At 37.1% G+C, this 57,671-nt stretch carries 44 protein-coding genes (2 of these 44 cut by a window edge); 22 read left to right on the top strand and 22 right to left on the bottom strand.

Going from position 1 to position 57,671, the window contains the following annotated elements; all coding sequences use genetic code 11:
• The 6 genes from pfkA to M0R16_02255 all read left to right on the top strand — a co-directional run.
• A protein-coding gene (pfkA, locus tag M0R16_02280; protein MCK9611709.1) for a 6-phosphofructokinase crosses the window boundary here: on the top strand, positions 1 to 636 show its 3' portion. The gene continues 345 nt to the left of window position 1, outside the view; the window shows 636 of its 981 coding nt (coding positions 346-981); its start codon lies beyond the left edge, outside the window; it ends in the stop codon at positions 634 to 636.
• A complete protein-coding gene (gene priA / locus M0R16_02275) occupies positions 636 to 3,122 on the top strand; it encodes a primosomal protein N' (GenBank protein MCK9611708.1) in 2,487 nt (828 codons plus the stop codon). Before pfkA ends, priA begins: the two co-directional genes overlap by 1 nt.
• A gap of 195 nt (positions 3,123 to 3,317) precedes the next feature.
• Positions 3,318 to 3,674, top strand: a complete 357-nt coding sequence (locus tag M0R16_02270) for a hypothetical protein (GenBank protein MCK9611707.1) — start codon at positions 3,318 to 3,320, stop codon at positions 3,672 to 3,674.
• Between the two features lie 93 nt (positions 3,675 to 3,767).
• Positions 3,768 to 5,591 carry an ABC transporter ATP-binding protein/permease gene (locus M0R16_02265; protein ID MCK9611706.1) on the top strand — a complete coding sequence of 608 codons (1,824 nt, stop codon included), beginning with the start codon at positions 3,768 to 3,770 and terminating at the stop codon, positions 5,589 to 5,591.
• A 3-nt stretch (positions 5,592 to 5,594) separates the two neighbouring features.
• Positions 5,595 to 6,041, top strand: coding sequence for a pyridoxamine 5'-phosphate oxidase family protein (locus M0R16_02260; GenBank protein MCK9611705.1), 447 nt, complete (start codon positions 5,595 to 5,597; stop codon positions 6,039 to 6,041).
• 193 nt (positions 6,042 to 6,234) lie between these two features.
• On the top strand, positions 6,235 to 8,919 hold the full coding sequence (locus M0R16_02255) for an adenosylcobalamin-dependent ribonucleoside-diphosphate reductase (GenBank protein MCK9611704.1): 2,685 nt from the start codon (positions 6,235 to 6,237) through the stop codon (positions 8,917 to 8,919).
• Positions 8,920 to 8,968: 49 nt separating this feature from the next.
• Here the strand turns inward: M0R16_02255 and M0R16_02250 are convergent, their stop codons facing one another.
• From M0R16_02250 to M0R16_02225, 6 genes are all read right to left on the bottom strand, one after another.
• Positions 8,969 to 11,008, bottom strand: a complete 2,040-nt coding sequence (locus M0R16_02250) for a T9SS type A sorting domain-containing protein (protein MCK9611703.1) — start codon at positions 11,006 to 11,008, stop codon at positions 8,969 to 8,971.
• A 40-nt stretch (positions 11,009 to 11,048) separates the two neighbouring features.
• Positions 11,049 to 12,026, bottom strand: a complete 978-nt coding sequence (locus tag M0R16_02245) for an isoaspartyl peptidase/L-asparaginase (protein ID MCK9611702.1) — start codon at positions 12,024 to 12,026, stop codon at positions 11,049 to 11,051.
• A gap of 5 nt (positions 12,027 to 12,031) precedes the next feature.
• Positions 12,032 to 12,502: a hypothetical protein gene (locus M0R16_02240; GenBank protein MCK9611701.1), complete on the bottom strand. Its 471-nt coding sequence runs from the start codon at positions 12,500 to 12,502 to the stop codon at positions 12,032 to 12,034.
• A 56-nt stretch (positions 12,503 to 12,558) separates the two neighbouring features.
• Positions 12,559 to 13,368 carry a DUF3108 domain-containing protein gene (locus M0R16_02235; GenBank protein MCK9611700.1) on the bottom strand — a complete coding sequence of 270 codons (810 nt, stop codon included), beginning with the start codon at positions 13,366 to 13,368 and terminating at the stop codon, positions 12,559 to 12,561.
• A gap of 73 nt (positions 13,369 to 13,441) precedes the next feature.
• Complete coding sequence (leuS, locus tag M0R16_02230; GenBank protein ID MCK9611699.1) at positions 13,442 to 16,204, bottom strand: leucine--tRNA ligase; 2,763 nt, start codon at positions 16,202 to 16,204, stop codon at positions 13,442 to 13,444.
• 397 nt (positions 16,205 to 16,601) lie between these two features.
• Positions 16,602 to 17,441, bottom strand: a complete 840-nt coding sequence (locus tag M0R16_02225; protein MCK9611698.1) for a Bro-N domain-containing protein — start codon at positions 17,439 to 17,441, stop codon at positions 16,602 to 16,604.
• 734 nt (positions 17,442 to 18,175) lie between these two features.
• On the opposite strand from M0R16_02225, the gene M0R16_02220 reads away from it, so the two are divergent.
• The 4 genes from M0R16_02220 to truB all read left to right on the top strand — a co-directional run bounded on the left by M0R16_02220 (position 18,176) and on the right by truB (position 20,994).
• Positions 18,176 to 19,054: a permease-like cell division protein FtsX gene (locus tag M0R16_02220; GenBank protein MCK9611697.1), complete on the top strand. Its 879-nt coding sequence runs from the start codon at positions 18,176 to 18,178 to the stop codon at positions 19,052 to 19,054.
• Positions 19,055 to 19,130: 76 nt separating this feature from the next.
• Positions 19,131 to 19,496 (top strand): DUF3098 domain-containing protein, encoded by a 366-nt coding sequence (locus tag M0R16_02215; protein MCK9611696.1) that lies wholly within the window; start codon positions 19,131 to 19,133, stop codon positions 19,494 to 19,496.
• Entirely contained in the window at positions 19,493 to 20,296 is an 804-nt protein-coding gene (locus M0R16_02210; GenBank protein MCK9611695.1) for an undecaprenyl-diphosphate phosphatase, read from the top strand. The genes M0R16_02215 and M0R16_02210 overlap by 4 nt, the downstream gene beginning before the upstream one ends.
• A 2-nt stretch (positions 20,297 to 20,298) precedes the next feature.
• Positions 20,299 to 20,994 carry a tRNA pseudouridine(55) synthase TruB gene (gene truB / locus M0R16_02205; GenBank protein MCK9611694.1) on the top strand — a complete coding sequence of 232 codons (696 nt, stop codon included), beginning with the start codon at positions 20,299 to 20,301 and terminating at the stop codon, positions 20,992 to 20,994.
• 178 nt (positions 20,995 to 21,172) lie between these two features.
• Here truB and M0R16_02200 read toward each other — a convergent pair whose 3' ends face one another.
• The 4 genes from M0R16_02200 to M0R16_02185 all read right to left on the bottom strand — a co-directional run bounded on the left by M0R16_02200 (position 21,173) and on the right by M0R16_02185 (position 23,725).
• Entirely contained in the window at positions 21,173 to 21,394 is a 222-nt protein-coding gene (locus tag M0R16_02200) for a DUF2795 domain-containing protein (protein MCK9611693.1), read from the bottom strand.
• 225 nt (positions 21,395 to 21,619) lie between these two features.
• Positions 21,620 to 22,177, bottom strand: a complete 558-nt coding sequence (locus M0R16_02195; GenBank protein ID MCK9611692.1) for a cob(I)yrinic acid a,c-diamide adenosyltransferase — start codon at positions 22,175 to 22,177, stop codon at positions 21,620 to 21,622.
• A complete protein-coding gene (locus tag M0R16_02190; GenBank protein MCK9611691.1) occupies positions 22,178 to 22,915 on the bottom strand; it encodes an ABC transporter ATP-binding protein in 738 nt (245 codons plus the stop codon).
• 27 nt (positions 22,916 to 22,942) lie between these two features.
• Complete coding sequence (locus tag M0R16_02185; protein ID MCK9611690.1) at positions 22,943 to 23,725, bottom strand: class I SAM-dependent methyltransferase; 783 nt, start codon at positions 23,723 to 23,725, stop codon at positions 22,943 to 22,945.
• Between the two features lie 103 nt (positions 23,726 to 23,828).
• Between M0R16_02185 and M0R16_02180 the strand changes: the two genes are divergently transcribed.
• The 4 genes from M0R16_02180 (at position 23,829) to M0R16_02165 (ending at position 31,103) form a co-directional block, all read left to right on the top strand.
• On the top strand, positions 23,829 to 26,918 hold the full coding sequence (locus M0R16_02180) for a DUF2723 domain-containing protein (protein ID MCK9611689.1): 3,090 nt from the start codon (positions 23,829 to 23,831) through the stop codon (positions 26,916 to 26,918).
• Positions 26,919 to 26,980: 62 nt separating this feature from the next.
• Positions 26,981 to 27,685: a hypothetical protein gene (locus M0R16_02175; GenBank protein MCK9611688.1), complete on the top strand. Its 705-nt coding sequence runs from the start codon at positions 26,981 to 26,983 to the stop codon at positions 27,683 to 27,685.
• Between the two features lie 96 nt (positions 27,686 to 27,781).
• Complete coding sequence (locus M0R16_02170; protein MCK9611687.1) at positions 27,782 to 29,914, top strand: elongation factor G; 2,133 nt, start codon at positions 27,782 to 27,784, stop codon at positions 29,912 to 29,914.
• Between the two features lie 184 nt (positions 29,915 to 30,098).
• Entirely contained in the window at positions 30,099 to 31,103 is a 1,005-nt protein-coding gene (locus tag M0R16_02165) for an LptF/LptG family permease (protein MCK9611686.1), read from the top strand.
• A gap of 2 nt (positions 31,104 to 31,105) precedes the next feature.
• Here M0R16_02165 and ispE read toward each other — a convergent pair whose 3' ends face one another.
• The gene (gene ispE, locus M0R16_02160) at positions 31,106 to 31,912 is read right to left on the bottom strand and encodes a 4-(cytidine 5'-diphospho)-2-C-methyl-D-erythritol kinase (protein ID MCK9611685.1); all 807 of its coding nucleotides are present in this window, start codon (positions 31,910 to 31,912) and stop codon (positions 31,106 to 31,108) included.
• A gap of 38 nt (positions 31,913 to 31,950) precedes the next feature.
• On the opposite strand from ispE, the gene M0R16_02155 reads away from it, so the two are divergent.
• A complete protein-coding gene (locus M0R16_02155; GenBank protein MCK9611684.1) occupies positions 31,951 to 32,565 on the top strand; it encodes a DUF3109 family protein in 615 nt (204 codons plus the stop codon).
• Here M0R16_02155 and M0R16_02150 read toward each other — a convergent pair.
• From M0R16_02150 to M0R16_02115, 8 genes are all read right to left on the bottom strand, one after another.
• Positions 32,554 to 32,952, bottom strand: coding sequence for an HIT family protein (locus M0R16_02150; protein MCK9611683.1), 399 nt, complete (start codon positions 32,950 to 32,952; stop codon positions 32,554 to 32,556). The genes M0R16_02155 and M0R16_02150 overlap by 12 nt on opposite strands.
• 9 nt (positions 32,953 to 32,961) lie before the next feature.
• Positions 32,962 to 33,429 carry a transcription elongation factor GreA gene (greA, locus tag M0R16_02145; GenBank protein ID MCK9611682.1) on the bottom strand — a complete coding sequence of 156 codons (468 nt, stop codon included), beginning with the start codon at positions 33,427 to 33,429 and terminating at the stop codon, positions 32,962 to 32,964.
• A gap of 75 nt (positions 33,430 to 33,504) precedes the next feature.
• The gene (locus M0R16_02140; GenBank protein MCK9611681.1) at positions 33,505 to 34,563 is read right to left on the bottom strand and encodes a PorV/PorQ family protein; all 1,059 of its coding nucleotides are present in this window, start codon (positions 34,561 to 34,563) and stop codon (positions 33,505 to 33,507) included.
• Between the two features lie 37 nt (positions 34,564 to 34,600).
• Positions 34,601 to 38,650: a hypothetical protein gene (locus tag M0R16_02135; protein MCK9611680.1), complete on the bottom strand. Its 4,050-nt coding sequence runs from the start codon at positions 38,648 to 38,650 to the stop codon at positions 34,601 to 34,603.
• Positions 38,651 to 38,697: 47 nt separating this feature from the next.
• On the bottom strand, positions 38,698 to 42,351 hold the full coding sequence (locus M0R16_02130) for a carboxypeptidase regulatory-like domain-containing protein (GenBank protein MCK9611679.1): 3,654 nt from the start codon (positions 42,349 to 42,351) through the stop codon (positions 38,698 to 38,700).
• Positions 42,352 to 42,662: 311 nt separating this feature from the next.
• Positions 42,663 to 43,409 carry a LytTR family DNA-binding domain-containing protein gene (locus M0R16_02125; protein ID MCK9611678.1) on the bottom strand — a complete coding sequence of 249 codons (747 nt, stop codon included), beginning with the start codon at positions 43,407 to 43,409 and terminating at the stop codon, positions 42,663 to 42,665.
• Between the two features lie 27 nt (positions 43,410 to 43,436).
• Positions 43,437 to 46,643, bottom strand: a complete 3,207-nt coding sequence (locus M0R16_02120; GenBank protein ID MCK9611677.1) for a histidine kinase — start codon at positions 46,641 to 46,643, stop codon at positions 43,437 to 43,439.
• 21 nt (positions 46,644 to 46,664) lie between these two features.
• Positions 46,665 to 47,006 carry a hypothetical protein gene (locus M0R16_02115; protein ID MCK9611676.1) on the bottom strand — a complete coding sequence of 114 codons (342 nt, stop codon included), beginning with the start codon at positions 47,004 to 47,006 and terminating at the stop codon, positions 46,665 to 46,667.
• 146 nt (positions 47,007 to 47,152) lie between these two features.
• On the opposite strand from M0R16_02115, the gene M0R16_02110 reads away from it, so the two are divergent.
• The 4 genes from M0R16_02110 to M0R16_02095 all read left to right on the top strand — a co-directional run bounded on the left by M0R16_02110 (position 47,153) and on the right by M0R16_02095 (position 51,390).
• Positions 47,153 to 47,581, top strand: coding sequence for a hypothetical protein (locus M0R16_02110; protein MCK9611675.1), 429 nt, complete (start codon positions 47,153 to 47,155; stop codon positions 47,579 to 47,581).
• 7 nt (positions 47,582 to 47,588) lie between these two features.
• On the top strand, positions 47,589 to 49,520 hold the full coding sequence (locus tag M0R16_02105; GenBank protein MCK9611674.1) for a T9SS type A sorting domain-containing protein: 1,932 nt from the start codon (positions 47,589 to 47,591) through the stop codon (positions 49,518 to 49,520).
• Between the two features lie 126 nt (positions 49,521 to 49,646).
• The gene (gene queA / locus M0R16_02100) at positions 49,647 to 50,696 is read left to right on the top strand and encodes a tRNA preQ1(34) S-adenosylmethionine ribosyltransferase-isomerase QueA (GenBank protein ID MCK9611673.1); all 1,050 of its coding nucleotides are present in this window, start codon (positions 49,647 to 49,649) and stop codon (positions 50,694 to 50,696) included.
• Between the two features lie 13 nt (positions 50,697 to 50,709).
• Complete coding sequence (locus M0R16_02095) at positions 50,710 to 51,390, top strand: 2-C-methyl-D-erythritol 4-phosphate cytidylyltransferase (GenBank protein ID MCK9611672.1); 681 nt, start codon at positions 50,710 to 50,712, stop codon at positions 51,388 to 51,390.
• Between the two features lies 1 nt (position 51,391).
• Here the strand turns inward: M0R16_02095 and M0R16_02090 are convergent, their stop codons facing one another.
• Complete coding sequence (locus tag M0R16_02090; GenBank protein MCK9611671.1) at positions 51,392 to 52,486, bottom strand: glycosyltransferase; 1,095 nt, start codon at positions 52,484 to 52,486, stop codon at positions 51,392 to 51,394.
• Between the two features lie 53 nt (positions 52,487 to 52,539).
• A complete protein-coding gene (locus tag M0R16_02085) occupies positions 52,540 to 53,544 on the bottom strand; it encodes a flippase-like domain-containing protein (GenBank protein MCK9611670.1) in 1,005 nt (334 codons plus the stop codon).
• Positions 53,545 to 53,557: 13 nt separating this feature from the next.
• Here M0R16_02085 and ruvC point away from each other — a divergent pair, with 13 nt between their 5' ends.
• Both ruvC and M0R16_02075 read left to right on the top strand, forming a co-directional pair.
• Entirely contained in the window at positions 53,558 to 54,112 is a 555-nt protein-coding gene (gene ruvC, locus M0R16_02080; protein ID MCK9611669.1) for a crossover junction endodeoxyribonuclease RuvC, read from the top strand.
• A 3-nt stretch (positions 54,113 to 54,115) separates the two neighbouring features.
• Positions 54,116 to 55,207, top strand: a complete 1,092-nt coding sequence (locus M0R16_02075; GenBank protein MCK9611668.1) for a phosphatidylserine/phosphatidylglycerophosphate/cardiolipin synthase family protein — start codon at positions 54,116 to 54,118, stop codon at positions 55,205 to 55,207.
• Between the two features lie 5 nt (positions 55,208 to 55,212).
• Here the strand turns inward: M0R16_02075 and M0R16_02070 are convergent, their stop codons facing one another.
• On the bottom strand, positions 55,213 to 55,764 hold the full coding sequence (locus M0R16_02070; GenBank protein ID MCK9611667.1) for an NlpC/P60 family protein: 552 nt from the start codon (positions 55,762 to 55,764) through the stop codon (positions 55,213 to 55,215).
• Between the two features lie 261 nt (positions 55,765 to 56,025).
• Between M0R16_02070 and recJ the strand changes: the two genes are divergently transcribed.
• Positions 56,026 to 57,671: the 5' portion of a single-stranded-DNA-specific exonuclease RecJ gene (recJ, locus tag M0R16_02065; protein MCK9611666.1), read on the top strand. 133 nt of this gene lie beyond the right edge of the window; 1,646 of the gene's 1,779 nt are visible here — the first part of the coding sequence; its start codon is at positions 56,026 to 56,028; its stop codon lies beyond the right edge, outside the window.

The raw sequence follows: 57,671 nt of genomic DNA, 5'->3' as shown, positions 1-57,671 counted from the left end.
GGTAATAAATATGATTTTCCAATTGTCGGTGTACCTGGTACCATTGACAACGACCTGTATGGGACAGATTTTACGATTGGCTACGATACAGCAATAAATACCGTGGTTGAAGCCGTTGATAAACTGCGCGACACTGCTGCCTCGCACAACAGGTTGTTCTTTGTTGAAGTAATGGGGCGTGATGCAGGTTTCATTGCGCTGAGAAGTGGCATTGCTTGTGGTGCAGAAGACATTCTTATTCCGGAAACCAAAACACACATTGATGACCTTATTGCCAAGCTTGAAAACGACCGTCGCGAAAATAAAACCTCCGGGATTATCATTGTTGCTGAAGGCGATGACCAGGGCGGCGCTTTTGAAGTAGCCCGCAAGGTGAAAGAAAAATACAACTATTACGATACCCGCATAGCCATTATCGGGCATCTGCAGCGCGGAGGCTCGCCAACCTGTATGGACCGTGTACTTGCCAGTACACTTGGTTATGAAGCTGTGATAGCGCTAATGCAAGGACAAAAAGGTGTTATGGTTGGACAAATAAATAAAACAATAAGCTTAACTACCTTCGACAAGGCTACCAAGCACAACCGCGACATTAACCGAAACATGTTGCATATGGCAAGAATACTATCACTATAATGGAACGTATCACACTTTTCGCTGACCTTATTTTACCATTGCCCTTACCGGGGTTTTATACCTATCGTGTGCCTTTTGAAATGAACAATCAATTGCATCGGGGCCAGCGTGTGGTGGTGCAGTTCGGGAAAAAGAAAATCTATACAGCCCTTGTTTATAGAATCCATCAGAATGTCCCTAAAAATTTTCAGCCAAAATATATTTTATCTATTCTGGATGAAAAACCTATTGTAAATGAAAAACAGTTTTCCTTTTGGGAATGGATGGTAAATTATTATATGTGCCGCCCGGGAGAAGTTATGAATGCCGCCCTGCCATCTTCATTAAAACTTGCCAGCGAAAGCCGCCTGGTGCTAAACCCCGATTTCAATAAAAATTACGAACTTCTTTCTGAAAAAGAATACCTGGTGGCCGAAGCCCTTGAAATACAGAAAAAACTTTCATTGCAGGAAATATCAAAGATTGTTGAACAGCAAAAAATTATTCCGCTGGTAAAAACTCTTATCGAGAAAAAGGTAGCTCTGCTGGAAGAAGAAATACAGATAAAATACAAACCTAAAAAGGAAGTTTGTGTCAGGCTAAAAGAAGAGTATTCCAACGAAACCGAATTGCAAAAAACACTCGATAAACTAAGCAGCAAAGCATATAAGCAAATGGAACTGCTTTTAACATTTTTGCAAATGAACCGTTTTACAGATGCTCCTCAAAAACATATAAGCAGGCCCAAGCTCCTTGAAAAAGCCGGAGCTTCGGCTATACAGTTACAGGCGCTCATAACAAAAGGCATTCTTGAAACTTATGAAATTATCCAGACACGACTTAAAGATTTTGAACACAGCATTTCTGTTGACTCCATAATACTTTCCGAAGATCAGATACAATGTCTCAACGACATCAAAGAGTCTTTTAAAAATAAAAATGTGGTGTTACTTCATGGTATTACATCAAGCGGAAAAACAGAGTTGTACATAAAATTAATTCAAGAAACGATTGATGCGGGTCAGCAGGTGTTGTTTCTGCTTCCCGAGATAGCACTTACCACACAGGTCATTAACCGTGTCCGTAAATATTTTGGCAAGCAGGTGGGAGTTTATCATTCGAAATACAGTAATGACGAACGTGTGGAAGTCTGGTACAAAATCCTGAATACAAGTAATGATAGCATTACTGAGCCGTATAAGATTGTCCTGGGTGCTCGCAGCGCACTGTTTCTGCCATACAGCAAACTGGGACTTGTCATCGTGGACGAAGAACATGATTCTTCTTACAAGCAAACCGATCCACCCCCGCATTACAATGCCCGTGATGCTGCCATTTACCTTGCTCAGCTTTATGGAGCCAAAGTATTGCTTGGGTCTGCCACACCGGCTCTTGAAACATATCATAATACCATTACATCAAAATATGGATTGGCGGAATTGCACAAAAGATACGGGGACATTGAATTGCCGGAAATTACTATTGCCAACATCAAAGAACAAAGCCGGCAAAAACGAATGAAATCATACTTCTCCATAGAACTTTTTGATTTAATTAAACAAGCATTAAAGAATAAAGAGCAGGTCATTCTTTTCCAAAACCGCCGCGGCTATTCTACCCGAATTGAATGTAACGACTGCAATTGGATTCCCCAATGCAAATACTGTGATGTTACATTAATTTATCACAAACATGCAAACTTATTAAAGTGCCACTATTGCGGTTATTCTACTAATGTTCCCCATGAATGCCCTGCATGTAAAAGCACAAATATTCACACCAAGGGCTTTGGAACTGAACGCATTGAAGAAGAAACTGCCATGGTTTTTCCCGGAGTGAATATCGCCCGTATGGATCTGGACTCCACACGAAATAAATATGCCTATCATCAGATACTCAACGATTTTGAAGACCGCAAAACTCAGATTTTAATAGGGACACAAATGGTAACTAAAGGCCTTGACTTCGACAATGTGAGTGTCGTAGGTATTTTAAATGCCGACCAAATGCTTTCCTATCCCGACTTCCGGGCACATGAACGCAGTTTTCAACTGATGGCACAGGTTAGCGGGCGTGCCGGAAGACGCAGCAAACGCGGCAAAGTTGTTATACAAACATTCACTCCTGACCACCCTATGATACAACTGGCTTTGCAACATAACTATACAGCCATGTTTAACCAGCAGTTGATTCAACGCAGACAATTTAATTATCCTCCTTTTACTCGCTTGATACAACTAACCCTAAAACATAAAGATACCGATATACTGAATGCAGCTGCAGCATATCTTACGCATAACCTGCGCCTCCTTTTTCATAAAAAAGTCATAGGGCCTGAATATCCGATGGTTTCGAAAATTAGAAACTTATACCTGAAAAATATTCTTTTAAAACTTGACAAAGACGGTCAGGTTCAAAAACATAAAGAAAGAGTGATGCAGATGATTCTCGAAATGAACAAAAAATTTTCCTCTGTCATCGTCAGTATTGATGTGGACCCACTTTAAATATCCTGAAAAAATTATCGTAATTGTTCATTTTTAAGTTTATGATTTTATTTTTAGAATGTTACCTTTATTGCATTTATTATTTTTGTATATTTGAAATTCAAACAAATAACAAACATTTCTATCCCGTTCAGTATATATATCGGGGGCGTAACCGAAAAGCCATAAGAGTAGGAAAACCAAAACAATATTGCTATGAAAAAAATATTATTAGTTTTTTTAGTTATTGTTGGCCTTACCGGATGCAAAGCAACTTTGTATCACGGCATTTATTCAAATATGAATGGAACGAGTGTTAATCTGTCCGGTCAAAATTTTAAATACCTGGGGAGCTTTTCCGGAACTGCTTCCGAGCCTAAGATGAGAGTTAATATTATCGGAGAGGAAGGCATAGTATCTGAAGCCAAAACCGACCTTATTAATAAAGCAAAAAAAGCCGGTATTGAATTAAAAGACAGCAGGGTATTATGCAATGTAATTATAGAAGCCACAGAAAATAAAAACACCCTGTCTGTTACTGTTTCTGCTGACGTAATAGAATATACAAAGTAACTGTTACTTCACAGAAACGTGATAATATCACGACAGAGGCTGCAATGTTTTATTACACCTGACGTTATACAGAATTAATATTACTTTTGCAGCATGAAAAAGCTCGGGAAGATACTTCGGTTTGTAAGGCCTTACTGGCGCCCAGCTGCATTAACTGTGTTTTTCAACATTCTTTCCGTTATTTTTTCTGTTGTTTCTTTTGTGCTGTTCATCCCCATGCTTAACATTCTTTTTAAGCAGGTTGAACCCGTATATGATGCACCACCATTGTCGCTGGATGCAGACTCCATTAAATTGAATTTTTACCATTGGGTAAGCAATGTTATTCAGGAAAACGGAGCATTCACCGCGCTTGTTTATATATGTATTGCTATTATTATATTATTTTTCCTTAAAAATTTGTTTCGTTACCTTGCCATGTATTTTCTCGCACCCGTACGCAACGGGGTTGTTCAGGATATTCGCAATGCCTTGTACGGACAAATACTTATTCTGCCCCTGGCTTATTATACCGAACAACGCAAGGGCGACATTATCTCGCGCATGACGAATGACGTGCAGGAAGTACAATGGACGATTATGACTTCTCTTGAGATGATTTTCAGAGAACCCATTGCTATTGTTACATACCTTGTTTCAATGTCGCTGATAAGCCCTCACCTGACATTGTTCGTGCTGGTTCTTTTTCCTGTCAGCGGTTTTATCATTGCAAAGATTGGAAGCAGTCTGCGCAGAACCTCCGAAAAAGGGCAGGCAAGAATGGGCGACCTGCTTTCAAACATTGAAGAAACTTTAGGCGGACTCAGAATTATTAAGGCATTTAACGCCATAGACAACATTTTCTTCAGATTTAAAAAACTTAACAAGGACTACACAAGGCTGATGGTAAGGCTTTTCCGCAAACGCGACCTCGCCTCCCCGCTGAGTGAATTCATGGCAATAATTGTTGTAGGAGCCGTTTTACTATACGGAGGTACACTGATACTTTCATCCGAATCCTCAACCCTTAGCGCGTCAGTATTTATTACTTATCTTGTGATGTTTTCGCAACTTATCAATCCGGTTAAATCATTTACGGATGCATATTCAAATATACAGAAAGGCGCTGCTTCGGTAGAGCGTATCGAGCAAGTGCTTATTGCCGAAGAAGTAATTACTGAAAAACCCGATGCTCTCGCCATTAAAAATTTTAATAAAAGCATCATATATAATAATGTTTGCTTTACTTATGAAAAAGAGGAAGTGCTTCATAACATTAATCTGGTAATAGAAAAGGGGAAAACGCTTGCTATCGTCGGACACTCGGGTTCCGGAAAATCAACGATGGCAGACCTGCTGCCACGATTTTACGACTGCACTTCGGGAGAGATTATTATGGATGGTGTTAATGTTAAAGACTATGTAATATCTGATTTGCGACAGCTTATGGGAATTGTAACACAGGAAACAATCCTTTTTAACGACACGGTTTTTAATAATATTGCATTCGGGCTTGACGATGTTACTGAAGAAAACGTGATTCAAGCCGCACAGATTGCCAACGCTCATGATTTTATTATGGAGATGGATAAAGGCTATCAGACAAATATCGGCGATCGCGGCATAAAACTTTCAGGCGGGCAAAAACAACGCTTAAGCATAGCCCGCGCAGTGCTAAGAAATCCTCCCGTTATGATACTTGATGAAGCCACATCCTCGCTGGATACCGAGTCAGAAAGGCTGGTGCAGGATGCCTTATACAAGCTGATGCAAAACCGAACATCACTGGTGATTGCCCATCGTCTTTCCACCGTAAAATATGCCGATGAAATTATAGTTTTACAACGCGGCAATATCATTGAAAGAGGCACTCATGCCGAACTTACTGAACTCAAAGGCGCCTATTTTAAATTATGCGAAATGCAAGCCTTTACATGATGCATGAGGATGGAAGCCCCTGACAAACATATTGTTCGATTCATAAAAAAACATCACATTTTCACACTGGCAACAGCTGAAAACAACCTGCCCTATTGCGCAACGTGCTTTTATGTATATGCCGAGCAAAATAATACATTTATTTTCACATCAGAATATGACACAACGCATATTCGGCATGCTGTTCAGCATCCGTCTGTGGCCGGAACCATTGCTCTTGAAACAAAAATCATTGGAAAAATAAGAGGCATACAATTTACAGGCACAATAAAAGAACTTCGCGAAGAAGAATTAATAGCCGGAAATAAATTATATCTGAAAAAATTTCCCTACGCAAAACCTTTCCTAAAAAATACTCCTTTTTGGAGTATTGATGTCAATTTCATTAAATTAACAGACAACCGGCTTGGGTTTGCAAATAAACTTATTTGGAGCAAGAAAAAACTGTAATTTTTTTCTATTTATTTTAATTTTCTTGTTATCAAACATTTCCGTGCGAAGTTAATAAAATACCCTGTTTTGTTAATAAAATTGCCTTGTATTGAGGGCCGACTTTATATAATTTAGCCGTCCTTTTTTTCACTCAAAAAAATATTTTTTTACGCTTTAACAATTTATTATATATTCTAAAACATTATTATTTATGGAAAAAAATTATCAGTTATTCCCGGACGGGCAGGAGAATAAAGAAATTCAGAATAAGGAAGCGGAGAACAACTCGTTGTATGGCGATTTAACCAAGCAACGTAATAAACCGGAAATACCTGGTGATTTATTCGTAATTGAAAACGAAGAAAAAGAAAAACAAAAAGTATATAAAATTGAGGATGCACTTCAACAAACCATTGAATATTTCAAGGGAGACACACTTGCCGCTGATGTGTGGATAAATAAATATGCCCTGAAAAACAGCGAAGGTGAATTGCTTGAATGCACTCCTGATGATATGCACCGCCGTATTGCAAGCGAAATAGCTCGTATAGAAAAAAAATACCCTAATCCTGTTTCCGAAGATATAATATTTGAATTACTCCGTGATTTCAGATACATTATCCCACAAGGAAGCCCCATGGCAGGTATTGGAAACAAATATCAGATTTCGTCTTTGTCAAATTGTTTTGTTATCGGTAATGATACTCCTGCCGACTCATACGGGGGGATTATGAAAGTGGATCAGGAACAGGTACAACTTATGAAAAGACGCGGCGGCGTTGGCCACGACCTTTCACACATCCGTCCACAGGGAAGCAAGGTGCTTAACAGTGCGCTTACCTCAACAGGCATCGTACCTTTTATGGAACGTTATTCCAACTCCACCCGCGAAGTGGCACAGGATGGCCGCAGAGGTGCTCTGATGCTCAGCATATCTATTAAACACCCTGATGTTGAAGATTTTATTGATGCCAAACTAGAACAGGGGAAAGTAACAGGAGCCAATGTTTCGGTAAAAATTGATGATGATTTCATGCATGCTGTTACTAGTAACAACTTATATAAACAACAATACCCTATTAAATCAACAAATCCAAAACTCAGCAAAGAAATTGAGGCTAGGAAACTTTGGGATAAAATTATTCGTAATGCATGGAAATCAGCTGAACCCGGCGTATTATTCTGGGATACCATTATTCGTGAATCTGTTCCTGATTGTTATAATGATTTAGGATTTACTACGGTATCAACAAATCCTTGCGGAGAAATTCCTTTGTGTCCTTACGACAGCTGCCGCCTACTTGCTATTAATTTATATAGCTATGTTGAAAACCCTTTTACGGATGAGGCATATTTTAATTCTGATCTTTTCAACAAACATGTTTTTTATGCCCAGCGCATAATGGACGATATAATAGACCTTGAAACTGAAAAAATTGATGCCATTCTTGCTAAAATTAATGCCGACCCCGAAGACGAAGAAACAAAGCGTATAGAAAGCATTCTCTGGAAAAAAATAAAAGCTAAAACCATGCAGGGCCGCCGCACAGGAATAGGAATTACTGCAGAAGGAGACATGCTTGCTGCTCTGGGTTGCCGCTATGGCTCGGAAGAAGCAATTCAGTTTTCGGTTGAAGTTCATAAACAACTGGCTATTGTTGCCTATCGTTCTTCCGTATTTTTAGCCCAGGAACGCGGGGCTTTCCCAGTATACAATAAAGAAAAAGAAAAGAACAATCCATTTATCCAACGTATCAAAGAAGCGGCTCCGATGGTATATGACGAAATGGAAAAACACGGAAGAAGAAATATTGCCTTGCTTACCATCGCCCCAACAGGAACTGTTAGTATTTGTACACAGACCACTTCAGGGATAGAACCTGCTTATAAAGTAAACTACAAACGCAGAAGGAAAGTCAATCCCAACGATAAAAATGCAAACATAAATTTCGTTGACCAGAATAACGACTCATGGGAAGAGTATAATGTTTTCCACCCGAAATTTCTGAAATGGCTGAAAATAAAAGGTTATGATGTAGAACAGATAAAAACATATTCTGATGAAGAACTTGCACCAATTATAAAAAAATCACCCTATTATAAAGCTACTGCTAACGATATTGACTGGATTGCCAAGGTGAAAATGCAAGGGGCCATACAAAAATGGGTTGACCATTCTATCAGCGTAACTGTCAATGTGCCTAAAGAAACCACAGAAGAAATGGTCAGCAAAATTTACCTGACAGCTTGGGAATCCGGATGTAAAGGTGTAACTATATACCGTGACGGCTCACGCTCAGGAGTTTTGGTTTCCGAAGGAGAGAAAAAAGAAGATGCCTGTGAATTTAAAGAAACGCGGGCTCCCCAGCGTCCCAAACGCCTTGATGCCGATATCGTTTATTTTCAGAATGCCAAAGAAAAATGGATTGCAGTAGTCGGACATATAAATAATAAACCTTACGAAATTTTTACCGGTAAGGCCGAAGATTTTTACCTGCCACCTTATGTTGAAAAAGGCTGGGTGCTTAAAAGCAAAGATGATGTTGACAATACAAGGTATGATTTTCAGTACGAAGATAAACAGGGATATAAAACCACAGTAGAAGGGCTGTCACGTTCTTTCGACACAGAATACTGGAACTACGCAAAACTGATTTCAGGCATCTTAAGGCACGGTATGCCATTGATTTATGTTGTTGACCTTATCTCAAACCTTCGCCTCGACAGCGATTCAATCAACACATGGAAAAACGGCGTTGTGAGGACTCTGAAAAAGTTTATTCCAAACGGGACAGAAGCTCCGGGAGAAAAATGTTCAAAATGTGGGCAAACCACACTGATATATACTGAAGGTTGCTTAAAATGTACTTCCTGCGGTGATGCCAAGTGCGGATAAAAATAAGCCTCAAACGTAAAAAAAAGTCCCTCTTCAGGGACTTTTTGCTTTATAGCTTAATAAAAACTACCTTACGATTAATCAAACCTGACGAGTCAGTTACCTTAATCAAGTAACTCCCCTTGGTTAAACCGTCAAGCGAAAACAACTCTCTGTTTTGTGTGATGGATTTACTTATGACAATCGCTCCAAGTAAATTATATATCTCAACACTTGTATTTTCTGCATTTTCAATGTATATAAAATCATTTGCAGGGTTCGGGTAAATTATAATGTCATCAGAATTTATATTTGTAACACCAGTGCAGATATCAAGATATTGTGATGTTATTTGAGGCAGGATAAAATTATACCATCCGGCAAATCCATACCCCAGGTTTATAGTATATGCCCCAAGAGTTTCGTAAATATGTGAAGTGTCCAAAGCATAAATAGTATCCTGTGTGTCTCCGAAATTCCATGCAAACTGGTATTTTGCAGAGTCGGCTGCAGCATAGGAATTGTACATCCTGTCTTTATAAATATCCGGGCAATCTAAAATAAAATTAACAGAGTCCCCGTCGCTGTTCAGACAGGCAAGATCCATGGAGAATGTAACACCTGCGAGGTCATACTTAACAACGGGTAGAATTAAAAAGTCAATGTCTTTTGCCCCACCCGAAAAATGCTGTGATTTTTTGTATGCTGAATCAGCGGGCTGTTTAATCAGGGCAAGCCATTCGCCTTGTCCGTCATTAGTTGCAGTATCACTGGTAATAATTATAAATGAAGAAACGGAATCTTCATAAGTAATTGTTATTACATAAGGCTGATCTACCGTTTGGGGAGTACTAAACATTAACACTCTGTGAACATGTGCCTGAAAAGAGTCAACCTCAAAAGTCTGTGATACCAGCGCCGGCCCCAAAGGTAAAGAGTCAGGCCCGGCCAGATACAGTTCAACGGTAACATCAATAATTGAGTCCGGGTAAGAGAGGCCGTAGAAAACCACACCCATAACATCAAGTGTCTGAGGACAATTATAATACTGCCCCACCGAAATACATTTTGATGAATCGTAAGTAACTTCAAAATAATTATAGGAAGTGGTTTTGAATGCCGGATAAAGCAAGGTATCTGAAACATCCGGCGTTAAGCATGTGGGAAGGTTTTTCTGTACAATAGCAGGGGCAACAAAATTGTACCAGCCCCTGTAATAATAACCAAGCCTGACAACATAGGGAGAAGCTACTGCATATTGATGCGAAGTATCCATACCAAATATGGTATCGGCGGTATCACCAAAATTCCAGGCAAACTGATAAATGGCAGAGTCAACGGCAGCATTATAATTATACATCCTCTCTTGAAATATTCCTGAATTAATCAAATTAAAATCTATAATTTCCCCGTCATCAGTTATACATGTTGAGTCCATCGAAAATGTAACATCAGCAATATCATATTCAACCACGGGGGCAATATAAAAATCAAAATCCTTTGCACCACCGGAAAATTGTTTGGATTTTTTCCAAACTCCGGATTGCTTGATAACGGCAAGCCATTCTCCCTGGCCATCATTAGCTGCCGGATCGCTGGCTCCTATAATAAAAGGAAAAGTAATGGAAGGACATGTTACGGTAACTACATATGGCTGTGTAACCGCTTGAGGCGTATCAAACATGGCCAGCCTGTGAACATGTGCCTGAACAGAATCAACGGACATTGTTTTGGATGCCAAAGCCGTACCTGTGGGTAATGAATCGGGCCCGGCCAAAAATAGTTCAACCGTCACATTAACCGTAGGCACCATATACGCAACACCATAAAAAACAGCGCCCTTAACAGTAACTGCCTGGGGACAATCAAAATACTGCCCCACAGAAATACAATATGAAGGATTATCAGCAACCAAAAAAAATGAAAAATCAGTCGCCTTAAACATCGGATATATTAATGTATCCGTAAAATCCAGTGCGGTTTTAGGAGAATCAGGTAATGTAGATTTAATCTCGGAAAAAGCAATATTGCTAAGTCCTGATAAATTGTTCTGTGCATAACTTATCATGCCACAAAACACAAACAAGAATAAAATAGAAACCTTTTTCATAATTTTTTTTTTTACAAATATATTAAATTTAAAATAAACATCAATTACTTCCATAAAGCATAACTTCTTTATGGCCTTCTGAATTAATATATCCCCGGAACATTCCTGCAGTATTAAAAATCATAACATAATTTCCTTTGTTATCTATTCCAATCAAACCTCCTTCTGCACCCTGTTTTTTCAATTTATCCAGAATTATTGTTTCTGTAGCTTCCTGCAAAGAAAGCTTAGCATATTGCATTATAGCAGAAACATCATAAGCCACCACATTTCTAATAAAATATTCACCGTGTCCCGTACATGAAACAGCACAAGTAAGATTATTTGCATAAGTGCCGGCTCCGATTACCGGCGAATCTCCCACACGCCCGTATTTTTTATTACTCATTCCTCCCGTTGACGTTCCGGCAGCAAGATTGCCATTTATATCAAGCGCTACAGCGCCAACGGTACCTTTTTTATTTTCAGGGGATGATTTTCCTTTATACTGTTTCCAACGCTCTTCTGTATAAAAATAGCTTGAATCCACTATATCAAGGCCTTCATCAGCTGCAAATTTATCTGCGCCAGAACCAATAAGAAATACATGAGGAGTTTTTTCCATCACAAGCCTCGCTGCAGAAACCGGGTTTTTTATTGTTTTTACTCCGGCAACGGCACCTGCCTTTGAGGTTTTGCCATCCATTACCGAAGCATCCAATTCTATAGTGCCATCGCTGGTATAAACAGCTCCCTTGCCTGCGTTAAATAACGGACAATCTTCCATATAGCGGATAACATATTCTACGGCATCCATAGCCGTGCCGTTATTTTTTAATATGGAATCCCCTATAAGCAGAGCTTTTGTTAATGCCAGTGTGTATGCTTTTTCTTTTTCTTCGCTGATATTATCAGGCGTTATATTTCCTGCGCCTCCGTGAATTACAAGGGCATATTTCTGTGCAGAAGATGTATCGGCCTGTGCGTGAGCAAAAATTGTCAGCAAAAATACATATGAAAACAGCAATGCTTTTTTCATAGACCCTATTTATTACTGGGGACCGGCACAGGTGGCGTTGTTTCAGATTCGTTCTTCACAAACTCCCCCTTAATATTATACAGCAAGGTTTTAGTGTCTTTTTTCTTTTTAATATCCACAACATAATAATCCCCGTCAAGGCGATATTGTATTGTAACTTTCAGTGTTTTATATCCTTCATAATTTGCCAGTATATTATCTTTAATTTTTTGAGGAACATATTTATAAGGAAGGCTCCAGACGGTTTTAAGCCATTCGCCGGTTTGCTTTATATCAATTACTGCCGTTAACTCTCCATTGATATAGGATGCATGATATGTTTCGCTTTCTTTCACCCACGTAGGAGTTAACGTATCATGAATTTTGGTGAACAGCATTTTTTTCACCGACATAGGCACCTGGCTTTTGTCAATTTGTTGTGCAAATGCAAACGTGCCCGCAAACATTATGCACACTAAAAAATTCAGTGCTTTCATAATTTGTTTTTCACGAAATTACAAAAAGAATTTTCTGAAATGGAAATTATTTCAAATTATTTTACCCTTGCGGTAAAAGGGTTTTTCAGGTTTCTGTAATCAATCAGCTCCATTTTTACCTTTCCCACCAGAATTTCAGATTCTCCAAGAATGGGAAGTTTATTTGCATCATCGCTCACCCATAAAGTAACAGGGTATGGGTCTTTGAAAACCGTACCGGTCAGTACCTGAGGTTTAAGTTTTATGCAGCGTATCTTGCCGATACTGGTAACCAGTGTTTCTTTTCCCAGATAAATAACTTTTGTAGAATATACGGTATCGTCAAGCATAAATTTAACCTTGAAATCTTCATTGGCTCCCATTTTCTGAACATCCATAGTACGACAATAATATATAGCAGAAAGCAGGTCATGAATGTTATCCGGGGTTGGCACATCGGCAGTTCTTGTGGTTTTATTGTCAACAAAATGTGCAACATTTTTCAGTTGATTGAATGTGATGTCCTGATTTATTATATACCCCCCCTCATTAACACGGCGCATAAAAAGCCAAGGTACTAGCGCTATTTCATCAATGTATGTTTCATAGCGGTCAATAACCTTGAAAAACCAATTGAACACGCCCTTGGTCTTGCCAATAACCTCAATGTGGTAAGTGCTTCTGTTATTGATTTTTTTATCTTCTTTTTTCACCTCGAAAGAGCAGTTTCCTGCGACAACTTCGCCGGTCAGCACCGAATGATAATATGCTTTATAGTTAAGATACTCGCCCCGCTCAAACGCATTGTTGGTTTCTACACGTAGCTGGGCAAAACTTAAAGAAGCAATAAAAACTGCCATTACCGATAAAACAATTTTTGTCTTCATTTTTTTAGAGTTTATCTTACAAAAAAGCAAATTCTGTTCCAAATCCAAAAAGCAAAACGCATCTCTTTAATAATCAAATAACTACATTAATAATTTTCCCTGCTACAACAATGATTTTTTTAGGCTTTGAACCTGCAAGCCACTTTTCAGATTCTTTAGCCTCAAGTACTGCGTTTTCAATATCGGGAATAGCCATTTCCAGGGGCAATTCTAACTTAAAACGCATCTTTCCGTTGAAAGAAACCGGATAAGCAAATGAATTTACCTGTAAATATTTCTCATCATAATCCGGAAACTTAGCGTTGAATATGCTTTGAGTATTACCCAGTAATGACCACAACTCTTCGGCAATATGCGGTGCAAAGGGCGAGAGGATGAGGGACAGTTCACTCAACACTTTTCTTTTATTGCATTTTAATTCGGTAAGTTCATTAACACAAATCATAAAGCTGCTGACAGCTGTATTGAATGAGATACGCTCAATATCTTCCTTGACTTTTTTTATGGTTTTATGTATCACGCGCAACTCATCCATGGTGGGTTCTTCATCGCTCAAAGCAAAATTGTTATTGTTGTCGTGATAAAGCCGCCAGAGTTTCCTGATAAAACGAAATACGCCTTCAATGCCGTTGGTATCCCAGGGTTTGTGCATCTCGAGCGGCCCTAAGAACATTTCATACAAACGTACTGTATCGGCACCATATTTTTCAACAAGTTCATCAGGATTGACAACATTCAGCAAAGATTTCGACATTTTTTCTACAGCCCATCCACAAACAAATTTGCCATTTTCTAAAATAAATTCCGATGCTGCGTAATCCGGAGAAGATTTTTTTAATGCTTCAACATCAAGAATATCATTATCCACCAGATTAACATCAATATGAATTGGAGTTGTTTCGAAATCATTTATAAGATTTAAAGAAACATACTTATTTTCACCTTTTACCCTGTAAATAATATTTGAACGGCCCTGTATCATCCCCTGATTGATAAGTTTCTTAAACGGTTCGTCTTTAGCTGTGAGCCCGAGGTCGTATAAAAACTTGTTCCAGAAACGCGAATAAATCAGATGCCCTGTGGCATGTTCGGCGCCACCTATGTAAAGGTCAACATTTTGCCAGTATTGGTTTGCTTCCTTTGAAAAATATTCCTGCTCATTATGCGGATCCATATACCGTAAATAATATGCGCTGGAGCCTGCAAAGCCCGGCATAGTATTGGTTTCCAGCGGATAGCCTTCTTTGGTTTTCCAGTTTTTTGCCCTCGCCAGCGGCGGTTCACCGGTTTCTGTTGGCAGGTAGGCATCCACAGCAGGCAGTTTCAGCGGCAGCTCCGATTCGTCAATTGTGTATGGAATTCCATCTTTATAGTAAACGGGAAATGGCTCACCCCAGTAACGCTGCCGACTGAAAATAGCATCGCGCAGGCGGTAATTCACGGTCCCAAATCCAATACCTTTCTCCCCGACTCTTTTGCACACTTCAGCAATGGCGTCTTTCACTTCCATGCCGTTGATAAAATCAGAGTTTATCAACTTCCCTTCTTTGGCATCGTATGATTCTTCGGCACTATTGCCGCCGCTAACCACTTCAATGATTTCCAGTCCGAAATGTTTTGCAAAAGCATAGTCGCGGCTGTCGTGGGCAGGAACAGCCATCACTGCGCCTGTGCCATAACCTGCTAACACATAATCCCCTACCCATATCGGTAATTTCTTACCGCTAAAAGGATGAATAGCATATGCCCCGGTAAACTGTCCGCTGATTTTTTTAACATCGGCCATGCGTTCACGCTCACTGCGGTTTTTAGCTTCAGTAACATATTTATTAATTGCTTCGCGATACTCATCCGTAACAATCTGTTCAACAAATTCATGTTCCGGGGCCAGTGTTATATAAGTAACACCAAAGATGGTATCGGGGCGTGTAGTAAACACATTAATTCTGAATTCTGAATTCTGAATTCTGAACTCAATCATAGCGCCTTCAGAACGCCCAATCCAGTTGCGCTGAATTTCTTTGAGGGCTTCTGACCAGTCAATTTTGTCAAGTCCTTCCAGCAGGCGTTCTGCATAAGCCGTGATACGCAGCAGCCATTGTTTCATCGATTTTCTGATAACCGGATGCCCTCCACGAACCGAAAAGCCTTCGCTCACCTCATCGTTGGCAAGCACCGTTCCCAGTGCGGGGCACCAGTTCACCATGGTGTCGGCAAGATACGCCAGGCGGAAATTCATCAGTATGTCCTGTTTTTCACTTTCCGAAAAACTCTTCCATTTCTTTGCATCAAAAGGTTCGTATTCCGAACATGCCGCCTGAATGTCCTGCGAACCTTGAAGTTCAAATTCTGCGATAAGTGTTTCAATGGGTTCGGCCCTGTTTGTTTTTTTGTTGTACCACGAATGGAACAATTTTATGAAGGTCCATTGTGTCCATTTATAATATTTCGGGTCGCTGGTGCGTACTTCGCGGCTCCAGTCGAACGAAAACCCAAGCAAGTCAAGCTGTTCGCGGTAGCGTTTGATATTATTTTCAGTAGTTACGGCAGGGTGCTGCCCGGTTTGTATGGCATATTGCTCTGCGGGCAAACCAAAGGCATCGTAGCCCATAGGATGCAGCACGTTGTAGCCGCAAAGCCGTTTGTAACGTGCAAAAATATCGGATGCTATATAGCCCAGCGGGTGCCCCACATGCAGCCCGGCGCCGGACGGATATGGAAACATGTCGAGCACATAGTATTTAGACTTTGAATGGTCAATTTCGGTTTTGTAAATCTCGTTCTGCTTCCACCATTCGCGCCATTTTTTCTCAATATCGCAAAAATTATATTCCATAAATGAATTTGCTGATAAAAATAAACTGCGAAATTAAGAAAAGATTTTGAGTTATTTTAGTTTGGAGTTTTGATTGTACAGTCGGCAGTCCGCAAGGAGGAATTGGTTATTGGTCATTAGGAGGAAGGATGTTAGGTTGTTAGACTTTTAGGTCCGCCGCGGATTAGGCTGTTAGGGGGAATGTGTTAGGCTATTAAGGGGGTAGACTGTAAGGTAATTAGTTTCATATATTTTAATTTTTAGCTTATGCCTTTTAAACAAGGGATGCAATTTTTGGCAAGCTGGGTAAATTAGTCCTTTGCAAAAATACTATCTCTGATAAAAAGCACCTTATCGGCGTTTTTTATATCAAATATAAGTTTTAGGCAGCAAACGCTTTTTCACTGTCTTTAAATTTTTATTTTTTTAGATTCCTTTTTTCTTTGGCCGGAGGAAGAAAGTTTTCGCCGGTTACGACTTTTTTGCCTGTTTTCTTTTCGAGGGCGATACGGGCATCTTTAGCAATCATACCGCCTTTTTTTCCAGCTGCCGCATTTTCCGGAATCCCTTCAGCTTGTTCGGTTTCGGCAATCTGCCGCGATGATAATTCGGCAAGAGCGGTAAAAATAAGTTCGGCCTCACTCATGTGGTCGCGGAGGTTCTGGGTGTCGAGTTTTTTTAACTTTTTATGGCCTTTTACCGTAAGTCCTGTCCATTCCTGATGAATAATATTGGTAAGCATGGCAAATTCGTCTGATTTTTCCACACCGTGTTCCTTCCAGTAATCAGTGAGTTTGTTGCGTGTTTCCTGGCTGGTCATGCGCTGTTGTATCCATTTTTCGCTGCGGCCAAGTTTTTGCCAGTTCTCCCTGGCACGGTCGAGACTTTGCTCCGGATCGGCAATTTCTTTTATTCTTTCGTAACCTACCTTTGCCAGCCATTGTTTGAAGGGTTCAGCTTTGGGCGAAGGAATGGATTGTATAATCCTCAATAATGCCTGTGTATGTGCCGTATCGGTTTCACGCATTTTTCCGTCTGAAGCTTTTAATTTCAACTGTCGACAAATTGTCGACAGTTCAAGGCCGTCCTCAGTTTTAACGCGTATCTTCATTTTGAACCAGTAATCTCTTGGATTTCTGCTTTCCGTTAAAATTTCAACAACATCTATAACCGAGAAATACCATTGTTCTTTTTTCTCATCCCAGAAGCTGCGGATTTGCTTCTGCTCAAATAATTTTACTGCCGTTTCTTTTGTCATTTTTTAATGCCTTATTTGGTGCGAAGTTCGGAAACTTTGTTAAACAGTTTATAATTTATTGTGAAAATATTAAAGAAAATAATTAAGAAAAAACGGCAATTAGTGGAAGAATCTAATCAATAAAACAAAAATAAAGGAACAATTGAATTTGTATATAACATAGAATGAAATTCAACGCCAGCGTACAGTGCGAAGTTTCTAACTTCGCACAACGGAGTAAACTGCGAAATTAAGAAAAGATTTTGAGTAATTACCTGAGTTAGGGTTAAGAACTTTGAAGCCGGAAATTTCAGCATGAACTAAAAAACCGCTTTTGCGAGATTGGTTACCAAAAAGTAAGCTTAGTTGGGGCAAGCTGAAAAAAACGACAATGGAATTTTTGCTGCATAAAGACAGAAATGAAAAATGAAAAGTAGACAACCCTTAGCAAAATTAAAAGAGGTGTTTTTCTAAAACACAAGCCAACTAAAAACACCACATTAAATTTTGCACAAACACACACATAAATCTTGATAACTTGACAACATATTATTCGAATCATAAGAGTATAAACGAGAAAAATGAACAACGAAACACTAATCGAGTGGGAAGCTGGTGAGCAAAAGCCAACCGGAGAGCCTCTCACATCGGCCATCTGGTGGATACATACGGGCCACTAATTATTTCAGTATTGACTTCTTCAATTTTTCCCATTATCATTAATTTTATTAATTTAGCAACCTGTTTAAGCCAATATGCCAAAAAAAGAAGAACGTTTTACAAAACGCCGCCTGTTTGGTTCACGCATCACTACCATTGTCAGCATTTCGCTGGTGTTGTTTGCCATCGGCCTGATAGGGTTGCTGCTGCTGCACACAAAAAAATTATCCGACTATGTTAAAGAAAACATTGGCTTTTCCGTTTACATGAACAAAAATGTGAAAGAAGCCGAGATAATTCATTTGCAGAAAGAACTTGACGCCAACGAGTATGTGCGCTCTACAGAATATATCAGTGAGGAAAAAGCTGCCGAAACCTTTCAGGAAGAGCTGGGTGAAGACTTTGTAAAATTTATCGGTTATAATCCTTTGCATACTTCTATTGAAGTCCACCTGAAAGCACAATACGCTTACCCTGTGTATTTTGAAGAAATTGAACAACAACTTAAGAAAAATCCCAATGTTAAAGAAATAGTTTATCAGAAATCGCTTGTGCAGCAAATCAACAGCAACATCAGTAAAATTTCGGCGGTGTTGCTTGTATTTAGCATACTTCTGCTTGTAATCGCCATCACGCTTATCAACAATACCATAAGGCTGGCAGTATATTCAAAACGCTTCCTCATCAAAAGCATGCAGCTGGTGGGAGCCACTGAAGGCTTTATCCGCAGGCCTTTTCTGAACACCAGCCTCATTCACGGAATGATTTCCTCTCTGCTGGCAATATTTATGCTTACGGGAGTGATATATGTTTCCCGCAAAGAAATCCCTGAAATTATCAGCCTCCAAAGCATTGACCTTTTTCTTTTACTGTTTGCATTTGTTGTACTCGTCGGGCTTACAATATCGTGGATTTCAACATTTATCTCTGTAAGAAAATATTTGAAAATCAAAACAGATTATTTGTACTTTTGAAATTAGAAAACTTAACATTATTTCTTTAGAAATTAAAGAATCTGCAAAACATAAAAACACATTAAAACCAAAATAAATGGCACAAAAGCGCAAACCCAATATCGTAAAAAAGCCGCTTGCTGTGGATACCAAAAAAGCGGATGTTGTTGCCGCCCCCAAAGCCGAAGCTGCCAAAGCCACAACCAAATCGAAGCTACCTGACAAACAAACTGCAGGCTTGTTGTTCGACAAAAGAAACTACATCATCATGCTTGCGGGCATTTTACTCATCGCTCTTGGATTTATACTGATGGCGGGTGGAGGCTCCGACGACCCCAATGTATTCAATTACGATATGTTCAACACCCAGCGCCTGACGGTTGCACCTATTCTGATTCTGCTTGGTTTCGTCGCTGAAGTGGTTGCTATCATGCTGAAGCCAAAACAAAAAACTGCTGAATGACCTATCTGGAGGCAATTATTATTGCCATTGTTGAGGGGCTTACTGAATTTCTCCCAGTTTCTTCAACAGGACATATGATTATCACAGAGGCTTTGCTGGGCATAGAGCCGAACGAATTTTCCAAAGCATTTACCGTAAACATTCAACTTGGTGCTATTCTTGCCGTTGTTGTGATGTATTTCAAACGTTTTTTTCAGTCATTTGATTTTTATTTAAAACTGGGTATTGCCTGCATTCCGCTTATCATCGCTTTTTTGCTTGAAGCTTTTATTGATCAGATGCTCGAAAGCGTGCTGATTGTTGCCATGGCGCTGTTTGCTGGGGGTATCATACTTATTTTCGTTGACAACTGGTTTAAAAACAATGAAAAAAACGACAAAAAAATGTCATTTAAAAATGCATTTATTATCGGCCTGTTTCAGGTAATTTCCGTTATACCGGGAGTAAGCCGCTCGGCTGCCAGCATCATCGGAGGAATGACACAGTGCCTTAGCCGCAAGCAAGCTGCAGAGTTCAGTTTTTTTCTTGCCGTGCCCACCATGCTTGCCGCCACATGCTATAAACTTTTTTCGGATTATGAAACTCTGTTTTTCTTAAACGATAACCATCTGAACACACACCATATAAACCTGCTTCTGTTGGGAAACCTGGTGGCGTTTGTTGTGGCATTGATAGCAATAAAAGCATTCATTGCTTTTCTGACAAAATTCGGGTTCAGGGTATTTGGCTATTACCGTATCATAATCGGCTCTATAATCATCATATTGTTGTTGTCGGGCGTTGACCTGAAAATCATTTAAGCATGTTTGACTTTCAGGCCGGGGAAATTCTTCTTATCAATAAGCCATATAAGTGGACTTCTTTTGATGTTGTAGGAAAGATAAGGCAAGTGCTGAAACAACAACTGGGAATAAAAAAAATCAAGGTCGGCCATGCAGGCACCCTTGACCCTTTGGCCACCGGCCTTCTGATTGTATGCACCGGGAAATATACAAAAAGAATAGAAGAATTTCAGGGAATGGACAAAACATATTCAGGAACTTTTTATCTTGGCGCCACCACTCCATCTTATGATATGGAAACAGCTGTTGATAAAACTTTTGAAATTTCCCATCTTACAGAAAAAGAAATTATCGGGGCCTGTAAAAAATTCACGGGCTTACAACAACAGGTGCCTCCTTTGTTTTCGGCAGTAAAAATTGGCGGAAGGCGGGCTTATGATTTTGCCCGTAACCAACAGGAATGCAAAATTGAACCGAGGGAAATAAACATTATAAATATTAATATCACTGCTATCCGCCTGCCTGAAGTTGATTTTATGATTGTTTGCAGCAAAGGAACTTATATTCGGGCTTTAGCACGTGACCTAGGCAATGCATTGGGTTGCGGGGCATACCTGAACGCTTTGCGCCGTGATGCAATAGGGACTTACAAAATTGAAGATGCCATCACCCCTGAACAGTTTGAGTTTTTGATTGCCCAGCAGGCAAATAAATAGTTTTGTTCAGGCGATTTCACGCTTCAAGAGCATGTGTAAGTTTTAAGAATAATATGGAAACTCTTGGCGGTCTTTGTGTAAAACTTTGCGTTCTTCGTGATTTTATTCAAATTAAAATGTTTATTCTGGCATAAAAAAAACTCCCTTTCGGGAGTTTCTGTATATGTTATACATAATTTTAGTATTCATCTTCATGAAAGAAGAAATCTTCTTTGGTAGGATAATCGGGCCAGATATCCTCAATACTTTCGTAAATCTCGCCTTCGTCCTCTATCTCTTTCAGGTTTTCGATGACCTCCATAGGTAATCCGGTGCGCTGTGCATAATCTATCAGCTCATCTTTGGTGGCCGGCCAGGGAGCGTCTTCAAGTTTTGAGGCAAGTTCTAATGTCCAATACATACTTCCCTTTTTAAAATTTTTTGCAAAAATATAATTATTAATTACAAAAAGTCAAGCAAAAAACAATATTCTTTTATATTTCACATTTAAACCACTTTTATTTATCATCGTTTTACCTCTGAAAGTCCTGTTATATCAGGATAACGATAAAATACTCCTGCTTATTGAGTGAATAAAAATTTTTTAATTTTTTAACAAATTTATTTAAATGCTGTAAATGATATTTTATGGCTTCCAGTAATTTTCTTCAATACCCAACTCTTTGGTTATATAACGGGCCAGAATAAAAAAATAATCGGAAAGGCGGTTTATGTATTTTATAATTATTGAATAATATTCGTTTGTATTTTCAATCCTTACAATACATCTCTCTGCTCTTCGGCAAACAGTCCTTACAATATGACAGTATGACACCAGCGGGTGACCGCCCGGAAGTATAAAATTATGTTGCGGAACAAGAGTTTGCGCCATTTTATCTATTTCTTGTTCGATCATGCTAATATTCATTTTGTTTAACTTTGGCAATGTGTTCATCACCGATGGCGTATCCGCTGCTATCATAGATTCTGCTATAAAAACATGTTCCTGAATTTTTAACAGGATTTCCTTCATCTCCTGTTCTATGGCAAAATCCCTCACAAGTCCTATATATGAATTCAGTTCATCAAGGGCGCCGTATGCTTCAACTCTTAAATCGGATTTTTTTATAATTGTACCTCCCAGAAGCGATGTGTTTCCTTCATCACCGGTTTTGGTATATATTTTTTTTATTTTTTCAGCCATTTAATTTGTTGCATGAAAAGTATCTTTATAGTAAGCCATTTTACGGACATTTTCATTCAGCATATCTTCGTCCACTAAACCATCTTTAAGGCGAATGATACGATGGGCGTGACGTGCAATATCTTCTTCGTGAGTAACTAAAATAATTGTATTTCCTTTTTCATGAATTTCCTCAAACAATCCCATTATCTCTATAGAAGTTTTGGAGTCAAGGTTGCCGGTTGGTTCGTCAGCCAGGATAATTGACGGGTGATTGACCAATGCTCTGGCGATAGCTACACGCTGTCGTTGCCCTCCGGAAAGTTCATTCGGCTTATGTGTAACACGGTCAGCAAGCTGAACTTGCTCCAACACTTCTTTGGCACGTTCCAACCTCCGGGCCTTTCCATAACCGGCGTAAATGAGCGGTAAAGTAACATTGTCAAGTGCTGTAGAGCGCGGCAAAAGATTGAATGTCTGAAAAACAAAGCCTATTTCCTTATTACGTATCTCTGCCAATTCGTTATCATCAAGCTTGCTGACATCCCTGTTGTTCAGAATATATTCTCCTTTGGTTGCAGTATCAAGACATCCGAGAAGATTCATCAATGTTGATTTTCCGGAACCCGAAGGCCCCATAAGTGCAACATATTCGTTTTTTTGGATTTCAAGAGAGATGTCCTGTAAGGCTTTAACAATATGCGCCCCGACCTTGTAGTGCTTTGCAATACCTGCCAACTTAATTACCTGCTGAGACATAACAAAATTAGTTTTAACAAAGGTACGTCAATACTTCAAAACAAAATGTTGCTTTGCTATTTTTTTATTAAAAAACACTAATCCAAAATGAAACAAATCAATGCTGAGACTCACTTCATGATGCATATATATTTCATTCCAGACAGCTTTCATATCAGGCGACCAATATATGTCGTCAAAAATAAAAACGCTTTGTTGATTGATGTATGGCAGGCAAATATTAAAATAATTTAAAGTAGCCTCCCGGGTATGATTTGCATCAAAATAAACCATGCCTATTGTTTTCAAACCCTCAAGGACAAAAGGGAGCGCTTTTTCTATATCACCTTTAATAATTTTAATTGGGAAGCCTGAGTTATCGAAATTTTTTTGAGCCCATGCTGCTGTTTCAGAGCAGCCTTCAATAGTAATAATCTCAATATTACTTTGTGCCTTTGACATCGCCATGGTTGTAAAGCCTAATGATGTCCCTAATTCAACTATGTTCAAGGGTTTTAAAAACTGAACCATAGAAAAAAACGTCCGCATTTCTTTTTTTGAACTTGAACTGCCTGTAATTATCCTGGAAATTTTTCGTGTTGATGGCTTCTTAGCCAACCCTGTTCCCAAGTCTTGAACTGTAATCTTTTCGTTTGAATGAAGTAAAATTTTTTTTCTTTTTTCAATTTCAGAAAGATGTTTTTTCGCTTTTTTATGAGTTTTTATCGCTTTTGTATAAAATTCATAACAAAAAGGGGCATGAATTTTAAATTCAGACTTTGCATGAAGTCTATATTTCAGGTATTCTATAAAACGAAAAAAACAAAGCATGATTTCGTAATTAAAAGACAGTAAAATTAATTTTTTTCTTAAAATGACGGATAAATTAACATCATTTTAGTATTTTCGTAACCTTAATTACAAAAAGGGAATTATGAATTTTCTAAAGAATTTTAAAGTAATGAATAACGTGTTGGGATGGATAGTTTTTATCTTCGCCTCCGCGGTTTACCTTTTAACGAAAGAACCCACAGTAAGCTGGTGGGATTGCGGGGAATATATTTCCACCGCCTACAAGCTTGAGGTAGGGCACCCTCCCGGAGCGCCATTCTTTCAGCTTATTGGCCGCTTTTTCACCTTGTTCGCAGGGGATGATGTTTCCAAAGTTGCTATGATGGTTAACAGCATGTCTGCCATATTAAGCGGCTTTGCCATTCTTTTTCTTTTCTGGACCATCACGGCGCTGGCAAAAAAATTATACGTAAAAAGCAACAGTTATGACCTAACGGTTCCTCAAATATACATTATTCTGGGTGCCGGCCTTGTCGGCGCATTAACATGTACATTTTCCGATTCTTTCTGGTTTTCGGCTGTGGAAGGGGAAGTTTATGCAACATCAGCCTTTTTTACGGCTATTGTTTTCTGGGCTATTCTGAAATGGGAGGTGGTGGCAGATGAAAAATACGCCAACCGATGGATCGTTTTTATTGCTTTTATGATAGGGCTTTCTATCGGGGTTCACCTGTTAAACCTGTTGTGTATTCCTGCCATGACTTTGATTTACTATTTCAGAAAAGTTAAACAATCAAGAAAAAACTTCATAGTAACATTGATTCTTTCGGTTATCATTTTAGGGTTTATACAATCCGGGATTATTCCCTGGACGGTTAAGATGGCAGGATATTTCGAGCTATTTTTTGTAAACACGGCAGGCATGCCCTTTAACTCGGGAACAATAATTTATTTTGTAATTATTGTAGGCCTAATAGTATTGGGTTTGATTATTACCAAAAAACGCGCCCATACGATTATGAATACTATCATTTTGTCTTTTGCATTTATTTTGATAGGATATTCTTCTTTTCTTGTACTTGTAATCAGGGCTAATGCCAATACGCCAATTAATGAAAATGCCCCGGAAGATGCGCTGACACTTCTCACCTATCTCAACCGCGACCAATATGGCGACTGGCCAGTGCTTTACGGGCAGTATTTTAACACAAAAGTTGTAGATACTAAAGAAGGTAATTACAATTATATCAAGGGTGAAGATAAATACATTCGTACAAATCGTAAACTATCTTATAAATATGATCCTGCCGGTTGCGGATTATTTCCGCGCATGTGGAGCGACCAGGACAAGCATATAAGAGCCTATATGGCATGGACAGGTACAAAGGGTAAAAGCAAACCTACCTTTGGAGAAAATCTGGCGTTTTTATTTAAAAACCAGCTTGGAAACCAGTATTGGCGTTATTTTATGTGGAATTTTGCCGGGAGGCAAAATGACATACAAGGTTTTGGCATTGATGAAGCCGGAAACAAGGATATTGCAAACGGTAACTGGCTCAGTGGCATTAACTTCCTTGATGCAGCACGTTTAGGGTCCCAAGACAAACTGACCGATAAAATGCAGACTAATAAAGGCAGAAACACATATTATTTTCTTCCTTTACTGCTTGGGCTGGCAGGATTGATATACCATTTCAGAAAAAATAAAAAAGACGCCTTTGTTGTATTGTTATTGTTCATCATGACGGGTGTGGCTATCATTCTTTACCTGAATCCTACACCTTACCAGCCGCGTGAACGTGATTATGCTTACGCAGGATCATTTTACAGTTTCGCTATTTGGGTAGGGTTAGGCGTTATTGCTATATATCATTTTATATCTAAATTAAAGATACCCAAACTCATTGCAGTTTTTGCATCTGTACTCACAGGCCTTCTGCTTGTTCCCGTTATAATGGCAAATCAAAACTGGGACGACCACGACCGTTCTGATAAATACGCCTGCAGAGACTATGCAAAAAACTATCTTGCGTCATGTGCTCCCAATGCAATTTTAATCACCAATGGAGATAACGACACTTTTCCTCTATGGTACGCTCAGGAAGTCGAAGGTTTCAGAACGGATGTCCGTGTGGTTAACTTTACTCTTGCATCCGGCGACTGGTATATTCATCAGTTATTCAACAAAATTTATGATTCCGACCCCCTTCCTTTTACAATACCTTCAGATAAATATACTGCCGGAACCAACGATTTTGTCCCTTATTTCGAGAAAGACCCAAACAACTACTGGGACTTGAAAAAAATCATAAACTTTATCAATAGCGACAAACAGGATAATAAAGTCAGGCTTCAGGATAAACGTTATGTCGCTTATCTGCCAACTAAGTTATTTTCACTTAAGGTAGACTCTCTAAAAGTATGTAACAATGGCACAGTCCCCTCATATCTGACTGATAAAGTGGTAAAAGCCATCACATGGAAAATGAGAAAAAACACTTTGTATAAAAACGACCTGATGTTGCTGGATATCATAGCTACCAATAATTGGGAACGTCCGATATATTTTGCCAGCCCTTCAAGCGTAAAAGATTTTATAGACATTGACGACTACTGTTTCCTTGAAGGATGTGTGTACCGTTTTCTGCCTGTAAAAGGCGACGCTAAAAGAGGCGGGGTGCTGACTAATGAAACTTACGATTGTTTTACAAAAAAATTTGCTTACGGCAACCTCAACGACCCAAATGTTTATGTTGATAAAGAAAGTTATGGAATGTCGCTCTACCTCCGCAATAATTTTGCCCGCCTCGCCCAGGCATTGATTAGCGAGGGTAAGAAAAAAGAAGCGTTGGAAATTCTTAATAAAGGTGTTGAACTGATGCCTGATTATGCAGTACCCTTTGATTTATACATGATAGGATATGCCGAATTATATTTTATGTGCGGAGAAAATGCAAAGGCCAACGAGATATTCAGCACAGTAGGAACTATTTATGACCAGGATCTTGAATATTATGAAAGCGTGGACCAAAAAACTTTTGCAAAAAATGTTTCATATTTTGCCAGCAACAGAGACCTGACACTCGGATTTCACGGTCAGGACACGCAGCAAGCATTGCAAATATTACAGGCACTGATGGCCTATTCTGATAAATACGGCCAGAAAGAAGAAAGTAAAAAATATGCCACCCTGCTTTCAAAGTATGTTCAAATGGAACCCGAAAGGCAGTAGGCAGAAGAACTTCTGTATTTCTGATGAAAAGTTAAAAGCAATTGAAAACTGGTATATATTATATGAAAACCTTTAATACTTTTTTTAAGAGTTTTCATCTTGTTCTCTTTTTTGTTTTGTTTTGCAATGTTCATACTGTTTGCCCTGCACAAAAATTCGGTTGTGTCTCGGGTGATTGCAAAAATGGTGTTGGAGTTTTTTCGTATCCCAACGGGGACAAATATGAAGGTGAGTTTTCTAACAATAAATTGCAGGGGAAAGGTATTTTTACTTTTGCATCAGGGAAATGGCAGGGGTGCAGGTACAACGGCGAATGGGCTAACAACATGATGAATGGCAACGGAATTTTTGAATACGCCAGTGGAGACAGATATGAAGGCCAGTTTATCAACAACAAACTTCAGGGAACAGGGAAGTATTTCTATGCCAATGGAGACAGCTATTATGGTGAATGGTCGGAAAATCAGTGTAACGGAATAGGGACATTTATATATGCTGAAGGAGAATATAAAGGTTGTACTTATCAGGGCGAGTGGAAAAACAGCAAAATGAACGGTGAAGGAACTTTTACCTGTGAAAACGGAAAAACATACAAAGGCCATCTCAAAAACAATACGAAAGATGGCAAAGGATTTCTGATCATGCCTGACGGTTCACAATACGATGGAATGTTTCGGCAAAATAAATTTCATGGGCAGGGTTGCTTTACTTATGCTTCAGGCAAAAAGGTATGCGGGAATTGGAAAGATAATAAACTCATGGATTAAGCCTTTTGTAAATTCTGTATTTTTTATCATATATTTTCATATCTTTGCTGACCTTTTTTGAAAATTTATTTATTAATTTATTACAACTTATAAAAAATGAAGGTTTATCAGACTAATGAGATTAAAAACATTGCGTTGATTGGTGGCGCAAAATCAGGGAAAACCACCCTGGCTGAATGTATGCTTTTTGAAGGTGGCGTGATTAAAAGAAGAGGTAGCGTGGAAGATAATAATACCGTTTCTGACTATCGCGAAATAGAACTTGAGCGTCAAAATTCGGTTTATTCAACCGTGATGTACACGGAATACGCCGGCAAAAAAATAAATATTATTGATAATCCCGGTTTTGATGATTTTATCGGGGAAGTGTTTTCATCCTTAAAAGTCTGTGAAACAGCACTCATGGTAGTCAATGCACAAAATGGCGTTGAAGTGGGTACAGAAATTACATGGCGCCATACCAATAAGCAAAATGTTCCTGTAATATTTGTCGTCAACCAGCTAGAACATGAAAAAGCAAATTTTGAAGAAAATATCAGGCAGCTTAAAAATCAATTTGGTGCAAAAGTTACTCTAGTACAATATGCCTTGAACACCGGTATCGGATTTGATTCCGTTGTTGACCTTTTAAAAATGAAGTTATTTAAATACAACAAAGACGGTAAAGCTGAAATATTAGACATACCTGACAGTGAAAAAGTCAAAGCCGAAGAATTGCATGCTGCTCTGATTGAAGCTGCCGCCGAGAGCGATGAATCGCTTATGGAAATATTTTTTGATAAAGGCACTTTGACTGAAGAAGAACTTTTCAGAGGTATAAAACTTGGTATTACTCACAGAAATCTTTTCCCGGTTTTATGCACATCATCAAAAAATAATTTAGGGGTAAGTTCATTGCTGGAATTTATCGCTAATTCCACTCCATCCCCCGACGAAGTTGCACCTCCAAAAACCGTTGAAGGTAAAGATATCCCCTGTATAATTACAGAGCCTGCCAGCGCTTTTATTTTTAAAACATCCATAGAAACACATATTGGTGAAGTATCCTATTTCAAAGTGTTATCGGGTGAAATCACTGAAGCTTTGGATATGGTCAATGTTAACAACAGCACCAAAGAGCGAATTTCGCAAGTGTTTGTTTGTGCCGGAAAAAATCGTGAAAAAATTGCCAAAGTTGTTGCAGGAGATTTTGCTGCTACCATCAAACTGAAAAACTCTTATACAAATAACACCTTAAACTTTTCAAAAAATTCAGAAATACAACTGAAGCCTATAGAATTCCCGAACCCGAAATATCGTGTTGCTGTGAAAGCCCTTAATACTGCAGATGATGAAAAGCTTGGCGGGATATTAAATGACATGCGTAAAATTGACCCTACCTTAATTCCTGAATATTCCAAAGAACTCAAACAACTTATTTTACACGGACAGGGAGAATTACACCTCACCATAGCCAAATGGCAAATTGAAAAAATTAATAAAATCGATATAGAATTTCTTCCTCCCAGGATACCATATCGTGAAACCATCACCAAACAATCAAAATCCGTATATCGCCACAAAAAACAATCAGGCGGAGCAGGTCAGTTTGGCGAAGTGCATTTGCTGATACAGCCTTTCACAGAAAATATGGTTGAACCTACCGAATTTCCTATTCGTGGAAAAGAACAACATGAACTGTCATGGGGTGGAAAACTAATATTTCACAATTGCATTGTAGGCGGCTCCATTGACGCACGTTTTATGCCTGCCATTCTGAAAGGAATCATGGAAAAAATGGAAGAAGGTCCGCTAACAGGCTCTTATGCCCGCGACATTGCAGTTTATATTTATGATGGTAAAATGCACCCCGTGGACTCCAACGAAATATCATTCAAACTCGCCGGAAGAAATGCATTTAAAGAAGCATTTAAAAATGCCGGCCCTAAAATTCTCGAGCCTATATACGACGTGGAAGTAATTGTACCTGAAGATAAAATGGGAGACGTAATGACAGACCTGCAAGGCCGAAGAGCGGTAATTATGGGCATGGACAGCGAAGGAAACTACCAGAAAATTTTAGCAAAAGTTCCTTTAGCAGAAATGAACAGGTATTCTACAGCTTTAAGTTCCATAACAAGTGGACGTGCCACTTACGGTATGAAATTCTCAGAATATACCCAGGTGCCTGGAGAAATACAGACTCAGCTGCTTAAAGCTTACGAAGAACAAGAAAAAGATGAGGAATAAACACAATATTTTTTTTAAAAACCTGCCCGTTACGGCAGGTTTTTTTATTTTCCGATAATACGAAATAGATTAAATTTGTTGTTTATCATTTACCATCTTGAAGCATTCTGTGTTGAAAAAAATTGATTTTTATATTATCAGAAAATTTTTAGGGGCCTTCTTCCTTTCTATTGCATTGATAATCATGATTGTCATAATTTTCGATTTGTCGGAAAATATTGATGACCTCATTCAAAGTCAGGCGCCATTAAACGAAATAATATTTGATTATTACCTGAATTTTATTCCATATTTTGCAAATCTTTTCAGTCCGCTTTTTACATTTATCGCTGTTATTTTCTTCACTTCAAAAATGGCTTCCTATTCAGAAATTGTTGCCATATTGAGCAGTGGCGTAAGTTTTAACCGAATGTTACGACCATATATGTTTACAGCATTTTTGCTTACCGCATTGTCGTTTTATATGGCTAATTTTTTAATTCCAAGTACCAATAAGGGGCTGCTGAATTTTAAAAACACTTACATTAAAAATAAATACAGAAATAACAACAGAAATATGCACATGCAAATTTCACCGGGAACTTTTGTTTATGTTGAAAGCTACGACGTTGACCAAAATATGGGCACTCTGTTCACCCTTGAATCATTCAAAGAAGGGAAAATGTATTATAAATTGTCAGCAAAAAATATTATTTGGGATAGCACTAAAATGAAATGGACTATTAATAAATACAGCATACGTCTTATTGATGGAATGAAGGAAGTTATATACAATGGTGAAAAAAAAGACACAACTATCAATCTGCTTCCGGGTGATTTCTATAGTAAAACAGACAATCTGGACATAATGAATTTTACTCAGCTCAGAAAATTCATAAAAGAAGAAAAAATGAAAGGGGCAGAAAATATCAGGTTTTATGAAGTAGAAAAACACAAAAGGCTTGCCTTTCCTTTTTCTGCATTTATTTTGACACTTATTGGGGTTTCTGTATCAAGCAGAAAAGTTAGGGGGGGCATAGGTATGCATATAGCTTTTGGCCTTGCTCTGACATTCGTTTATATTCTTTTTATGCGTATTACTGAAACATTTGCCACCTATGGCAACCTGACACCCATGATAGCTTCCTGGCTACCCAATGTTGTTTTTCTTGGCATAGCCTTTTATCTGCTAAAAAAAGCCCCCAAATAAATTTATAATTCCCCCATCCAGCAAATATAATCCGGAAAAACACTCTTTATAGTTACTTTTTTTTCAAACAGTCCGTAAACTGCTGACCCGCTCCCGCTCATTGAAGCATAAATGGCTCCCTTGCTGTATAATTGATTTTTAATTTCTTTAATTACAGGGTACTTATTAAATACCGGAGTTTCAAAATCGTTTATTAATAAATCCTTCCATTTTTCAATCGGTTGCTTTATCACGTCAGCAAATGAAATGTTTCTTTTACAAGGTATAATCATTTTGTAAGCTTCTGCCGTAGATATGGAAATATCCGGTTTTACAATAGCAAGATAGTATCCTTTTAAATTGAGCGATACAGGCATTAGCTTTTCACCTTTGCCGCTTGCCAGGCAAGGGCCTTTTTGCACAAAAAAAGAACAATCACTTCCTAAACCTGCAGCAATTTCTGTGAGCTCATTATTATTTAAACCCAAAGAAAACAATTTGTTTAAAACCAGCAACACATATACTGCATCAGAAGAGCCACCGCCTAATCCGGCTCCCATTGGAATATTTTTCAATAAATACAATTTTACAGTAGGAATTTTATATAATTGCTTCATCTTCTGATAAGCCATGTAACATATATTGTCCTCAGCATGGCAATGAATGGCTTTTCCTTTATAAGTGAAAATACAAATATCCGATGGAATTAGTTCAAGGGCATCATACCATGGAACGGGAAACAAAATACTTTCAATTTCGTGAAAGCCATCACTTCGTTTCGAAACAACTTTCAATCCAAGATTTATTTTGCATCCGGGAAAAACAAGCATGGTTTTTTTTACAAAAATATATTAAAACACTCTTGCTTATGAACAAATACTTATTAATTTTGGGGAAAAACATGCTCATTGTTGGTAACACACTGGTATCTGACGAAATAGCTCAATGTTATTTTTGCTGCAACCTTCAGGTATGCAATGGAAAGTGTTGTGTGGAAGGAGATGCCGGCGCCCCACTGGAAGAGGAAGAAATTCAATTAATTGCTAAAAACCTGCACGAAATTAAAAAGTTTATGACTCCGGATGCTATTTCAGAAGTCATAAAAACAGGTGTTTTTGTTACTGATCCCGAAGGAAAAAAAGTTACGCCGCTACTCAGCGGTAGGGAATGTGTTTTTGTTTGTTATGACAAGGATATTGCCTTCTGCGCAATCGAAAAAGCTTATTCTGAAAAAAAAATTACTTTTCAAAAGCCCGTTTCCTGCCATTTGTATCCTGTAAGAGTAACGGATTATGATGATTTCCTTGCTGTTAATTATCACAATTGGCATGTATGTAAATCTGCAATCTGCAAGGGAAAAGAAAACAAAATATTGCTTTATAAGTATCTAAAAGCAGCTCTTATCAAAAAATTCGGTAAAGAATGGTACGATGAGTTAACTAAAATTGCAGAATACCTGGCAAAAAAGAAATCAGGCCTCTAAATTATTTCGAATCAACTCACAAATCGAATTAAACTTTTCTTTTGAAAGAGGAAGTTTCGGGTTTCTAAAATCAATGTCATAGATTTTGTTGATAGGTATCAAATGAACATGAGCATGTGCCACTTCAAGCCCAACCACTGCAATGCCAACTTTTTTGCAGGGTATTGATTTTTTTATAGCTTTAGAAATTTTCTTTGAAAACAAAAATAGCTCGCTATACTGTTTATCATCAATATCAAAAATATAATCTGTCTCTTGTTTGGGAATAACCAAGGTATGCCCTTCAGCAATAGGATTTATGTCAAGAAATGCCAGAAAATCATCATTCTCGGCAATTTTATAACAAGGTATCTCACCTGCAACAATTTTTGAAAAAATACTTGCCATAATATTTTATTAATAAGAGATTTTAATTATTTCAAATTTTAAAGTGCCTGCGGGTACATTAATATCAACCTTATCCCCAACTTTTTTACCAAGTAGCCCTTTTGCAATTGGTGAATTTACCGAAATCTTCCCCAGTTTCAAATCTGCTTCGTTTTCTGAGACAAGGTTATATGTCATTGTTTTACCATTAGGCAGGTTTTTTATGGTAACCATTGATAATATCAAAACTTTCGAAACATCCAGCTTTGATTCATCAATTATTTTTGCATTCCGAATTACATTCTGTAATTTAGATATTTTCAGTTCCAGCATTCCCTGTGCATCTTTTGCAGCATCGTATTCGGCATTTTCCGACAAATCTCCCTTATCTCTGGCTTCAGCAATTTGTTGTGAAATTTTCTTGCGCTCTACGTTGATAAGCTGATTAAGCTCATCTTTTAGCTTTTGTAATCCTTCCTCTGTATAATACTTCGACATGTGTTATTATTTAAATTAAAAAAAAACAAAGAATCCCTAAACAGGGACTCTTTGCATAAAATTTTTATATTACTGTTACAGACTGATTCGGGCCCCGATAGAATGTGTGCCCTGAAATGGGTTTGAAAAGCGGTACGAATAATCAAAACCAACCGTTGAACCTCTCTTTTTATTTATAGGGACCTGAACAGTAATACCTGCTGAAGGGCCGGTATGAGCGTTTGTTCTGTCAGCCGATTTAAAAATGCCTTTCTCCATGGTATAACCGCCCCTTAAATACATATATTCCATCATCTTATACTCTAACCCAACAACATATTGGTCTTTTCCAAACGAATTGGATATAAAAGTCCCTGCAAGACAAATACTATGCTGGTCATTGATAATAAAATTGTAAGCAACACCAATATTCAGTGTGGTTGGCAATTCAAAATCAGCAGAACGCTGTTCTACCGTTTGTGAAAAGGAAGAATTCTGTCCCGTTCCCGTGAAGGAAAGCCCGTCACCTTTAAATTTCATCCGCGGGCCAACATTTTTTAAAGCAATTCCAAACATAATATTTTCTTTTTCCCCGGTAATGTACTGAATACCGGCATCAATAGCTATGCCCTGCGCTGAAAGATTGGAAATTTTTTGAGAAAGTACTTTTAGGTTGATTCCACCATAAATACTGTTAGAAAACATTTTTGCATAGGATATATTAATGTTTAGAAGTGATGGTGTATAATTTCCGGTACCTCCTTCTGGTAACTCCACGGAAGTAATCATGACATCGCCAAAACTCATAGCCATAACACTTAATCCTATAACACTTGTTTCCCCAACTTTCTGAGACAAGCCAAAAGTATTAATACTCACACCCGAACCTTTCAGCCACATGGTATGTGCAAATACTATTTCCGTTCTTTTGGTAAATGCTAATCCGGCAATATTTGTGTACATAGCTTCAATACCCCGTGAAAATGCAACGCCTGCCCCGCCCCAACCCGAACTTCTTGCCCAGGGATTAATAAGCAATTCCTGAGCGCCGCATTCTCCAATACGGTCTTCATTACCGGCTTTGGTATTTTGCACAGGCAGTACAAACAGGCTTATCAGCGCAATTGATAAAAATATTTTAGCTGTATTATTCATAAGTGGTAATTTTATAGGGTTTTACACTGTTTTAAAATTAAAATGCCTGTAAGTCAATCGGGCGCAATGAGCCAAACCATTTTAGGACTTTAGTACCGACACCATCAACATTAACATAAATCAGATAAATGCCTCCGGCTATGGGTATTCCTGCATAGTTTTTTAAATCCCAGTCAACATAGGAATTAACATCATCTTTTGAATATTTACGAACCATGTTCCCGCTCACAGTAAATATTGATATTTCGCATTTCTGAGGCAAATTTGTTATACGAACCCTGTTATCTAGCTGATTTATTTCGTAACCGGAAAATGCATAATAGGGATTAGGCACTACATTAATCAGGTCCAGAGCACCTTTTGCTGCAATTTCGCTGTTTGTAATAGTTGAAATATTATCAGTATTGAAAGAATACATCGGAAAGTTATTATTTTCGGGAGTAGTTGGGCCGGTATTGGTAGAATAATATCTTTTGTAAGGCCTGCTTACCCTGATTCTTATTTTAACTTCACAAGGCATATTTGCCGGGTCGTTAAACAAGTACTTAGCATCTGAAATCATCGGACAACCAACCCACATCACATCTTTAAAGACAAAACGCTTATAAAATCTATAATATGCATTATCGGGAGGATATGCCGTCAACGTATTTCTTATCCACTCGCCTCCATCATAAGCTGGACAATCCTGCAATACATTAAAAATAGGGCTATACGATTCCCCATTATGGCCCATAATGTAAGTCCAGTGTTTCCCTCCAAATAAAATATCCCCTAAATTTGTAGCATAATTATTTGTAGGGTTCCATATCATATCACGACCGTTTTCGCCCTGCAACCAGGAATCTTCGCCAAACATAATATTTAAACGTTCTCCTGTTTCAACATTAATAGCATATCCTGGGAACCATCCCATTCCTACAACGCCATCGGTTTCTCCGGCTCTTAGGTCAAGTTTCTTCACATTGCCTTCTGTAAGTAAATAATTATCATCTTCGCACATTTCCAGAACAGGGCAACGAGACCATTTGGAACGGTCAGGAGTTAAATATAAATCTATACTATAAAGATTTATCAATTTATTACTTGAATAAAAAACATCATCCCATTGTGACCCATATTCAAATCTGGAAGCCATACGGTACGGCGCCCAGGTTCCTGAAAGAATTTTTTCATAAACTTCATCAGGGTCATAAGCATCCCCGGTAATTGAACCACCAGAAGATTTCAAATCATAGTCATTGTTAGTTAAATCGTCCTGGTCAACCGTCATGCCCGAGCGTATCCAGTTAAAAGGTTTATTATTATCAATATCAGGAACTCCGGTAAGCCATGGCTTTGTGGGGTCGGCAAATTCTATTGTAGCTTCCAGAAATCCATTCTCATAACCACGAAGTTCAGGGTCCTGAAGTTTCACCTGTTCAATGGAAATGGATAATCCAATATCCAGCAATAGTTGTTCGTACGCTACTTTTATAGTTTGTTCGGAATTCCATTGTTGTAACGTTGTAGTATTTGTCAATACCCAACTGGAAGAATCAATGTTTCCGCTGGCAGGAGGAACAAATTTCAGGGTATAAGTCCCCGGAGCTACATTCAGTGGGTCAATAACTTTTATGTTTATAGGTCCTTTATTATAATCATAGGTGAGTTGTTCAGAAAAATATGAAGATGAAGACATAATCCTGTCATGAGTTTCGGTGGTAAAATCCAAAATAAATCCTCCATTCCCCTGCCCTTCCATTCTGGTAATCTGGGGCATCACACCGTATTCTGAATTTGTTATGGTACCTCCTGCTCCAGGTGATGGGGCATGAGGCATAGCCGAAACGATTTCAATATTACCTGATGCAGCTTTTCTTCCTGCTTTATAAGGAAGTTTTTGGCCATCATAAAACTCAGGCACAGATTGGCTGTATGTTTTAAAATTATTATAGGCATAAGCAATGGCAATATAATAATATTGTTTATGATTTACTAAACGTTTATCACCGGATGCAAATTTATCTTCAAATATTCTAAAAGAATGCACAATACCTGAGTTTGAACCATCAACCTCAATCACAGGAACATTACCACCCAAAGCTTCCGAATAGTTGTAGTTAATAATTCTGGAAATATCATTCTTGATATCACATTGAGCAACCAGCCTTGCTTTGTCTGCATCGTGAATATCAGTAACGGAAACGGAAGCATCTTTCACCTGAAATATTTGATACCCCTCAAATCTGAATAATGAATCCCCTTCAATAATCGTTTTATCCCATTCGAAATAATCTTCTGGAGTTTTGTTATAGTTATTAGATTGTCCTTTTTTATTGGAAATATAAAGTATCAATTCTTTGTCAAGTTCCTGTATTGTTAAATCTGGTGCATCGGGACCATCCAATACTTTAAAGCAATTATCAAATAAAGCCTGGCATTTATCATCCACCGTCCGCAAAAGCTGTACAGATGCAAAAGGCCCGCCTGATGATGCTTGTGCCCAGGGAATACCCACAGTAATATAATTTACCGCACCCGGTTCAAGAGTAAATGGCCCTGCCGATTGCATGAAACGCCTGTCATAAGGGGCATTTCCTGATTGTTCCTCTGTCCAGTATTGGCTGGGATAAGGAGAGCCAGGATTCACGCCTCCTGTTCCCCAAAGACAGGGGTCAGTATTATCAGGAAACATAAAGTCACATTCCGGTCCGTACCCTTGGGCACTCGGATGAGCCAACCCCCAATATATCATACGCTGTCCGTCTTTCCAAATACCTCTTAACAGGTTATAATACTCCGCCGCAATGTCAGGGTCGGTTATTGCATCAAGCCCGCCACCTGTGTTATTGTGAAACACAAAACGGCGCATACCAAAGCGTTCATCGTCTATAATTCCATTGCCAAAATTCACGCCATTGATAGCTTCATTGCAATTTTCTAAAGGATTCTCAATGTCATATTTTAGATTATCCGTTTGATCAGGGTCCATATAAGGCCCCTGGAAAAAGTCAACACCTATTGCCGGAGGTTGAGCGCCATAACCTGTTGCACCTTCTGCATTTTCATCAAAATCATCTCCATTATAACAATACCCCAAGCCCCTTAACACATCACAACCTATATAATCATCCTTAGCATAACCCAGGTCGGTATCAACCCATTGGCTGAAATAGGTTTCTGTTAGCCTATAAGTTGAACGGTTTATAATTTCATACGTATAAAAAGTCATGTTATTAATTTCATCATTGGTTGAAAATCCGAATGCCTGTGCCCTGATTTCCATACCAACAGCCTCTCCTTGGGTTTCTGTGTGAATATTACCTTTATCATTAAAAACCCACCAAAGAGTTTTGTCTCCTTTTAATACCTGATCAACTAAACGGCTTGTCGGGCCTTGAGTTCCCGTGTCAACATCAACTGTACCCGGAGGCATATTGGCAGGGCATAAAGCATTTTCAAAATCATAATAGGGATAATCACCATCATTATAATTATAGATATCGTCATTATTATTATCAAAAAAAGGCGCCATGTAATAGCTTTGGTTTTTTGAAAGGTCTCCATGAGCCGGATAATTTTTAATACTTGATGGAACATCATATCCTCCTAATCCTCCTTCGTTATAAGCAGCAATAAATTCTTCAACTTCGGCGCGTGTAATTACAAAAAATTTATCATATTCATCGCATGTTTCAGCATCAATGGAAGCAGTCCCATCAATTGAAAGTGGCCCGGGCCAGTAATCATTACCGTTACCGCGATAACGCTGCGCAGCAAGTTTTAACTGTCCGTTAACATCCAAACCACCAATCCATAGTGCGGCAGAAAACATGGATGCTTTTTTTGTATTGGCAGGAATAAAGTATTCTGCTGCCCCCTGTAAATCCCACCACATATCGCCTCCTGTCATAATACGGCACTTCACATTATTAACATCAAGGTCCATAGCAGCAGAAGCAGGAAGGCAGGCCTCGGCTTTAGTTGATTTGGTTAAAGGTGTATTTTTCAACGATTTAAGTACCGGCCACTCTTCAGCAAAATTTGTTTTGGCAAATCCAAATATAAATGCTGTGAATAATAATAAACGAATGATATTTTTCATGATAGTGATTTTTTTATGTTTAATTGATACTTTCATATTTATAAACTTTAAAATGCCAAAGCAACACCCAGACGAATTCTTCTTGGTAAACTATAATTATAGGGATTATTAACTTTTATAGAATACTGGTCAATATATGCCTGAACATCCGTCTGGGCATTAATTTGTGACTGGTATGTTGCCGAAGAAAGATATCCGTCATCATCAGGGTTCCCGGTAGCACGATAAACTCCAAGAATGTTTTTGCTATTAAGAACATTAAGTATTTCAAGATAAATATTCATATACAAAGGTCTTCCTCTTTTTTCACCTTTCTTGCCGGTTTTAATTTCAATATCTTTATCAATGCGGGCATCCACCCTGAACTGCCATGGCATACGAGAGCCATTTATCTGCCCTTCGAGCAAATAACCCTGTGAGGTTAATAAAGAGGCAATAACCGTACTGGAGCGGCTGTAAGGAATGCCCGAGCCTCCGTTCAGTGAAATATTCAATCCGGTATTTTTTAACAACTGTACGGTTTTTACCTTGTCTGTACCTTTTATTTTTCTGGTAATTTTCGGGCCGTTGTATTCTTTACCTTCACCATAGCGATAATCAAACACTGCCTGAAATGAATGTCTTCTATCGAAATCAAGCGGAGTAATTGTTCTTAGGTTGGGTTGTCCTGTTTGAACCAGATTAAGTCCGGTTTCAGCATTGGAACCTGTTCCCGAAGCAAACTGCAAGGTATAACTTGCTTTTAGCCATACATTTCCAGTTCTTCTTAAGTCATAAGTTACCGTTAAACCCATTACTGTACCAAAGTCAATATTATTATATGTATAATAGTTAACAGGATATGCTCCGGAATAACGATAAGCCTGAATCATGTTTCGTTGCTCACGATAATAACCGGAAATTTTAATTGAAGAAGAATTACTTATTTTCTGCTGGAAGCCCAATTCATAATCAATAGTTTTTTCTGATTTCAGGTTTGGATTATTAATGGGGTTTTGCCCTTGTGAATAGATGTAAAAATACTCTGTAGGATTCATCACATTGCCTGTTGTTGGGCGCTGGGTTAAAATGTCATAATGTGCAAAAAACAAGGCTTCGTCAGAAATGGGGAAGGAGAATGAAATACGCGGCATCCAGTTTAACTGTGGGTTATAATCTGTAAACGCCGAAGAGTTAACCTCCTTCTGGTCGGGATTTACCAGATAAGGTGCAATGCCAGAGCCGGTTTCAATGGTAGAAGGGTCGCTAATTTCAACACCCTCAGCATTATACCAGGTACTTCCATCACGATACCCTTTTATGGCTCCGGGGTTTTTAATATCATCAACATAAACAACAAAATCTTCTCCCATATTTGCCGGGTGAGAGCCCAAGTTATCAACTTCCTTTACAGTTTTTGCTTCATAAAGAAGGTATGGGTCTTTCAGCACTTTTTGGTTGGCATCGTAACGGTCAACACGCAGGCCGACATTAAATATAAGGTCGTTAAATGCAAATTTATCCTGAATGTAACCGGCAATATAAATAGGTTCAAAAGCGCCTATGGGACGGGTTTTATCTCCAAAAGAATTAACTTCTGTGAAAAAATCATCAAAACTGGGTTTACTTTTTAATTTTTTACCTGTATGGTCATACCCCTGATAACTGACATAAGGATTTCCATTATTTAATAATTCGTCTGCGCTGAACATATCAATATTAAAGGTGGTTGGGTCGTAACTGTCCACATCTATCCAATCAGTTCCGTTTACAGGCAGTCCGAGTTTTTCGCGAAGATTATAATCCACAGTTGCCTGTTCGTTTTCTGAGTACAAACGGTCATACCAAATAGTATCCATAAAAACGCCATATTGATCGTACACCAAATGCGGATTTGTCAAATCAAGTTGTACTATATGCCTGTTAACTTGCTGACGTAAGGCCTGCCACAAACTAACCGGACTGTAAGCAATAAAACTTTCCTTACGTTGTTCATAATAAAAACCTAACTGTAGGGCATGATTTCCTATATCCGCAGAAGCATTGGCTGTGATTCCAAACTGATTGTAAACACTTTGGGAATATTGGTTATAGGGAATACCAACATTTGTCCATAAATTATAAACATTATCTCTTGAACCAAAATAACCGTTAACTAAACCGCCACCGAGCATAATCTGGTTAAGGTTCTGATAATGCAGGTAAGGGTCGCCTGCATACAAGTCATAATAAGTTTGTGTATAATTTGATAATATTGGGTTGATATCCGTTTGTTCAAATGTAACCAATGTGTCGGCAAAACCATTATGAATATTTGCTTCAATGCCCGTGGTTGGGTCGGTGTTCCATTCATATGATTTGGTAGAATAGGTTTTAAATTTCCCAAAATAACCATATTTAAAAAGGTCATCTCTGAATTCCGGGTCACGGGTAGTATTAGTAGTGTTTGAATAATCTCCTTGTATTGAATAATAAATATTTTTAATGGTTGCCTTGCTATCACTGGCAGTAGGAAAACGCTGAGTAAAACGCCCATAAACACGCCAGGAGCTATAAATCTGTTCCGGATTCTTTTCCCAGTTTAATAATGAATAATTACGAACATAAGCTTTTCCCCAGTTATATTGCCAGGTGCCTCCAAAAGTTAAATTCGTATTAGCAGATGTCCTGACGTCAATTTTCCCTGACAAATTCAGGTCATTATTTGCAGAATTTAATTTTGCCGGTATATTTTCAAAACTTGAGTTGCGTAAAAATTCAGCAGACGTATATGTCCCCGTTCCCAGTCCGCTAGCTACAAGTGGCCTTGCTTCTAAATCTGCAACTACATCATCCAATGCTTTCCAATTACCATTTTGAAAAGGTCTTGGGTCTTTTTGATAGGTATATTCTGCTGCAATAAAATAGCCCAGTAATGCAGTAGTTTGTGTGGAGTCACGCCCTTTAATCAGAGGTCCCTGCAAATTCAGACTCACCAGATTATATCCAAACTTATCGAGAAATTGAGAAGTAGCGCCTTCGAAACCCATTCCAAATTCTCTGGAAGCTCCTTTTGTTGAAATGGATAATATACCGCCGGTAGCATCGCCATATTGAGCCGGCGTTCCTCCGGTTATTACCGTTACCTGTTCAATTGCAGCTTTTGGCACTGCAGAAGAGCCACGTACCCTAACACCATCCACATAAGTGATAGTTCCATCTGCTCTCGCTCCTCTTATGCTTCCCATATCACCATCCTGCGAGAAAACACCACCAACCTGTATGGCAACCGATTGTGCCGACCTTCCGGGCATCTTTGATATTTCTTCCGATGTCATAGTTCCGCCTGAAGATGTTTGGTCCTTACTTATCAAAGGAACTTTGTAGTCAACCACCTCAAATGTTTCAATGTTGATTGCAGTTGATTCCATCTGCACATCCTGAAAGGTAATCTGATTGGCAATGATGACCAAATTGGCAATCATTATCGGCTTATATCCTACATAAGTGGCTTTTACATCATATTTTCCTGGAGGGATGGGCTTAATGGTATAATTACCATCAAAATCAGATGTTGTACCGCCAGACTGCTTGCCTCCCTGTTCAATAATAATATTTGCAAAAGGAATAGGCTCGTTTGTTGTCTTATCCGTAATTTTACCTTTTAGGGTTCCCGATTGTGAGAATGCTGCCAAGCTTGCAGTAATTATCACGGATGCTGTAAATAGTAACTTTCGAAGCATATTTTTAGTTTTATGTTGTTTAAAAAATCAATAAAAAATTATTTACACTAAAAAAGGTCGGTAAAGATATAAATATTCGATTAAATTTACCAAAAAAATTTTATCAAATTTATTTTTTATTGTAAAAAAATGGAAATAGGTACTTTATTTTCGTGATTTTATAGGATTAATTAAACATTATGTTAAAAAAAGTGCACTTAATTGTATTCAAAAATAATTTTAATAAAATAACATTTTTCACTCAATAAGTTTACGGCAGAAGAAAAAAAGTTATCGGCAGCTTTTTTAAGTATTCGGAAAAATAAAATTTGTTATAAATGCCTGAGAGTTTGTATCACTTTTTCTTTTTTTCTTCTGGAAACCGGCACTTTGTATCCGTCAGACATCAGTATGTAGCCTCCGTCGTTTTTAAGTAACCCCTTAATATATTTAATATTTATCAAGTGTGACTTATGTGGTCTGAGAAAAGACTGCTCCCCAAGTAATTGCTCGGTTTCTTTTAGAGTTCTGGATATCAAAAGGGTTTTGCCATCTGTAAAAAAGTAACGTGTATAATAATCATCCGACTCGCAACGGATAATATTGTCGGTTTCCACAATATGAATCTTGTCGGAAGTGGACAAGACTATTTTTTTTGGTTCATTTTTGGTTTTTAGGTTTTCGAGCAACACTTTTATGTTGCTATCCATTTCGCTATGGGTTCTTCTTGCTTCGGCTTTTTGAACCGCATTAACAAGGTCGGCAGGAATAATGGGTTTAAGTAAGTAATCAAGCGCACTGTATTTAATGGCTTTAATGGCATACTGGTCATAAGCAGTTGTGAAAATAATATCAAAGTTAACATCTTTAACATCCTCTAATAGTTGAAAGCCACTTCCGTCAGGCATCTGAATGTCGAGAAAAACGATATCGGGCTTATTTTCATGTATGGCTTTTAAGCCTGATTTATAACCATTGGCAAAGCCAACAATTTCCACATTTTTGCAATACCTGCTTATCAAACCTGCCAAAGTATCACAGGAGGTTTTTTCGTCGTCAATTATTATTGCTCTGAGCATAATTGGTTTTTTTACAAATTTATTATTTTATTCAGACTCTTTGTAAGGAATTAATATTTCAACACGGGTGCCTGAAGGAGTGTTATTTTCATCTTTAAGGTCAGTAATTTTTACATTCGTTTGATCGTTTCCACTTTTATTTAATATTTCAAGCCGTTTTTGAGTGATAAGCATCCCTCGTGATTTGTGTTTCAAATCAGATTTCGCTTTCATTTGTTCTGCCCTTGCTCTTCCCACTCCATTATCTTCAATTACACATATCAGAAATTTTTCGTCTTTGACATTCATGCTTATTTTAATATGGCCGGAATCTTCTTTATGCAAAATACCATGAATGATGGCATTTTCTATATAGGGCTGTATTATCATGGGGGGTATTTCGATAAATTCTTCATCTATTTCCAATGCAATATCAAAAGTATAATCAAATTTGTAATCAAAACGCAATCTTTCCACATCAAGATATATATCCATAGCTTTTATTTCATCGCTGATGTTCACAAAGGACTTTTGCGAATGCGCAAGTATAAAACGCATCAAGGTAGAAAACTTTGCAAGATAATTAATGGCTTTGTCGGTGTTGTTGGCAATAACAAAACTCTGTATAGAATTTAATGTATTGAAAATAAAATGCGGATTCATCTGGAGGCGCAAAGCTGTTTGCTCAAGCTGAAACATTTGTTTTTCTATTGCTAATATTTTTTTTTCATCTTCGTGCCTGATTCTAATATTTCTGAGCCTTAAAAAAATGATATACCAAACTATCAGGGATATAAGTAAAGCCGACCCTATTCGAAACCACCAAGTACGCCACCAGGGAGGAGAAATTATAATAGTAAAAGAAATTCCTTTTTCATTCCATATGCCATCGCTGTTTGAAGCTTTGACGCGAAAAACATATGTGCCGGCAGGAACTTTGGTATATCCTGCAAACCTGCGGTAAGCATCACAATAATTCCAGTTATTATCAAAATTTTCAAGTTTGTATGCATATTTGTTTTTCGAAGGGTTAGAATAATCCATGGCTGCAAATTCAAATGAGAAAAAATTATCATTGTATGTAAGAAAAATGGTATCTCCGTCAAATATTTCCCGGACCTGCAACTTGTCAAATTTTCTGAATTTAGTAATAACTACGGGAGGAATATAGGTATTAACGATAATTTTATTAGGATAAAACGAATTTAATCCGTTCATCCCCCCAAAAAACATCTCACCGGTTTCTTTATTATGAAATGCTGAATTCAGGTTAAATTCGTTGCTTTGAATACCGTCTTTTACATCATAATTCACAAAATTTTCATTTTCTTTATTGAATTTTGACAAGCCATAGTTTGTTGTTATCCATAAATTATCGTTTTTATCTTCAAAAATATTGTAAACAACATTATTGGGCAATCCGTTTTCTTCAAGATAATATTTTATTTCCCCGGTTTTTCGGTTGAAACGGTTTAACCCACCTCCAAATGTTGCTATCCAGAATGTACCTTCATTATCTTCGTATAACGAAAAAATCTTATCAGAACTTAATGTGTTCTTTGTACCCGGACTTCTTTTAAGAACATTAAATTTTCCACTAACAGGATTGTAACTGTTCAAACCTCCAAGCGTACAAAACCATAATAAACCTTCTTTATCTTCATAGATGTAATATACCGTGTTGTTAGAAATGGAATTTCTTTTATCCGGGTCATGCATAAATCTTTTAAATGTTTTTGTTGAAGGCTGATACAGGTTTAAACCATTATCAGTAGCAATCCACAGATTGTTTTGTTTGTCTTCCAAAATGTAATTTACATTATTATTACTTATACTATGCGGATTTTTCTGGTCGTTGGAATATAAGGTAAAAGATTTGTTTTCCCTGTCATAACTTATCAATCCAACACCTAAAGTGCCTATCCAAAACAAGCCACTTTTATCTTGAGATATCCATCTTATAAGGTTTGTGGGAATTGTATTTGGGTTGTTTGGGTCGTTTTGAATAAAACTATATTTGTTTTGCTCCCGGTCAAAAATATTAATTCCATTATCTGTTGCTATCCAGATTTTACCTAAATCATCCTGATAAATACCCCATACATTATTATTATTTAAACTATTATCATCATTTGCCACATGCCGGATATGATTAAACCTGTTTGAGTATTTATCAATTTTACTTACCCCTTTCCACGCTGTAGCCACCCAAATGATACCCGATTTATCCTGAAAAAGTTTATTTATAAAATCATTGCTCAAACTACGTTCGTTATATATGTTGTTTTTGAAAGATATAAAGTTGTCATTTTTTTTGTCATATCTATTTAATCCACCACCGTATGTTCCCAACCAAATCACACCTTCATTATCCTGTAAAATGCTTGTTACATTATTATTACTAAGTGAATTGTCATCATATTTAGTGCTCTGATATTTTTTAGTTATTTTTTTTGTATTAATATCCATAATATTAATACCATTATCCGAACATATCCAAAGTTTATTGTTATTATCTATGAGTAAATCCAAAATAATATCACTGCTTAGTGAATTAGGATTTTTGCCTGAATACCAATGAAAAAATAGTTTTTTTTGCCTGTCAAAGTAATTCAAACCCTCATTGGTACCAAACCAAATATTGTTATTCTTGTCAATCAGAATACAATTAATATTGTTGTTGCTGGGGCTGTTCGCATTATTGGGGTTTAATTTAAAATGATAAAAAAAGCCAGTGGTTTTGTCAAATCTATTTAATCCATTGTTCGTACCTATCCATAAAGTATTTTCATCCTGTTCAGCTATGCTAAGTATGGTGTCACCACTAATGGAAAAAGGTTGTTTCTTGCTATGTTTATATTGCGTGAAATTGCCGGTTTTGTGATTATAACTATTTAATCCGGCATCTGTACCTATCCATACTGTTTCGTTTTTATCAGTAAAAAGCACATAAATAGTCTGATTGCTCAGCTCATTGGAATGACCGCTAACAGTGGGACGAAAAGTTAAAAAATCATAACCGTCATACCTGTTAAGACCATCCCATGTTCCTATCCAGATATAACCTTTGCTGTCTTGAGTTATAGAATAAGCAGAATTCTGTGAAAGTCCTTTTTCAATTTTATAATTTTCAGATGAAATTCTGTCAAAATTAATTTCAAAATATTCCTGTCCGTAGGTTTTATTGAAAAACAAAAAGCATAAAAATAAAAGGTTAAGGATTTTATGAATGAAATAATATTTTATTTTGTTCATCAAGCCTCTCATCACTTAATACTATTTTTCAACCCCCTTTTGCCTTGCTTTACCCTTTTTTTGTTTTGGTGTAAACAAGCGTTCTAAAACACCTGCTTTTTTATGCTCTTTGTATGCAAGAGATTTTTTTGCATTTTTTTTCATCAGCTGCCTTGTTGATTTGTCTTGAATCATATAGTGTCGTTCAATAGCTTCTTCATAGGCCTGCTCGGCTTCTTTCTCACGTTGTTTTTTTTCTTTTTCAAACTTTTTTCTCCGCTGTGTTTCCTGATACTTGCTCTGCTGGAATTTACTGCATCCTTCTACTGGTAATAAAACAAACAAAATCAGTATAATTAAAACAAATTTATTAAATAATCTCATCTTTCGGGTTGTTTTTAGTTAATTTTGCAATACATTTTAAGTTGATAAAAATAAAAAGTTTTGCGGTATCATTCCATCAACAAAAAAAAATTTAAAAACAAAATTATACACAAATAATAACGTTATTATATCTTGATAATTGCCTAATGAGAAGAAACGTATTTTCCTTTTTTTTACTTCTATTCGTTATTTGCACATTTGCGTTCTCATGCAAAAAACAAAAAAATCCCATACCGGATGTTTATGTTGATATATATCTTAACATTTCCTCAACCCTCTACCTTGAATTGTCAACTGTTGGCGGATGGGTAACAATTACAGGCGGTTACAGAGGTATTGTTGTTTACCGGAGTTCTGTTGATGAATTTGTGGCTTTTGAACAAGCTTGCCCTTACGATTGGGAAGCTGATTCTGCTTATGTTGCTGTTGAACCATCGGGATTAATTTTAAAATGCCATAATTGTTTTTCCGAATATCTTATCACTGACGGCTCAATAGTGAATGGACCAGCCATTTACCCTCTGAAACAGTATAAAACAGGTTTCGACGGGCAGACTCTACATATCTACAATTAATATTATCATGATTAAAAACATTCTTTTAACTTGTACCGCATTATTATGCGTAATCGTTACTTACTCACAGAAGCTACCAGATAAAAATATTACAAAAACAATATCATTTCAGGAAGCAAAAAGCCACGAAAAACTTATTAAAGCCAGAAACAATAAATTAGGAGATAACTACGATCTTTATTATCACCGTATGAATTGGTATATTGACCCTTCGGTGAACCAGATTTCGGGCTATGTATGTTCTTATTTTGCTGCTACAAGTTCCATGAGCCAGATGGAATTTGAACTTAACCAGATAATGACTGTAGATAGTATAATCTATCATAATAGTAATTTAAGTTTCACACACGCTAATAATATTATCTTAATCAATCTGCCATCAACAATAACACCATGGAGCCAAGACTCCATTTTTATTTATTATCATGGAACGCCTCCACAAGGAGTCGGGTTCGGCTCATTCATTCAGGATGACCATAATGGGGCTCCGATAATATGGACACTTTCGGAACCTTTTGGTGCGCCTGACTGGTGGCCCTGCAAAAATTCGTTAAGCGACAAGATTGACTCTATAGATGTTTACATTACCACCCCAAATGCCTACAGGGCAGCCAGTAACGGATTGCTGGTTTCTGAAAACACGGCCGGGTCAAATAAAATATATCACTGGAAACACAGATATCCCATTGTTACCTATTTGATTGCATTAGCTGTTACCAATTATTCCGTGTATTCTGATTTTGCCCAGTTACAAAACGGAACTTTAGAAATACTAAATTATGTTTTTCCGGAAGACCTGAATGATGCCCAGCAACAAACACCAGACTTAATTCCTGTGATGCAATTATACGACAGTTTGTTTTCGGATTATCCTTTCTTAAACGAAAAATACGGGCATGCACAATTTGGATGGGGTGGTGGAATGGAACATCAAACTATGACCTTTATTGTCAATTTTGGATATGACCTCATGGCTCACGAACTGGCACACCAGTGGTTTGGAGATAAAGTTACATGTCGTAGCTGGCACGATATCTGGATTAATGAAGGTTTCGCAACTTTTTTAACCGGCCTAACTTATTATTTTTTAAATACCAATAATGCATGGAAATATTGGAAACAATATAATGTTGATGACATCACTTCCGAACCAGATGGTTCGGTTTATTGCGATGACACAACTAATGTTTCCAGAATTTTCAGCGGAAGACTTTCATATAACAAAGGGGCCATGGTCTTAAATATGTTAAGAGTTAAAATTGGAGATTCGGCCATGTTCAGTTGTATGAAAAATTTTATTACTGACCCGCAATTATCATATAGTTTTGCCGAAACTGACGATTTCAGAGAGCATGCAGAAGCTGCTTCAGGGATGAATTTGGTTGATTTTTTCCAAGACTGGATTTACGGACAAGGATATCCAATATATTCATTACACACAACCATACATCCCGACAGTATTGTTGATTTGATTATCACACAACAACAATCGCATCCATCAGTTTATTATTTTGAACTTCCTGTACCTGTGAAATTTTCAAATAACACAAAAGACACATTGCTTTTCTTTGATAATACTTATGATGGACAGGTTTATAGTTTTAAATTAAACTTTATTCCAAATACTACTACTTTTGACCCGGAATATGAATTGATTGCAAAAATTGATAATAACATCGTCAATATTGAAGAAAACAATCTCTCTGCTCACAATATTTACCCTAACCCATTTAAAAACATAATTAATATTGAAAACAATAATAATCAATTTGACAGGATTGAAATATATAATATTGAAAGCAAAAAAGTATTTGAAAAAACATTTAAAGAAGCTGTAAATAAAACACAAATAGACTTAAAACATCTTAAACAAGGAGTTTATTTTCTTAAAATAATTTCAACAGATAATATTTTCATACAACATATCGTTAAGTTATAGATTGTTTTAATGTGGCAAAAGACAATAACTTGCAGATTTTGAGATAGTTGACAAAAAAAACTTGACTTTTGTCTTTTAATCATGTAAATTCGTAAGTTTTTTTTAAAATATATAAAATAGTAACAAATGAAATTATCTGAATTCAGGTTTCATTTACCTCAGGAACTGGTTGCTGACAAACCTGCTGAACAAAGAGACGGCTCACGTTTGATGATTCTTAACAGAAAAACACAAACTATTGAACATAAAATTTTTAAAGACAATATTAATTATTTTAGCGACGGCGATGTTTTTATTATCAATAATACAAAAGTTTTTCCTGCAAGATTATATGGTCGTAAAGAGAAAACAGGGGCTAAAATAGAAGTATTTTTGTTAAGGGAACTAAATCACGATTCCCTGCTTTGGGATGTTCTTGTTGACCCTGCACGTAAGATTCGCATAGGAAACAAACTTTACTTTGGAGATAATGATAACCTGGTTGCTGAGGTAATTGATAACACAACATCAAGGGGGCGAACTATCCGGTTTTTATTTGATGGAAAATACGAAGAATTTAAAAAAATTATTGACTCTCTTGGCGATACTCCCTTGCCAAAAATAATTAAGCGTTCCACAGTTGCCGACGACAAAATCAGGTACCAGACCATATATGCAAAACATGAAGGCGCAGTAGCCGCTCCGACTGCCGGACTTCATTTTAGCCGTGAACTTATGAAACGCCTTGAACTTAAGGGAGTTAATTTTGCCGAGTTAACTCTGCATGCCGGACTTGGCAATTTCAGAACCATCGATGTTGAAGACCTCACCAAACACAAATGCGACTCCGAACAAGTAATTATTGATGAAAAGGCATGTAAGATTGTTAATAAAGCTAAGGAAAACAAAAAAAATATCTGTGCAGTCGGAACAACGTCCATGAGGGCCATTGAATCATCATTCACCATTTCGGGCTTGCTGAAACCTTTTAACGGATGGACAAATAAGTTTATATTTCCCCCTTACGACTTTAATGTGGCCAACCGTATGATAACTAATTTTCACCTGCCTCAATCTTCGTTAATGATTATGGTGGCTGCTTTCGCGGGATATGATTTTCTGATGAAGGCTTATAAAGAAGCTATCGCAGAAAAATATAAGTTTTTTACTTATGGCGATGCAATGCTTATTATTTAAAGAATAACCTTTCTTGAAAAAATACGCTCTTATTGTTGCAGGCGGCTCAGGGAAAAGATTACAAACAGAAATCCCGAAACAGTTTATTTATATTTGCGGAAAACCCTTTATATTACATACAATTGATGCATTTATCCGTGCGGACAGCCATATTGAATTCATTGTAGTTATTAATGAAAAATTTTTTGATTATTGGGAGAAAATTTGCCGCAAAATTACCTATGCATCCAATTATAAAACTGCTATAGGCGGGCCAGAACGTTTTCATTCTGTCAAAAACGGATTGGCTAAAATTCCAGATTCCGAATCACTGGTTGCAATTCACGATGCTGTCCGCCCTTTTATTTCTGAAAAGATTATTACAAAAGCATATAAAGAAGCTGAAATACATGGGAATGCAATTCCGTACGTAAAAATCAACGATACTGTCAGGATAAAAAACGGCACTTTTAATGAAACTTTCAACAGGGAGCAACTTGCCATCATTCAAACACCTCAATGTTTTAAAACATCACTCATTAAAGAAGCATACCGGCAGAATTATGATGAACGCTTTACGGACGATGCTATAGTATTAGAAACCACCGGACAACAAATCCGCCTTATTGATGGGGATGTCCGAAATATAAAAATAACTCATGCTTCCGATTTGATTATAGCAGAAGCATTTCTTAAATCGCAACAAAACCTATAAACTAAACTATTTTCCTTCCTTTCCATTTCACAGGAATCATCAACGTAAGGAATGTCGTAATAATTATGTACAAAGGGTATATTAATTGCACAAGCAAATAATAATACATTACTTTTGATTTAGATACAAAAACCGAAAATGACATTAATAAAGGAAAATCCGCGATAAATTTGACTGCCCACAAAATTAAAGCAATATAAAACAAATGTGCATTTAAAAAACCGCCAATAAAACATACAAGAAAAAATAAATTAATAAAAAAAACACTGGCAGCTACAGCAATTTCAGTAAAATCTTTGTACCTTTTACTTTTTGAGGCCCAGCGTATTCTTTGATTAAAGAAATGTTTCATGGTTTTGCAACCTTTTGTAAAAACTAAACTATCAGGGTGTTTTAAAAACATGATGTCTTTTGGGGAACTTAAGTGTTTTTTTGCTTTTAACAGAAAAAAAACATCATCACCCGAAACAATTTCTTTATTATCCTCATAACCATTCAACTCATCAAATAATGTTTTTTCAAAAGCAAAATTTGCCCCATTGGCAAGTATGGGAATTCCTGCACCTATAGCGCCGGCACCAGATGCTATCAGACTCATAAATTCGAGTTGCTGTATTTTTGAAAATAACTTTTTTTCATTAGAAATAATAACCGGAGCAGAAATAACACGACAATTATTTGTTAAATAAAAATCAGCAAAAGTTTTTACCCAATCGTTACCAAACCAACAATCGGAATCTGATGTTATTATCAAACGGCTATTTGCGCTTATTATCCCTTTTGTTAGGGCTGCCTTTTTAGAAAAGCCTTCATTATCTTTTAATGACAATATCTTAAAATTATGAAGTAAATTATCGTTAATAAATTTTTCTGCTATTTGAAAACCTTGATCCTCAGAATGGTCATTAATTAATATTACTTCAAGATAATCCTTATTGTAATTTTGGTTTTTCAGGCAAGAGAGTATTCCTGATATGTTTTTCTCCTCATTTCTGAAAGGGATAATTACACTTATGCTTACAGGATGTATTTCCTTTGAAGAACTATAAGTTTTTGTCTTTACCCACCCATAAGTAAACAGTATAATAAATGTCAAATATACCAACGTTACCAATGAAGATAATATAATCAACAATATCAAAAACAAACTCACTTCCTGAAAAATTTAAGTTTAAAAACAAAAATACCCCCAATGAGTGCAGGTATAATCAGATTCACAAACCAAATAAAAAAAGAAGCCATGAACATGTTCGATATAGCCTCATCCATAAATATTGGGTTGCTTTGATAATAAATTTCCAATAAAAAAATACTTACCGAACCTCTAACTCCTAATTCTGTAAGTGCAATAGTAGGCAAACAGGTTGTTATCAGGTAAAGAAAAGAAATAAACACAAGTCCTTCAAAAAAAGTCATTTCAATGTGGCATAAATACATTAATAAAAAAAACTGAACAGTAAAAATCGCATAACGCAATGTACTTAAAAAGATGACTTCAAGTAATTCCTTAATTGAGTAATATGAATACACTTCTAAATGAGAGCGAAACAAATAATATTTTTGAGGTATTATTTTGAAAAAAAATTTTTTAACCCAAGAGATTTTAAAAAATAAAATCATCAATATTAATGCAAGTAATGACGTAACAAATAACAACACATATAATAGCTTATGAGTTACGGGTTCAAAAGCATTATTTAAAAATAAAAATCCGGATATCGTTCCAAAAATCAATGTTATCAATAACTGGCTGAAACTACCAATGGTAGTAATAAAAACGCCTTCCCAGCGGTTTGCCTGTTCCAGAATAAAAGCTCTGCCAAAATATTCACCTGTCCGATTTGGAGTAAATGCTCCAATGGTAATCCCTGCCCAAACAGCCATAAAGGATTTTATAAAGGAAACTTTTTCGATTTTACGAATGAGCATTTTCCATTTGCATGCTTCCAAAGCCCAATTTAACAACATCATACATACAATAATCACAAGAAAAATAATAGTTTTTTCTTCTGTAAAAAGCTTGCTAAAGTTTAAAAAAAATGAAGAAGTATCGTATTTGATAAAAAACCGTTGAGCTATAAATCCAAACGCAAAAGTTATTATTAATAACTTTATTAAAAAATTAGCTGTTTTGATTATTTTTGTATTAAGCATTTAATCGTTTGTTGTGAACACTGACAGAATTATTCTTGGTATTGACCCCGGCACAAATATACTTGGTTATGGTTTAATCTATAACAAAAATAATAAGATTGAGCTTATCAGAATGGATGTTATTAAGCTGAATAAACTTAATGGGCAACATTTAAAACTTAAAGCAATATTTGAAAATACTCTTGAAGTAATTGAAAAATACAAGCCTGATGAGTTAGCCATAGAATCACAGTTTTTTGGCAAAAATGTTCAATCCATGTTGAAACTTGGCAGGGCGCAGGGTGTTGCAATAGCTGCCGCCCTATATAAATCAATACCTGTATTTGAATATTCGCCCCGTAAAATAAAACAAGCCATAACAGGTAAGGGTAATGCATCGAAAGAACAGGTAGCCGCCATGCTTTCCCGAATAGTTAAAATTACAGAAACCCCTGATTATTATGACGCAACAGATGCTTTGGGCGTTGCTGTTTGTCACTTTTTTCAGAAAGCTCCTGATGGAAATGAAAAAAAATCTTACACCGGATGGAAATCGTTTATCACGAATAATCCTAAAAGATTATTATAATTTATGACAAACGAAGACATAAAAGATAACTGTATCATAAATCATAAAGTTTTCAGCGAAACACTTATGTTTTATACTGAATTGCTCAGAGATATTGAAAACGCTCAAAAAAACATCTGTATAGAAATTTTCAAATTTATTGACGATTCTATTGGTGTAAAATTTCGCGATGCTCTCGTTAAAAAAAGTCGGCAGGGCGTCAGAATAAGGCTTTTAATAGATTCCTGGGGCGCTATATTCAGTAATAACTTCTTTGATGAACTAATAAAAAATGGCGGGCAGGTTAGAATTTTTAAAAAACTCAGGTACAATTTGGATGCATTTATCCAGCACCACCGCCGTAATCATCGAAAAATAGTTATAATTGACGATGTGATAGCTTACATTGGTTCGGCAAATATTAATGATTACTCCATCAACTGGAGAGAGATAATAGTTAAAATTGAAGGCAACCTGGCACATGCTTTTAAAAAAGCGTTCAACGACAGTTGGAAAATATATGAAAAAAATATATTCAATTTAAAGAATCAATTGCGGCCTTTGGGATGCTTTAACTATAAAATCATACGTGATATCCCATCTATTACCAAGCAAAAAATCAAAAAAAAATTTGAAAATCTTATTAAAAATGCCAAAAAGGAAATCATCATCGAAACGCCATATTTTTTGCCGGGGTTTTTCCTGCGCAAGCTTTTAATGGATGCAGGGAAAAGAGGAGTTGATGTAAAAATCCTTACACCCAAACACTCTGACGTCAGTTTTGTTGATATATACAGAAGCAAGTACTTGGGCATTTTGCATAAAAACAAAGTGAATATTTTATTTTATACACCAAATAACCTACATGCCAAACTAATTGTTGTTGACAAAGAGATTTTCTGTTTTGGTTCAACCAATTTTGATTACCGAAGTTTCAGGTATATGTTTGAAATTATTCTAATGGGCTCAAACAATAATTTGATGCAGGATTTACTTATTCACATTAACGAAACATTAGACAATTGCGAACCATTTAATTATGACTTGTGGAAACGCCGGCCATTGATACATAAAATTTTTGAGCAATTATTGGTACCTTTCCGGCATTATCTGTAACAACCTCATTTGATTGGGTTTTTGATAACGCGGCCTCCGGTAAAAAAATATTTTTTATAATACTCGTCATTCAGGCTGTTAATAACCACTCCCCTTTTTGTAGAAGAGTGAATAAATTTATCTTCAGCAATGTAAATCCCCACATGGGAAACTTTATCTCCATTTATTTTAAAAAAAACAAGGTCGCCTGCTTTAAGTTTGTTTTTCTCAATTGGTACAACATTTTTAATCTGATCTGCAGAGCTTCGAAACAAGCTTATACTATAAACGTCTCTGTAAACAGCCAATACCATCCCCGAGCAATCAGTTCCATGTATGGTGCTTCCGCCGTATTTATAGGGCGCCCCAAGCCATTCTGCAATATAACTTAATAGTTTTTTATCTTCAGTACCAGTAAGCTTAACACCTAGTTTTTCAGAATACCTTGAATAAAAAGCAGATTCGGTTTTTTTTTCTATAGGAAGCTTACTAACAATGTTATAATTTGTTTTGCATGATGACAGTAAAACAATAAAAAAAAATATGAATAAATTATTAAAACGTAAAAAAAACTTCATGACTGTAAACATATTGATTCAAAAATATAAAATAAACAAAATCACATTTATATTACGTGATCAGTATTGCAAACAACATGATGTTAATTATTATTTCCGTATTCTGTCACTTTGTCTTTAACAATTTACCTCTTGGCAGCTTTCTGCTTTTTTATGTTTTCTTTTTATAAAAGTTATTAACCAACAATTTTTAATATTAAATATACTTCACAAAAACTTTTCGGGTCTTTATTATTACTTTTGTAATATAGAAATTGAGATATGGAAAAACGCTGGGTACTGAAGCATCAATATAATAGTGACGAACTTGAACCTTTAGCAAAAGAATTAAACATATCTTTACCTATTGCCAACCTGCTTTTTCAGAGGGGTATTATAACTTTTGAAGATGCCAGAAATTTTTTTCGACCTGAACTTAAACACCTGCATGACCCATTTTTAATGAAAGACATGGGCAAGGCTGTTGAACGTATTGAAAAAGCAATTGAAAATAACGAACGTATCATTGTTTATGGCGATTATGATGTGGATGGTACTTCTGCTGTCGCTTTGGTTTATTCATTCCTCAAAAACCAATTTCAACAATACAATAATATTGATTTTTATATTCCTGACCGTTACAATGAAGGGTACGGCATTTCAGAAAAAGGTATTGATTTCGCTGTAGAAACCAATACTAAGCTTATCATAGCGCTGGATTGCGGCATTAAAGAAATTGATAAAATTGCCTATGCAAATAGCAAAGGCATTGACTTTATTGTTTGCGACCATCATCGTCCCGGAATTGATATACCTGTTGCATTTGCTGTTCTAGACCCCAAAAGGCCTGATTGTGATTACCCATATAAAGAGCTTTCAGGCTGCGGCATTGGATTTAAACTAATACAGGCGATATGTCAGAAAAAAAATATTAAGGTTGAAGAATTAAAACAGTATCTGGATTTAGTGGTTGTAAGTATTGCATCTGACATAGTCCCAATAACGGGAGAAAATCGCGTACTCGCTTACTATGGCCTAAAATTAATTAATTCTAATCCAAGGCCCGGCATTGAAGCTGTATTGCAAAGCGGAGGTATTAAACGTATATTTGCGTCTCCTGGCAACGAAATGGGGCTGATTTTTTCAAGAGAGCTAAATATCAATGATTTGGTGTTCCTTATCGGGCCACGTATTAATGCTGCAGGACGCATTGAAAGCGGACGTAACTCTGTTGAATTATTAATAGCCGATAACCTTGAAAATGCACTTACCTTAGGAACACAAATTGACAACTACAACACCGAAAGGCGCACCCTTGACAGCCAAACAACAATTGAGGCCATAGACATGGTAAAAAATGAACCCGATTTGCTTAGAAAAAAAACCACTGTTGTTTATAACGCTAATTGGCACAAAGGAATTATTGGTATTGTTGCTTCGCGTCTTACTGAAAACTTTTATCGCCCCACCATTGTTCTTACCAATTCAAACGGGTTGATATGTGGTTCTGCGCGTTCGGTAAAAGATTTCGATATTTATGATGCTATTGATGCCTGTAGTGGCCTGCTTGAACATTTCGGGGGGCATAAATATGCTGCTGGCCTTACCCTTAAACCGGAAAACCTTCACAAGTTTATTAATAAATTTGAAGAAATAGTTTCCAAAACTATAACTGAAGAAATGCAGGTACCGGAAGTTGAGATAGATTCAGAATTGGATTTGCGGCAAATTAATCTTAACTTTTTTAAAATCATTAAACAATTCTCTCCTTTCGGGCCCGGAAACATGTCGCCTGTTTTCTTGACCAAAGGCGTTGTTGATTTTGGGAATATCAGGCTCGTAGGAAAAAATGACAAACATCATTTAAAATTATCTATTACTTACCCAGAGATTTCTCTCAATCCTTTTCCCGCCATAGCTTTTCAACT

The sequence above is a fragment of the Bacteroidales bacterium genome (assembly GCA_023228145.1).
Lineage (GTDB): Bacteria > Bacteroidota > Bacteroidia > Bacteroidales > CAIWKO01 > CAIWKO01.
Note: the sequence above shows the minus strand (reverse complement) of the source record. Positions and strands in the feature narration are given on the sequence as shown.

What these genes read in the sequence shown, in the direction of transcription:
- priA (MCK9611708.1), top strand. Translation starts at nt 636, where the DNA reads ATGGAACGTATCACACTTTTCGCTGACCTTATTTTACCATTGCCCTTA.
- M0R16_02270 (MCK9611707.1), top strand. Translation starts at nt 3,318, where the DNA reads ATGAAAAAAATATTATTAGTTTTTTTAGTTATTGTTGGCCTTACCGGA.
- M0R16_02265 (MCK9611706.1), top strand. Translation starts at nt 3,768, where the DNA reads ATGAAAAAGCTCGGGAAGATACTTCGGTTTGTAAGGCCTTACTGGCGC.
- M0R16_02260 (MCK9611705.1), top strand. Translation starts at nt 5,595, where the DNA reads ATGAGGATGGAAGCCCCTGACAAACATATTGTTCGATTCATAAAAAAA.
- M0R16_02255 (MCK9611704.1), top strand. Translation starts at nt 6,235, where the DNA reads ATGGAAAAAAATTATCAGTTATTCCCGGACGGGCAGGAGAATAAAGAA.
- M0R16_02250 (MCK9611703.1), bottom strand. Translation starts at nt 11,008, where the DNA reads ATGAAAAAGGTTTCTATTTTATTCTTGTTTGTGTTTTGTGGCATGATA.
- M0R16_02245 (MCK9611702.1), bottom strand. Translation starts at nt 12,026, where the DNA reads ATGAAAAAAGCATTGCTGTTTTCATATGTATTTTTGCTGACAATTTTT.
- M0R16_02240 (MCK9611701.1), bottom strand. Translation starts at nt 12,502, where the DNA reads ATGAAAGCACTGAATTTTTTAGTGTGCATAATGTTTGCGGGCACGTTT.
- M0R16_02235 (MCK9611700.1), bottom strand. Translation starts at nt 13,368, where the DNA reads ATGAAGACAAAAATTGTTTTATCGGTAATGGCAGTTTTTATTGCTTCT.
- leuS (MCK9611699.1), bottom strand. Translation starts at nt 16,204, where the DNA reads ATGGAATATAATTTTTGCGATATTGAGAAAAAATGGCGCGAATGGTGG.
- M0R16_02225 (MCK9611698.1), bottom strand. Translation starts at nt 17,441, where the DNA reads ATGACAAAAGAAACGGCAGTAAAATTATTTGAGCAGAAGCAAATCCGC.
- M0R16_02220 (MCK9611697.1), top strand. Translation starts at nt 18,176, where the DNA reads ATGCCAAAAAAAGAAGAACGTTTTACAAAACGCCGCCTGTTTGGTTCA.
- M0R16_02215 (MCK9611696.1), top strand. Translation starts at nt 19,131, where the DNA reads ATGGCACAAAAGCGCAAACCCAATATCGTAAAAAAGCCGCTTGCTGTG.
- M0R16_02210 (MCK9611695.1), top strand. Translation starts at nt 19,493, where the DNA reads ATGACCTATCTGGAGGCAATTATTATTGCCATTGTTGAGGGGCTTACT.
- truB (MCK9611694.1), top strand. Translation starts at nt 20,299, where the DNA reads ATGTTTGACTTTCAGGCCGGGGAAATTCTTCTTATCAATAAGCCATAT.
- M0R16_02200 (MCK9611693.1), bottom strand. Translation starts at nt 21,394, where the DNA reads ATGTATTGGACATTAGAACTTGCCTCAAAACTTGAAGACGCTCCCTGG.
- M0R16_02195 (MCK9611692.1), bottom strand. Translation starts at nt 22,177, where the DNA reads ATGGCTGAAAAAATAAAAAAAATATATACCAAAACCGGTGATGAAGGA.
- M0R16_02190 (MCK9611691.1), bottom strand. Translation starts at nt 22,915, where the DNA reads ATGTCTCAGCAGGTAATTAAGTTGGCAGGTATTGCAAAGCACTACAAG.
- M0R16_02185 (MCK9611690.1), bottom strand. Translation starts at nt 23,725, where the DNA reads ATGCTTTGTTTTTTTCGTTTTATAGAATACCTGAAATATAGACTTCAT.
- M0R16_02180 (MCK9611689.1), top strand. Translation starts at nt 23,829, where the DNA reads ATGAATTTTCTAAAGAATTTTAAAGTAATGAATAACGTGTTGGGATGG.
- M0R16_02175 (MCK9611688.1), top strand. Translation starts at nt 26,981, where the DNA reads ATGAAAACCTTTAATACTTTTTTTAAGAGTTTTCATCTTGTTCTCTTT.
- M0R16_02170 (MCK9611687.1), top strand. Translation starts at nt 27,782, where the DNA reads ATGAAGGTTTATCAGACTAATGAGATTAAAAACATTGCGTTGATTGGT.
- M0R16_02165 (MCK9611686.1), top strand. Translation starts at nt 30,099, where the DNA reads ATGATTGTCATAATTTTCGATTTGTCGGAAAATATTGATGACCTCATT.
- ispE (MCK9611685.1), bottom strand. Translation starts at nt 31,912, where the DNA reads ATGCTTGTTTTTCCCGGATGCAAAATAAATCTTGGATTGAAAGTTGTT.
- M0R16_02155 (MCK9611684.1), top strand. Translation starts at nt 31,951, where the DNA reads ATGAACAAATACTTATTAATTTTGGGGAAAAACATGCTCATTGTTGGT.
- M0R16_02150 (MCK9611683.1), bottom strand. Translation starts at nt 32,952, where the DNA reads ATGGCAAGTATTTTTTCAAAAATTGTTGCAGGTGAGATACCTTGTTAT.
- greA (MCK9611682.1), bottom strand. Translation starts at nt 33,429, where the DNA reads ATGTCGAAGTATTATACAGAGGAAGGATTACAAAAGCTAAAAGATGAG.
- M0R16_02140 (MCK9611681.1), bottom strand. Translation starts at nt 34,563, where the DNA reads ATGAATAATACAGCTAAAATATTTTTATCAATTGCGCTGATAAGCCTG.
- M0R16_02135 (MCK9611680.1), bottom strand. Translation starts at nt 38,650, where the DNA reads ATGAAAAATATCATTCGTTTATTATTATTCACAGCATTTATATTTGGA.
- M0R16_02130 (MCK9611679.1), bottom strand. Translation starts at nt 42,351, where the DNA reads ATGCTTCGAAAGTTACTATTTACAGCATCCGTGATAATTACTGCAAGC.
- M0R16_02125 (MCK9611678.1), bottom strand. Translation starts at nt 43,409, where the DNA reads ATGCTCAGAGCAATAATAATTGACGACGAAAAAACCTCCTGTGATACT.
- M0R16_02120 (MCK9611677.1), bottom strand. Translation starts at nt 46,643, where the DNA reads ATGAACAAAATAAAATATTATTTCATTCATAAAATCCTTAACCTTTTA.
- M0R16_02115 (MCK9611676.1), bottom strand. Translation starts at nt 47,006, where the DNA reads ATGAGATTATTTAATAAATTTGTTTTAATTATACTGATTTTGTTTGTT.
- M0R16_02110 (MCK9611675.1), top strand. Translation starts at nt 47,153, where the DNA reads ATGAGAAGAAACGTATTTTCCTTTTTTTTACTTCTATTCGTTATTTGC.
- M0R16_02105 (MCK9611674.1), top strand. Translation starts at nt 47,589, where the DNA reads ATGATTAAAAACATTCTTTTAACTTGTACCGCATTATTATGCGTAATC.
- queA (MCK9611673.1), top strand. Translation starts at nt 49,647, where the DNA reads ATGAAATTATCTGAATTCAGGTTTCATTTACCTCAGGAACTGGTTGCT.
- M0R16_02085 (MCK9611670.1), bottom strand. Translation starts at nt 53,544, where the DNA reads ATGCTTAATACAAAAATAATCAAAACAGCTAATTTTTTAATAAAGTTA.
- M0R16_02075 (MCK9611668.1), top strand. Translation starts at nt 54,116, where the DNA reads ATGACAAACGAAGACATAAAAGATAACTGTATCATAAATCATAAAGTT.
- M0R16_02070 (MCK9611667.1), bottom strand. Translation starts at nt 55,764, where the DNA reads ATGAAGTTTTTTTTACGTTTTAATAATTTATTCATATTTTTTTTTATT.